The organism is Streptomyces sp. NPDC002790, assembly GCF_040295505.1.
Taxonomy (GTDB): Bacteria; Actinomycetota; Actinomycetes; order Streptomycetales; family Streptomycetaceae; genus Streptomyces.
Genome location: NZ_JBEOVM010000044.1, coordinates 1 through 49,757 on the forward strand (window position 1 = coordinate 1; position 49,757 = coordinate 49,757).

Genomic DNA, 49,757 nt, shown 5'->3' on the forward strand with positions numbered 1-49,757 from the left:
GGGGGGGTGGGCGGCTCCCCCCCGTGGGGTTTGGCCGGGCTCCTTAAATATACAACACCCCCACGGGGGGTTTGCCATTAATTTTTTTTCTGGCCAACCGCCCCTTCGGCGTTTCGTACCCCCTACGTACACCAGAACGCCCACCCCGGCGGACCGCAAAAAGGCCTTGGCCCGGATCGCAGAAACGATCCGGGCCAAGGCCTGAATGAATGCCGACGCCTAGCTACTACCAGGCACTACGAGCAAACGTGCCGCTCAGTTGTCATCCTCGTCGATGAGGAACCCTCGCATCGGCGACGGAGCCTGCCCCATCGGCGACGGCCCCTGCGGCCGCACCGGAGCCATCGGCTGCGTCATCGCGGGCGACATCTGCTGCTGGCCGCCGCCGTACGACGGTCCGCCGTTCTGCTGGTTGCCACCCATCGACTGGTTGCCACCGTAGGACGGCGCACCCGCACCGGCCGGAGCCATCGAAGGCGCCGGCGACGGCGGCAGCGAGGCGGTGGCCGGAGTACGCGGCGGGGCCAGCGAGTCGTCGGCCTGGGTCTCCAGCTGGCGCAGCTGCGACTCCAGGTACGACTTCAGACGCGTGCGGTACTCGCGCTCGAAGCCGCGCAGGTCCTCGACCTTGCGCTCCAGCGTGGCGCGGGCGGACTCCAGGGAGCCCATCGCTACGCGGTGCTTCTCCTGCGCGTCCCGCTCCAGGGCATCCGCCTTGGCACGGGCGTCACGCTCAAGACCCTCGGCACGGCTGCGCGCCTCGCCGACGATCTTGTTCGCCTCGGAGCGGGCCTCGGCGATCGCCTGGTCGGCGGTCTGCTGGGCCAGCGAGAGGACACGGGCGGCGCTGTCGCCGCCGGGGCCCTGACCGGGCTGCGGCAGCTGCGGGCCACCGTGACCGCCCATGGGGCCGCCCATCGGGCCACCAAGCTGCGGCTGCTGGCCCATCGGCCCCTGGCCCATCGGGCCGGGACCCTGCGGGCCACCCTGCGGACCGTGTCCACCAGGACCGGCCGGCAGCTGCGGGGCACCGCTCGGCAGCTGGGGCGGGCCACCCATGGGGCCGCCCATCTGCTGCTGCGGCGGGCCCGATATACCCGCGGGCACCGGAGCGCCCGGACCGCGCATGCCCTGCGGGGGGCCCTGCTGCTGGTCCTGCGGACCGTCGGGTCCGCCAGGCCCACCGGGGCCACCAGGTCCACCGGGTCCCTTGCGCATGCCACCCTGCTGCTGGTTCTGCGCAGCGGCGCGGGTGGCTGCGGCAAGTTTCGCGCGCAGATCCTCGTTCTCACGTAGGAGACGGGTCAGTTCGGCTTCGACCTCATCGAGGAAGGCATCGACCTCGTCCTCGTCATAGCCTTCTCGGAGGCGGACGGTCGTGAACTGCTTGTTCCGCACGTCCTCGGGGGTCAACGGCATCTCTTCACCTCAACGTTGTCGTCGGCATTCGGCAAGACCGTAGTTGACATCGCGCTCACACCGGGACCACAGCGATCAGGATGTAGACGATGATCATCAGTACGAAGAAGGACAGGTCGAGCGCCACGCCCCCGAGACGCAGCGGCGGAATGAACCGCCGCAGAAGCTTGAGCGGTGGATCAGTGACAGTGTAGGTGGCCTCCAGAACGACCACCATCGCCTTGCCGGGTTGCCACGAGCGGGCGAACTGGAAGACGTAGTCCATGACCAGCCGGAAGATCAGCACGATGAGGAAACACATCAGCGCGATGTGGACCACATCCAAAACCACGCCCATGTCGGCGGTTCCCTCTCCCCTGTTTCTCGTGCCTGTGACTAGTTGGTAGCTAGCCGTCGTACTTTGCTGCGTCTCAGCTCTGGTTGAAGAACCCGCCCTCTGCGATACGGGCCTTGTCCTCCGCCGTGACATCGACGTTAGCAGGCGACAACAGGAACACCTTCTGTGTCACTCGCTCGATGCTCCCGTGAAGACCGAACACAAGACCGGCCGCAAAGTCGACAAGTCGCTTCGCGTCGGTGTCGTCCATCTCCGTCAGATTCATGATCACCGGAGTGCCCTCACGGAAGTGTTCCCCGATGGTACGGGCCTCGTTGTAGGTCCGGGGGTGCAATGTGGTGATGCGGTAGGGCTCCCGCTCGGACACGACCTTGGGCATGATCACCGGTGCGTTCTTCTCCAGGCTCTGACGTTCAGGTGTGATGGATGCCACGGGGGCGATTCGTGCGGGACGTCCGGATTCAGCGGCGAGCGAAGCGGGTTGGCGCACCGGTTCACGCTGAGCGGGCGGCTGCACTACTCTGACCGATTCCTCCACATCCGTCGCCGAATGGGAGTTGTGTGACTGGTGCGACGGCTCGTGCCGTCGACGGTCACGCTCGGGCTCCGGGTCGAGTTCGGGCTCGAAGTCGTCATCGGGGTCGAACCCCCGGCCGTCGTACCCATCGTCCTCCACGAGGCCGAGGTAGACCGCCATCTTGCGCATCGCGCCGGCCATTCTCTGAGTCCTCCGCTCTGTGGTGGATCGGCTGACGTCAACCAAAGTGCCCGCGATCCACGTGGCCTCCCCGCCCATCAGCGAGAATGACCATATTTTCTGCTGTGGTCCGACTTCTTCGCGACGTTACCCGAGCCGGGGTCGGACACCGAGGACCGCGGTACCGACGCGCACATGTGTCGCTCCGGCCGCCACAGCCTGCTCGAGGTCCGAACTCATCCCTGCCGAGACCATGTTCGCAGCCGGATGGGCCGCGCGCAGGGCAGTCGACAAATCCATGAGCCGCTCGAACGCCGCCTGTTGCCGCCCCGCGTAGTCCCCGGTGAGCGGCGCGACGGTCATCAGTCCGTCGAGCCGCAGCCCCGGAGCCTCGGCCACGCGCGCGGCCAACTCCTCTACTCCGCCGGGGTTGATCCCCCCGCGCTCCCCCCGGCCGTCGCCCTCCCGGCTGTCCGCGTCGAGCGCGACCTGGATCAGACAACCCAGTTCGCGCTCGGCCCGCACCGCCTCCTTGGAGAGCGCCGTGACGAGCTTGCCCCGGTCGATGGACTGCACCAGATCGGCATAACTCGCCACGGACCGGACCTTGTTGGTCTGGAGCTGACCGACAAAGTGCCAAGTAAGCGGCAGATCCGAGCATTCCGCCGCCTTGGGCGCCGCGTCCTGGTCCCGGTTCTCCGCGACGTGCCGCACCCCGAGGCCGGACAGGATCCGCACATCGCTCGCGGGGTAGGTCTTGGTGACCACGATGAGCGTCACATCGTCCCGCTTGCGCCCGGCCGCCGCGCAGGCCGCGGAGATACGTTCCTCCACCGTGGCCAGGTTCGCGGCGAGCTCTGCCGTACGTTCCTGAAGGTTCGTCATGTCGTCTCAGTCCAGCCAGACATAGCCTGCGAGCCGGCCGGTGGCCTTGTCGCGGCGGTACGAGAAGTGATCGTGCGACTCAAGTGTGCACACCGGCGACCGCTCCCGGTCACGCACCCCGAGCCGCTCCAGCTGGGCGTGCACCCCGGCGGTCACATCGACGGCCGGAGTGCCCCAGCTCGTCTCGGCGTACGCCGCCGGTTCCACCGCCGCGACCTCGGCCCGCATCCCGGCCGGCACCTCGTAGCAGCGCCCGCAGACCGCGGGCCCCGTACGGGCGATGATCCGGCCCGGTTCGGCGCCCCGCTCCACCATCGCCCCGACCGCGGCCGACACCACCCCGGCGACCATGCCGGGGCGCCCCGCGTGCGCGGCAGCGACGACCCCGGTGACCGGGTCGGCGAGCAGAACGGGGGTGCAGTCCGCCGTGAGCACGGCGAGCGCGAGTCCGCGCCGCGTGGTGACGAGGGCGTCGACACGCGGGATGTCGGCTTCGGTGGGCCAGGGCCCGTCCACCACCGCGACGTCGGGGCCGTGCACCTGGTTCATCCACACGACACGGGAGGCGTCGAGACCGAGCGCCTGCGCGGCCAGCTCCCGGTTGCGCAGCACGGCTTCGGAGTCGTCGCCGACCGCGCCGCCGAGATTCAGCTCCTCGTACGGAGCGGCGCTCACCCCGCCCCACCGGTCGGTGAAGGCGAAGTGCGCGCCACTCTTGGAAGACACTGTGTGGTGTTGTCCTGTCACTGCGGTGGTCCGACCTGCTCCACGATCACGATCCCGATCACATTCCGGGGCACGTGATCACTTGAGGAAGTCGGGCACGTCGAGCTCCTCGGCCTGGCTGTCCGGGTAGGACGGCCGGGGAACCTGCGGCGGGGCCACCGGCGCCTCGTTCACCGGGGCGGGTGCCTCGGTGGGCGGCGCCGGGGTCTGCGGCTGGGACTCCTCGCGCTGGGTGACGCTGCCGAGGTTGCCGAAGGACGGACGCGCGGGCTCGGGGGCCGGCGTCGAAGGCCGCGCCGGCGTCGCCGGCTCCTCACGCTTGGCGGTCGACGAACCCACCACGTTGTCCCGCTTGGCCGGGGGCTGCCCGCCGTCGAAGCCCGCGGCGATGACGGTGACCCGCACCTCGTCGCCGAGCGCGTCGTCGATGACGGCACCGAAGATGATGTTCGCCTCGGGGTGGGCCGCCTCGCTGACCAGCTGCGCCGCCTCGTTGATCTCGAAGAGACCGAGATCCGAGCCACCGGAGATGGACAGCAGCACGCCGCGGGCGCCGTCGATGGACGCCTCGAGGAGTGGCGAGGAGATCGCCATCTCGGCGGCGGCCACCGCGCGGTCGTCGCCACGGGCGGAGCCGATGCCCATCAGGGCCGAACCCGCCTCGGACATCACGGACTTCACGTCCGCGAAGTCGAGGTTGATGAGCCCCGGGGTGGTGATGAGGTCGGTGATGCCCTGGACACCGGAGAGCAGGACCTGGTCCGCCGACTTGAAGGCGTCGAGGACGGATACCTGCCGGTCCGAGATGGACAGGAGCCGGTCGTTCGGAATGACGATGAGGGTGTCGACCTCTTCGCGGAGCTCGGCGATGCCGTCCTCCGCCTGGTTCGCCCGGCGCCGGCCCTCGAAGGTGAACGGCCGTGTGACCACACCGATCGTGAGGGCGCCCAGCGAGCGCGCGATGTTGGCCACGACGGGTGCGCCGCCGGTGCCGGTGCCGCCACCTTCACCGGCGGTGACGAAGACCATGTCGGCCCCCTTGAGGACCTCCTCGATCTCCTCGCGGTGGTCCTCGGCCGCCTTGCGGCCGACGCCCGGATTGGCTCCGGCGCCGAGTCCGCGGGTGAGTTCACGGCCGACGTCGAGCTTGACGTCCGCGTCGCTCATCAACAGGGCTTGCGCATCGGTGTTGATGGCGATGAACTCGACGCCCTTGAGACCGACCTCGATCATCCGGTTGATGGCATTGACACCACCGCCGCCGACACCGATGACTTTGATGACTGCGAGGTAGTTCTGCGGTGCTGCCACGTCGAAGGCCTCTCGCCTCGAGTTACGTGTCGCCGCCTCGCGTCCTGCGGTGCGACGACTGATGCCGAATTGGGGCGGTCCGGACTACTAGTTGACTACTAGTCGGCTGCCGACCCGAACCCTAACGCTGAAGTTTAGGGTTACCAGTGTGTCTGTTTCCTGGACTCTTCCGAACCTGACACTAAGTCGACAAGTGGCGCCCGTTCAACGAACACGCCGAACCTCCCGTTTTTCTTTTCACCCTATGTGATCAGCCGTGTCGATGCCCACCCAGGGTGCTGGCCTGCATCAATGTGCGTCAACTCCCGGACGCGGAAGGGGCCGTGGGAACACTCACGTCCAAGTGCCTGGCCTTCGGAGCGGCTTTCATGAGAGCGGTGAGAGTGCGCGCTTTCGTGTCACCCTGCTCGGCGCTCCCCCAGTCGACGGTCCGCCCTCCGGTCAGCTCAAGCGAGATGTCGTCGTACGAACGGACCTTGACGGTCCGCGTGTCACGCGCGACCGGCTTCGGAAGCCGCCCGGCGACCCGCACGGCTTCGCGCACGAGTCGGTCGGGACCGAATCGCCGCAGACTCGCTTCCGCGCCCCCCTGATCCGGCGTCAATTCGAGGAGAGGAACGTGCTTCAGGGGGCCGTCGACCGTCGCGAAACGAACGCCTTCACGGTCGACTTCGACGAACTTGTCTGAATTTCGGCCGTCTTCGACAATCAGAACCGGCTTGCGCTCCGTCACTTTCAACCCGATTCCGTGCGGCCATGAACGGACCACATCAACCGAGTCAATTCGGGGCAATTTCCGGCGCAGCCGGTCCTCAATGGCGTCCGTATCGACAGAGACAAGCGGGGCGCCGACCGGCACAGCGGCCGCGTCGCGAACCTGAGACGGCGTCAGAACCCGGGTGCCGGAGGGCTTGACGCGCTCCACGCGCAGCCACGGCGAGCCGTACAGCAGCCAGGTGCCGCCCGCGCCGAGCAGCACGAGCAGCACTCCGGTCACGACAAGGGTGCGCACGCTCGGCATGCGCACCCATCGCGCGGCGGGGGGCGGCTCGGACGCCTCGGACGACTCTTGTTCGCGATCCGTAGTAGTGGGTCCGGCCACTGTCCCCTGCCTTACGTTCGTCCACTCGCTAACGACGCGAGTTGATCGCCTCGTACACCATCCCGACGAGCAGGTCGTCGGCGTCCCTGCGGCCGAACTCGGCAGCCGCGCGGGACATCTCGTACAGCCGGTGCGGATCGGCGAGCACGGGCAGGACATTGGCCTGGACCCACTCGGGGGTCAGCTCCGCGTCGTCGACCAGCAGGCCGCCGCCGGACTTGACCACCGGCTGGGCGTTGAGCCGCTGTTCGCCGTTGCCGATGGGCAGCGGGACGTACGCGGCCGGGAGCCCGACGGCGGAGAGTTCGGCGACGGTCATCGCGCCCGCGCGGCAGAGCATCATGTCGGCCGCGGCGTACGCGAGGTCCATCCGGTCCACGTACGGTACCGGGATGTACGGGGGCATCCCCGGCATCTGCTGGACCTGCGGCAGTTCGTTCTTGGGGCCGACCACGTGCAGCACCTGGATGCCGGACCGCTGGAGGAGCGGTGCGACGCGCGTGACGACCTCGTTGAGGTGGCGGGCACCCTGGGAGCCGCCGGAGACGAGCAGCGTCGGCAGGTTCGGGTCGAGGCCGAACGCGGCGCGGGCCTCCGGGCGTACCCGCGCCCGGTCGAGCGTCGCGATGGTGCGGCGCAGCGGGATGCCGATGTAGCGCGAGTTGCGCAGCTTGCTGTCGGGCGAGGAGACCGCGACCTGCGCCGCGTACCGCGAACCGATCTTGTTGGCCAGGCCCGGCCGCGCGTTGGCCTCGTGCACCACGATCGGCACGCCGAGCCGCTTGGCGGCGAGATAGCCGGGCAGCGCCACGTATCCGCCGAAGCCGACGACCGCGTCCGCCTTGGTGCGCTCCATGACCTGCTCGGCCGCCTTGATGGTGCCGCGCAGCCGGCCGGGAACCGTGATCAGTTCGGGCGTGGGCTTGCGCGGCAGCGGTACGGCGGGGATCAGCGCCAGGTCGTAGCCGCGCTCCGGCACGAGGCGGGTCTCAAGGCCGCGTTCCGTGCCCAGGGCCGTGATGCCCACGGTCGGGTCCTGCCTGCGCAGGGCGTCCGCGAGGGCGAGCGCCGGCTCGATGTGGCCGGCGGTCCCCCCACCGGCGAGTACGACATGCACCGAAATTCACCGCTCTCTGGACGGGCGCGCCGAGGCGCGCCGTCGCATCGTGTTCCATCTCATCCCCCGGCCTCCCGGGCTCCGCCGCATGGCGAGCGCAGCCCGCGCCGCCGGCTCGTCCCGCGCGAACGCGATCAGCAGCCCTACGGCGAACATGGTCGGAAGCAGCGCGGACCCCCCGTACGAGAACAGCGGGAGCGGGACCCCGGCGATCGGCAGCAGGCCGAGCACCGCGCCGATGTTGACCACGGCCTGTGCCGTGATCCACGTCGTCACGCCTCCCGCGGCATAGCGAACGAAGGGGTCCTCCGTGCGTCCGGCCACGCGGATACCCGCATAGCCTAGAGCCGCGAACAGGGCGAGCACCGACAGCGTCCCCGCCAGACCCAGTTCCTCACCGGTGATGGCGAAGATGAAGTCGGTGTGCGCTTCGGGAAGTTGTCCCCACTTTTCCACACTTGCCCCGAGGCCGGAACCGAAGAGTCCGCCGGAGGCCAGGGCGTAGATCCCGTGCAGTCCCTGCCAGCACATGTCTCCGGGGCCCGCGTCGGCGCTGCCCAGACAGGCCAGGCGCGCCATACGGTTCGGGCTGGTCTTGATCAGGAGCAGGCCGATCACGGCGGCCACCGACAGTACGCCCACGAAGAGCCGCGTGGGCGCCCCTGCCGTCCACAGCAGGCCGAAAAGGATGGCCGTGAGAAGAATCGCGGTTCCCATGTCGCCACCGAGCATGATCAGCCCGAGCAGCATGAAGGCCACCGGAACGAGCGGCACCAGCATGTGCTTCCACTGGGTCAGCAGCCGCTTGTCGTGCTTGCGCGCCAGCAGATCGGCGCCCCACAGGATCAGCGCCAGCTTCCCGAACTCGCTGGGCTGCAGCATGAAGGGGCCGCCGAGCGTGATCCAGTTCTGGTTGCCGTTGATCGACACCCCTATCCCCGGCACCTGCACGAGGACCATGAGGAAGACGCTCGCGGCGAGGATCGGGTAGGCGAGCGCCCGGTGCAGTTTCACCGGCATCCGCATCGCGATCAGCAGCAGGACGCCACCGATGACGGCCGCGACGAACTGTTTCTTAAAGAAGTACGAGCTGGACAGCCCCATCTGGAGGGCCGTGATCATCGAGGCGGAGTAGACCATCACCAGGCCGAGGACCGTGAGCAGCAGCGCGGCCCCGATGATGAGGTAGTACGCCGTGAGCGGCCGGTCCCAGGCCCGCTTGGCCTGGGCGTACAGGCGGCGCACCGGATTGACCCGCGCCCGGTAGACCTTGCTGGTCTTCCGGGGCGGTGCCGCGGCGGGGCGCCCGGTCGTGCGGGGAGGGCTGCTACCGGCCATGACCGTCCCCCGCCGATGAGCCGTACGTCTGCGCTGCCACGTTCCCCTCCCGAAGGGTGCCCGGCGTCACCGGGCACCGAGGTCCCGTCAGACGCCGGTGGCGCCGAGTTCGCGGACCGCTTCCGCGAACGCCTCGCCACGCTTGTTGTAGTTGGTGAACATGTCCATCGACGCGCAGGCCGGGGCCATCAGCACGGTGTCCCCCGGGCGGGCGAGCCGCGCGGCCTCCTGGACCGCCGCCGACATCGCCCCAGTGTCGGTCCGGTCGAGGTCGACGACCGGTACTTCCGGGGCGTGTCGCTGCAGCGCTTCCCGGATCAGGGCGCGGTCCGCGCCGATCAGGACGACGCCGCGCAGCCGCTTCGCCGCGCCCGTCACCAGCTCGTCGAAGGTCGCGCCCTTGGCGAGCCCGCCCGCGATCCACACGATGGACTCGTAACTGGCCAACGACGCCTGGGTGGCATGGGTGTTGGTCGCCTTGGAGTCGTCCACGTACGCGACGCCGTCCACGTCGGCGACGTGCTCGATGCGGTGCGCGTCCGGGCGGAAGCTCCGCAGCCCGTCCCGTACGGCCTGGGGCTCGACGCCGTAGGCGCGGGCGAGGGCGGCGGCGGCGAGGGCGTTGGCGATGTTGTGCGGGGCCGGCGGGTGGACGTCGGTGACCTCGGCGAGCTCCTGCGCGTTCTTCTGCCGGTTGTCGACGAAGGCGCGGTCCACGAGGATGCCCTCCACGACGCCGAGTTCGGAGGGGCCCGGGGTGCCGAGGGTGAAGCCGATGGCGCGGCAGCCCTCCTCGACGTCGGCCTCGACGACCAGGTCCTCGGTCGCCTTGTCGGCCACGTTGTAGACGCAGGCGACCTGGTTGCCCTCGTAGATGCGGCCCTTGTCGGCCGCGTACGCCTCCATGGAGCCGTGCCAGTCGAGGTGGTCGGGCGCGAGGTTCAGGACGGCACCGGAGTGGGCGCGCAGCGAGGGCGCCCAGTGCAGCTGGTACGAGGACAGCTCGACGGCGAACACGTCGTACGCCTCGTCGCCTTCGAGTACGACGTCGATGATCGGCGTGCCGATGTTGCCGACGGCGGCCGTGCGCAGGCCCGCCGCGGCCAGGATCGACGCGAGCATCTGCGTCGTCGTGGTCTTGCCGTTGGTGCCGGTGATCGCGAGCCAGGGCGCGGCGTTCGGGCCGCGGAGGCGCCAGGCGATCTCCACGTCTCCGACGACGTCGACGCCGGCCGCGGCGGCCTCCGCGAACAGCGGCGAGGAGGGCTTCCAGCCGGGCGAGGTGACGACGAGTTCGGTGCCTTCGGGCAGCGTGGAGGAGTCACCGAGCTGTACGGAAATCCCCGCTTCTTTAAGAAGAGCCGCCTTTTCGCGGTGGGCCTCGCTGTCGCCGCCGTCCACGACGGTCACCGACGCGCCGACGCCGGCCAGGGCGCGGGCGGCACTGATGCCGCTCACGCCGAGACCGGCGACGGTGATGTTCATGCCCTGCCAGGAGCCCTGAACAGAAGTCACTTCTTGGCTGCCCATCCTGCGTAGAAGAGGCCGAGTCCGACGATCACGCACATGCCCTGGATGATCCAGAACCGGACCACGACAAGGACTTCGGACCACCCCTTGAGTTCGAAGTGGTGCTGGAGTGGCGCCATCCGGAAGACCCGCTTGCCGGTCATCCGGAACGAGCCGACCTGGATGACGACGGACATCGTGATGAGGACGAACAGGCCGCCCAGGAGCGCGAGAAGGAGTTCCGTGCGCGAGCAGATCGCGAGACCCGCGAGGGCGCCGCCGAGAGCCAGCGAGCCCGTGTCACCCATGAAGATCTTGGCGGGCGAGGTGTTCCACCACAGGAAGCCGAAACAGGCGCCCATCAAGGCCGATGCGACCACCGCCAGGTCGAGTGGGTCTCTGACCTCGAAGCACGCCCCTGGGTTGGTCAGGGTCTGCGCGTTGGCGCAGGACTCCTGGAACTGCCAGACACCGATGAAGGTGTACGCACCGAAGACCATCACGGAGGCGCCGGTGGCGAGTCCGTCGAGGCCGTCCGTCAGGTTCACGCCGTTCGACATCGCGAGGATCATGAACAGCGCCCAGACCACGAACAGGACCGGGCCGATCGACCAGCCGAAGTCCTCCACGAAGGAGAGCTTGGTGGATGCGGGCGTATTGCCGCGCACATCCGCGAACTGCAGTGAGACCACCGCGAAGGTGATGCCGACGATCAGCTGGCCGGCCATCTTCGCCTTGGCTCTGAGGCCGAGCGAACGCCGCTTGACGATCTTGATGTAGTCGTCGAGGAAGCCGACCAGGCCCATGCCCGCCATCAGGCCGAGGACGAGCAGACCCGACAGGGTCGGCGCCGCGCCGGTGATCAGCTTGCTGAGGAAGTACGCGATGAGGGTCGCCAGGATGAAGGCGATACCACCCATGGTCGGCGTGCCGCGCTTGGCGTGGTGCTCGCGCGGGCCGTCGTCACGGATGAACTGGCCGTACCCCTTGCGCGCAAGGAGCTTGATCAGCAGCGGTGTTCCGGCGAGCGTCAAGAAGAGACCGATGACGCCCGCGAACAGGATCTGCTTCATCATCAGGCATCAACCCCACCCTGAACGTCCGCGAGCAGCGCCTGTGCCACGCTCTCCAGTCCAACCGACCTGGATGCCTTCACGAGCACGACGTCTCCCGGGCGCAGCTCGCTGCGCAGCAGGTCGATCGCCGCCTGTGCGTCGGACACGTGCACCGACTCCTCACCCCACGAACCCTCGTTATAGGCGCCCAGTTGCATCCAGGACGCTTCCCTGCCCCCGACTGCAACGAGCTTGCTGACGTTGAGCCGGACGGCGAGCCGTCCGACGGCGTCGTGCTCGGTCAGCGACTCGTCGCCGAGCTCGGCCATCTGCCCGAGCACCGCCCACGTACGGCGCCCCCTGCCCATGGCCACCAGCGCGCGCAGCGCGGCTCGCATGGACTCGGGGTTCGCGTTGTAGGCGTCGTTGACGATCGTGACGCCGTCCGAGCGCTCGGTGACCTCCATCCGCCAGCGGGACAGGTTGCCCGCCTCGGAGAGCGCGAGGGCGATCTCCTCCACGGACATGCCAAGGTCATGGGCGACGGCGGCCGCGGCGAGCGCGTTCGACACGTGGTGCTCACCGTACAGGCGCAAGGTCACTTCGCTGCACCCGGAGGGTGTGTGCAGGCTAAATGCGGGCTGTCCGGCCTCCGTGAGCCGGACATTCTCGGCACGTACGTCGGCGCTCGCGGCCTCTCCGAAGAAGAGCACCTTCGCCTTCGTACGCGAGGCCATGGCGCGCACCAGCGGGTCGTCCGCGTTGAGGATCGCGGTGCCCTCGGCGGGAAGGGCCTCCACCAGCTCGCCCTTCGCGACGGCGATCTGCTCGCGGCCGCCGAACTCGCCGATGTGCGCGGTCCCGACGTTCAGGACGACTCCGACCTTCGGGGGCGTGAGGCCCGTCAGGTACGTGATGTGGCCGATGCCGCGGGCGCCCATCTCCAGGACGAGGAACTGGGTCTCGTCGGTGGCGGTGAGCGCGGTCAGCGGCAGGCCGATCTCGTTGTTGAACGAGCCGGGCGTGAAGACCGTGTCGGCCTTGCTGCGCAGCACCTGCGCGATCAGATCCTTGGTGCTGGTCTTGCCGGCCGATCCGGTCAACGCGACGAGGGTGGCGCCGAGTCGTGCGACCACGTGCCGGGCGAGTGCGCCGAGCGCCGCCTGGACATCGTCGACGACGATGGCGGGCACGCCGACCGGGTGCGACGCCAGTACGGCGACGGCTCCCTTGTCGACGACCTCGCGCGCGTAGTCGTGGCCGTCGACCCGCTCGCCCACGAAGGCGGCGAACAGGCTCCCCGGCTCGACCTTGCGCGAGTCGATGACGACCGGCCCGGTCACCAGGACCTGCTGGTCCGGTATGTCGTACGTCTGCCCGCCGACGGCTGAGGCGATCTCGGCGAGGGAGAGGGCGATCACAACTTCATCCCTGGGTTTTCTGTTGGTCGGCGGTGGCCGCGGCCGCCTCGATGGACGCGCGGAGCACCTGGCGGTCGTCGAACGGGCGGACCACACCGGCGATGTCCTGGCCCTGCTCGTGCCCCTTGCCCGCGACGAGCACAGTGTCGCCGGGCTCGGCGCGCGCCACGGCGGCGGCGATGGCCGCGGCCCGGTCCTCGAACACGGCGACGTCGCCCCGCTCGTGGGCCGGCACGTCGGCGGCGCCCGCGAGCATCGTGGCGAGGATCGCGAGGGGGTCCTCGCCCCGCGGGTTGTCGGCGGTGAGGATGGCCGTGTCGGCGAACCGGGCGGCGGCCGCGCCCATCGGCATCCGCTTGGTCTTGTCCCGGTCGCCGCCGCAGCCGAGCACGATGTGCAGCTTGTTCTCGGTGACCTTGCGCAGCGCCCGCAGGACGGACTCGACGGCGTCGGTCTTGTGCGCGTAGTCGACGACGGCGAGGTACTTCTGGCCGGCGTCCACCCGCTCCAGGCGGCCGGGCACGCCGGGTACGGCGGCGACACCATCGGCCGCGGTCTGCGGGTCGATCCCGGCGACGGCGAGGGTGACGATCGCGGCGAGGGTGTTCGCGACGTTGAAGGCGCCCGGCAGCGGCGCCTTGGCGCTGATCCGCTCGCCCTTGGGGCCGACGACGGTCAACGTCGAGTCGAAAGGCCCCACTTCGACGTCCTCGGCGCGCCAGTCGGCGTCCGGGTGGCCCTCGGCGGAGAAGGAGACGACCGGGACTTCGGACTCGTCGATGAGCCGGCGCCCGTACTCGTCGTCGAAGTTCACGACGCCCTGTTTGCTGCGGGCCCGCGTGAACAGCCGCGCCTTCGCCTGGAAGTAGTCCTCCATGTCGGAGTGGAACTCCATGTGCTCCGGGCTCAAGTTGTTGAAGACCCCTACGTCGAAGACGCAGCCGTCGACCCGGCCCAGCACGAGGGCGTGGCTGGAGACCTCCATGGCGACGGCGTCGGTGCCGCGCTCGCGCATGACCGCGAACAGCGCCTGGAGATCCGTGGCTTCCGGAGTGGTGCGCTCGGACTTGATCCGCTCGTCGCCGATCCGCATCTCGACCGTGCCGATGAGGCCGGTGCTGCGGACCGTCTTGAGCCCGCCCTCGATGAGGTACGCGGTGGTGGTCTTGCCCGAGGTGCCGGTGATGCCGAGCTGGAGCAGGTCGTCGCCGGGGTGGCCGTAGATCGTGGCGGCCAGCTCGCCCATCCGGCCGCGCGGGTTCTGCACGACGAGCGGCACGAGCCCGGCGTCGGAGACGCGCTCCCAGCCCGCCGGGTCGGTGAGCGCCGCGACGGCGCCGAGCGAGGCGGCCTGCGCGGCGAAGTCGGCGCCGTGCGCGCGGGCTCCGGGCAGGGCCGCGTACAGGTCGCCGGGGCGCACCGCACGGGAGTCGTGGGTGATGCCAGTGACCTGCGCCGCGGCCTGGGGTGCGGGGACACCCAGTTGATCGGCGAGTTCCGCGAGGGGTGTGGCGGAGACCTCGACCGGTCGCGGCGGCCCGGGGTATGTCACGGGTGCGCCCTTCTGGGTGATTTGGGACTGATCAGCGTGTGGCACGGCGTGAGCGTACCGGGCGCACCCCCCGCCGGGCGAAGCGAGGGGCGTGGCGCGGGGCGGTTCGCCGGATCGGAGGTGACGGCCGTCACGGCTCGAACGTCACGGGCAGCCGGGCCGGCTTGTCGCCCGTGGGCGGGGTCTGCAGCGTCTTCAGTGCGAACTCCATGACCTTCTTGTAGATCGGGCCACAGATCTGGCCGCCGAAGTAGCCGCCTTTGGTGGCGTTCTGGATCGCGCAGTAGACCGTGACGCGCGGCTTGTCGGCGGGCGCGAAGCCGGCGAACGACGACGTGTAGCCCTTGTAGCGGCCGGTGGCCGGATCCACACGGTTGGCCGTGCCCGTCTTGCCCGCGACGCGGTAGCCCGGGATGCGGGCCTTCGCTCCCGTGCCCTCCTCGTCGTCGACCACGGACTCCAGCATCTGCGCGACGGTCTTGGCGGTCTTCTTACTGACGACGCGGTTCTCCTTGGGCTTCGGCGCGGGCCTGAACCGCCCGTCGGGCCCCTTGGTGCCGCGTACGAGGGTGGGCTGTACGCGTACGCCGTCGTTGGCGATGGTCGAGTACACGGATGCGGCCTGCATCGCGTTGATGGAGAAGCCCTGGCCGAACGGGATCGTGTACTGCTGCGACGTGGACCACTTGGCGGCGGGCGCGAGGATGCCGGAGGTCTCGCCGGGGAAGCCCAGGCCGCTCTCCTGGCCGATGCCGAACTTGTGCAGGTAGGAGTAGAGCGAGGTGTTGGCCGCCGGCTGCGTCTTGCCGAGCTGGCCCGTCGCCAGGATGGTGCCGATGTTGCTGGACTTGGCGAGCACACCGTTGAGCGTGAGGTGCCAGGTCGGGTGGTCGATGTCGTCCTGGAAGAGCCGGTCGCCGCGGTGCAGCCGGTTGGGCACGGTGACGTGGGTCCCCGGCGTCGCCGCCTCCTCCTCGAGGATGGCCGCCATCGACATGACCTTGGCGGTGGAGCCCGGCTCGTACGCGTCCTGGAGCGCGGCGTTGCCGAGGGCGGAGGCCTTGGCGTCGGCCAGGTCGTTCGGGTCGAAGCCGGGCGCGTTCGCCATGGCGAGGACCTCGCCGGTCTTGGTGTCCTGCACTATCACGTAGCCGCGGTCGGCCTGTGACTTCTTGACCTGCTCGTCGATCGCGTTCTGCGCGGCCCACTGGATGTCGCGGTCGATGGTCAGCTCGACGTCCGAGCCGGGGACCGCGGGCTGTTCGGTGGTGCCCGCGGTCGGCACCTGCTGGCCGCCGGACTGGGCATAGCGGATCTTTCCGGCCTTGCCCGCGAGCTCCTTGTCGAGCTGCTGCTCGACGCCGCCGCCGCCCTTGCCGTCGGCGTTGACCCAGCCGAGGACGCCCGCGGCGAGATCGCCGTTCGGGTAGACGCGCTTGCTGCTGGGGTCGGCGACCACGCCGGAGAGCACGCTCGCCGTGCGGCCCGCGGCGTTCGCCTTCTCGTTCAGTGTGGTCCTGAGGTCCTTGATCTGCTTCCAGACCTGCGGCGTCTGCCGCGGGGCGAGCCGCACGTACCGCGTCTTCTTCGTCTTCAGCTTCTTGGTCAGCTCGGCGGCGTCCACCCCGATGATCGGCGAGAGGAGCGCCGCCGCCTGCTCCGGCGCGTCGTCGACCTTGGTGGCCTTCTTCGTGAACAGCGTCGGGTCGGCGGTGATGTCGTACGCGTCCACGCTCGCGGCGAGCTCGACGCCACTGCGGTCCGTGATACCGCCGCGCTCGGCGGCGATGGAGTGGCTGACGTATCGGTTCAGCGAGGCCTTCGCCGCGTACGCGCTGGCGTCGACGCCCTGCACCTGGAAGAGGCGGACGACGAAGACCATCAGGACCAGCGTGAGGCCCAGGCTCACCATGCGCAGGCGCGGTCGCGGGCTGCCCAGGCGCAGTCGGGAGGGCGCCTTCGGCTTCGGCGGGGCGGGGCGGGGGCGGCGGGTGGCCTGGCGCGGGGCGGGGCGGCCCTGCTGCGCGGCCTTGGGCCCGGCCTTCGGCGCGGGCCTGGCGGTGCGCCTGGCCGCCCCCTTCGGCGCGGGCCGTCCGGTACGCGGCGGGCGCGCGGGGCCTGGCACGCGGCGGCGCGGGGGCTCCCTGTCGGTCATGGCGTCACCTGCCGGTGCTCGAAGGGGAAGGCTCGACCGAGGAGTTCGGACTCGCCGGCGCGGACGGTTCGGTGGTGGGGGATGTACTGGCCGACGGGGACGGGCTCGTGGAGGGCGACGCGCTCCCGCTCGGGGTGGCGTGCGCGGCCTCCGGCGTCTTCGTCGGCTCGGGCCGGGGCGGGGCGGGCGGGCCGGCCGCAGGGCTCGGCCTGCCCTTGACGGTGCCGTTCGGCTCCAGGAACGCCGGGTCGCCGCCGGGCACCATGCCGAGCCCGCGGGCGCGCCGCAGGAGCGCGTCGGGTGCCGAGTAGGAGTCGACGTCGCGCTGGAGTTCCTGCTCGTCGTCGGTGAGCTCGGTGGTCTGCTTCTTGAGCTTGGTGAGCTGGAACGAACCTTCGTTGAGCGAGGAGTTCAGCATCAGGAGCGTGATCAGCCCGCCGCCGAGGAGCAGCACGACGAGGAGGACGAACGGGGTGCGTGCGGCCTGCGGACCGCCGGACGGGCCGAGCGGGAGCAGGCGCGCGAGGCGGGCGGCCCTGTTCCGTAGCGCACCTTTCGAGCCACTGCCGGCACTCATGACCACCCCTCCACGCGCGCGTACGTCACTCGGTCGTCACCTCTCGACATCCTCGCGGATGCGCTGCGCACCCCGCAGCCGTGCCGGGGCGGCCCGGCGGTTCTCCGCGACCTCTTCCTCCGTGGGGAGTTCGGCGCCGCGCGTGAGCAGCTTCAGCCGGGGCTGGTACTGCTCGGGGACGACGGGCAGTCCGGGCGGCGCCGTATTGGTCGCTCCGGCCGCGAACACCTGCTTGACCAGGCGGTCCTCGAGCGAGTGGTAGGACAGGACGGCGATCCGGCCGCCGACGGCGAGCGACTTCACGGCTCCCGGGATCGCCCGCTCGAGGACGCTCAGTTCGCCGTTGACCTCGATGCGCAGGGCCTGGAAGGTGCGTTTGGCCGGGTTGCCGCCGGTGCGCTTGGCGGCCTGCGGCAGGGAGTCACGGATCAGCTCGACGAGCCGGGCGCTGTTGCTGAACGGCTCCTTCTCGCGCTCGCGCACGATGGCCGAAACGATGCGCTTGGCCTGCTTCTCCTCGCCGTACTGGCGCAGGATCCGGACCAGTTCACCCGGCGGGTACGTGTTGAGGACCTCTGCGGCGCTCATCCCCGCCGACTGGTCCATGCGCATGTCGAGCGGTGCGTCCTGCGCGTACGCGAAGCCGCGGTCGGCCTCGTCGAGCTGCATGGAGGAGACGCCGAGGTCGAACAGGACGCCCTGCACCTTCGGGATGTCCAACCGGTCGAGGACCTCGGGCAGTTCGTCGTAGACGGCGTGCACGAGGGTGGCGCGGTCGCCGAAGGGCGCGAGCCGCTCGCCGGAGAGGCGCAGCGCTTCCTTGTCGCGGTCGAGCGCGACCAGGCGGCACGAGGGGAACGTGGAGAGCAGCGCCTCACTGTGCCCACCGAGGCCGAGCGTGCAGTCGACGACGACCGCTCCCGGCTGGGCGAGCGCCGGAGCCAACACGTCCAAGCAGCGTTGGAGCATGACCGGAACGTGTCGCTGTCCCTCCCGTCGCCCGCCACCGCCCTTCTGAGGAAGCGCTTCGCGCCCTGTCATTCCTGGTCCCTCTCAGGTCGGCGTGAGGGACGCACGTACTGCCGGGTCCCCGCCCGCTCGTGAAGGGGAAGGTGGTCCGTCGGCGCCGGGGAAGTGACGCCGACCGACCGGAGCGGGAGGAGGCCGAGCCGTACGTACGCGCCGCGCACGCGGGGAGCGTTCCGACGCGTGCCGGGGCGGCAGTGCCGGGATCTCCGTGTTGCATCGTTGCGTGGTTGTCTGGGGTCGGCGTCACTTTAGTCCACGGCGCCCCCCGGTCAATCAACCGGCCGACCAAGCCGACTGCGCGTCGCGGCCGGCACGACCCGGAGCCGCGAATCGGGTGAATTCACCCGAGCGGCCGAGCCCGTGTCCCCCTGTGGGTTCGCTCACAACAAGGCTCAATGATGTTCTTTGTCCGCTCTCACAGCGGGCTCGGACCAGGGGTGACGGCTACCGTCATAGCCATGACGACTTCTGCTCACCGCCCCTCTGGAGCCCCCTCCGAAGGCGCCATAGCCGCCGACGCCAGCGTGACCGACCGCCTCGTCGACGCGAACGGGCGCTACGCCGCGGCGTTCACCGACCCCGGCATGGACGCGCGCCCCGTACTCCAGGTCGCGGTCGTCGCGTGCATGGACGCCCGCCTCGACCTGCACGCCGCCCTCGGCCTCGAACTCGGCGACTGCCACACGATCCGCAACGCTGGCGGCGTCGTCACCGACGACGTGATCCGCTCGCTGACCGTCAGCCAGCGCGCGCTCGGCACCCGCAGCGTGGTCCTCATCCACCACAGCAACTGCGGCCTCGAAGGCCTGACCGAGGACTTCAGGACGGACTTGGAGATGGAGGTCGGCCAGCGCCCCACCTGGGCGGTCGAGGGCTTCCGCGACGTCGACCAGGACGTGCGCCAGTCCATTCAGAAGGTGCGGACCTCCCCGTTCCTGTTGCACACCGACGACGTGCGCGGCTTTGTCTTCGACGTGAAGACGGGTCTGCTGCGGGAGATCGAGTCGGCCTGACACCCGTCCGATCGCGCTCGACCTTTCTCTCAAAAGGCCCCAAGCCCTGACATATCGCGGCCAGTTGTCCACAGGCGAGTGACACGAACCGGTAACGCCAACAAGAATGCGTGTGTGACATCCGCACGAGCGGCGAACATCTCGTGCGCGCTGTCCGTGTATCGGGGTGGGCCGGTTCGCGTCGTAGCGCGTCGGCCCGGAAAGTACGGGCCGAGGAGGGCTGGGTGACGACCTATGACGATCGAGCGAGCCTCACTGACCTGACCACCACCGCGGAGCGTGTGCGCGGGTCGGTGGAGGGTGTGATCGAGGGCAAGCCGGAGGTCGTACGGCTCTCGCTGACCGTGCTGCTCGCCGAGGGGCACCTGCTCATCGAGGATGTGCCGGGTGTCGGCAAGACGATGCTGGCCAAGGCGCTCGCACGGTCCATCGACTGCTCGGTGCGCCGCATCCAGTTCACGCCCGACCTGCTGCCATCGGACATCACCGGGGTGTCGATCTGGGACCAGCAGCGGCGGGACTTCGAGTTCAAGCCGGGTGCGATCTTCGCGCAGATCGTAATCGGGGACGAGATCAACCGCGCGTCCCCGAAGACGCAGTCCGCGCTCCTGGAGTCCCTGGAGGAGCGCCAGGTCACCATCGACGGCCAGACGTACGAACTGCCCAGCCCCTTCATGGTGGTGGCCACGCAGAACCCGGTCGAGATGGAGGGCACCTACCCGCTGCCCGAGGCCCAGCGCGACCGCTTCATGGCCCGCGTCTCCATCGGTTATCCGAGCGCGGAGGCCGAGCTGCAGATGCTGGACGTGCACGGCGGCGTGAACCCGCTGGACGACCTGCAGCCGGTGGCGCACGCGCACGAGATCGTGAAGCTCATCGACGCCGTGCGCACGGTCCATGTCGCGGACGCCGTACGGCGCTACGCGGTGGACCTGGTCGCCGCCACGCGCACGCACCCCGACCTCAGACTCGGTGCGTCCCCGCGCGCGACGCTGCACCTGCTGCGCGCGGCCAAGGCGGCCGCGGCCCTCAGCGGCCGTGAGTACGCGCTGCCCGACGACGTGCAGACGCTGGCGGTGGCGGTCCTGGCGCACCGTCTGCTGCCCACCGCCCAGGCCCAGTTGAACAGGCGCACCGCCGAGCAGGTCGTCCTCGACATCCTGCAGCGCACACCGGTCCCGGCCGCCGAACCCCGGGCCGCGCAGGCCTATGACTCGACAACGCCCCCGCTGTACGGCCAGCAGCCGCCCGGTCCGCGGAGGCTCTGATGACGTCGGGGGGACACGTCGGGCCCTACGCGCCGGATCCGGGGGGCGGAATCACGGACGGTGGCGCGGGCAAGAACGTCGGCGACAAGAGCGGCCTGCGTACCGCCCTCGCCGGACTCACCACGCGCGGCCGCTCGTTCCTGGCCGCCGGCATCGCGGCGGGGATCTGCGCGTACGTGCTGGGGCAGAGCGATCTGCTCCGGGTCGGCCTGCTGCTCTCGGCGCTGCCACTGGTGTGCGCGGGCGTCCTGTACCGCACCCGCTACCGGGTCGCGGGCAGCCGCAAGCTCTCCCCCGCGCGCGTACCCGCGGGTTCCGAGGCGCGCGTGCACCTGCGCATGGACAACATCTCCCGGCTGCCGACCGGCCTGCTGATGCTCCAGGACCAGGTGCCGTACGTGCTCGGGCCGCGGCCCCGGTTCGTCCTCGACCGGGTCGAGGCCGGCGGCCGCCGCGAGGTCTCCTACCGGGTCCGCTCCGACCTGCGCGGCCGCTATCCGCTCGGCCCGCTGCAACTGCGCCTCACGGACCCCTTCGGCATGTGCGAACTGACCCGGTCCTTCTCCACGTACGACAGCCTGACGGTGATCCCGCGCGTGACGGCGCTGCCTCCGGTGCGGCTCACCGGTGAGGCCAAGGGGTACGGGGACGGGCGGCACCGCTCGCTCGCCCTGGCCGGCGAGGACGACGTGATCCCGCGCGGCTACCGGTACGGGGACGATCTGCGCCGCGTCCACTGGCGCTCCACCGCGCGCTACGGCGAGCTGATGGTGCGCCGCGAGGAGCAGCCGCAGCGCGCCCGCTGCACCGTGCTGCTCGACACCCGCGCGCCCGCCTTCCAGGGCGCGGGGCCCGACTCGGCCTTCGAGTGGGCGGTGTCCGCCACGGCCTCCGCTCTGGTGCACATGCTCGAACGCGGCTTCTCCGTCCGGCTGTTGACCGACACGGGCAGCGCGGTGCCGGGCGAGGGCACCGACGGCTTCGCGGGCGCCAGCCAGGAGTCGGCCGACGCGGCGGGCCTGATGATGGACACTCTCGCCGTCGTCGACCACTCCGACAGCGGCACGCTCTCCGCCGCGTACGACGTGCTGCGCGGCGGCAACGAAGGACTTCTGGTGGCCTTCTTCGGCGATCTGGACGAGGAGCAGGCCTCCGTCGTCGCCAAGATGCGCCGCCGCAGCGGTGGCGCGCTCGCCTTCCTCCTGGACAGCGGCTCCTGGACCCAGGGCCCCGGGACGCCGGTCTCGAAGCGCTGCACCGAGCGGCTGCGGATGCTCCAGGAAGCGGGGTGGACCGCCGTGGCCGTGCCGCACGGCGCGTCCCTGGAGGAGCTCTGGCGGCAGGCGGACCGGGAGCGTACGGGGCTGTCCGCGCCGACCGGCGCCCCGCGTTCCCCGGACACCTCAGGGGGTTGGTCATGAGCGGCGGCGCCCGCCTGTCGATCTGCGCCACGCTGGCCACGTTCCTGGCCTCGTGCGCGCTGCTCCCGCTGGTAGACCGGTCCACCTGGCTGATACAGACCGCGATCCTGCTCGTCATCCAGGCCGCGGTGGGCGTGCTCGCCCGGCGGGTGCCGCTCGCCCGCGCGCTGACGGTGGCGGCGCAGGCCCTGGTGTCGCTGCTGCTGCTCACGGTTCTCTTCGCCCGCGACCAGGCGATCGCCGCGTTCCTGCCGGGCCCCGATGCCTTCCGGCACTTCGGCCGGCTGCTCCAGGTGGGCGGCGAGGACGTGGGCCGGTACGCGATACCGGCGCCGCTGACCGACGGCATCCGGCTGATGCTGGTGGGCGGCGCGCTGGTGATCGGTCTCTTCGTGGACGCCCTCGCGGTGACGTTCCGCAGCGCGGCCCCGGCGGGGCTGCCGCTGCTCGCCCTGTACTCGGTCGCCGCCGGGCTCTCCGAGGGCGGCACCGACTGGCTGTGGTTCGTGCTCGCGGCCGGCGGCTACCTCCTGCTGCTGCTCGCGGAGGGGCGCGACCGGCTCTCCCAGTGGGGCCGGGTGTTCGGCGGCGCCGGGCGGCCACCCGGCGCGTCCACGCCCGTGCAGGAGGGCGGGCAGGGCGCCCTCGCCCCGGTCCGCACCGGCCGCCGGATCGGCGCTGTCGCCCTGGGGCTCGCCCTGGTGGTGCCGCTCGTCCTGCCTGCCCTGGACGGCGGGCTCCTCGGCCCGTCCGGCAGCGGTGTGCGCGGCGGGGCCGGGGGCGGCGGCACGATCTCCGCGGTCAACCCGCTGGTCTCGCTGCAGAACAGCCTGAACCAGCCGGAGGACCGGCAGGTGCTGTCGTACCGGACGAATACGGAACAGACGTCCGACATGTATCTGCGGATCGTGGCGCTCGACGAGTTCGACGGCACGACCTGGCGCCCCTCGGTGCGCAGCATCGACGACGTGCCGTCCACCCTGCCGGACCCGCCCGGCCTGGGCGCCGACGTGCGCAGGACCCAGGTGCGGACGAAGATCTCGGCGGCCGACTGGTACGCGCAGGACTGGCTGCCGATGCCCTACCCGGCGACGCAGGTCGGGATCGACGGGCGCTGGCGGTTCGAGCGGGTCGGCCGGACGCTGGTGGGCGACCACGGGCAGACCACGCGCGGGAAGACGTACACCGTCGACAGCCTGGTCGTCCGGCCGACGCCCCAGCAGCTCGCCGACGCGGGAGCGCCGTCGGACGGCCTGATCCGCGAGTTCACCAAGGTGCCCGCCTCGCTGCCGGACGTCGTACGCACGACAGCGCTCAAGGTCACCGAGGGCGCGTCGAACAACTACGAGCGTGCGGTGAAGCTGCAGGACTACTTCGCGGTCAGCGGCGGCTTCACGTACAACACGGAGGTGCGGGCCGGCAGCGGTTCCGCGGCGATCGCCCGGTTCCTGGACCAGAAGGAGGGCTTCTGCGTCCACTTCTCCTTCTCGATGGCCGCCATGGCCCGCACGCTGGGCATCCCGGCCCGCGTCGCGGTCGGCTTCACGCCGGGTGTGCCATCGGGCGAAGGGACGTACTCGGTGGGCCTGCGCGACGCGCACGCGTGGCCCGAGCTGTACTTCGAGGGCGTCGGCTGGACCCGCTTCGAGCCCACGCCCAACCGCGGCACGGCCCCGGACTACACGGTCGAGAACGACCCCGCGGGCAGCCCCAGCAATCCGGCGGCGCCCAGCGAGTCCGCCTCCGTCGCGCCCTCGGCCCCGGAGCCCTCGACGTCGCAGAGCTGCTCGCTGGCAGAGCGCAAGGAGGGCGGCTGCGCCGGCGCCGCGCCCGCGGTCGTCGGCGGATCACCGGACGACGGGCCGCCGGTCGGCACGATCGCCGTGGTGTCGCTGATCGCGCTGCTGGTCGTCGCGGTGCCGCTGCTGCCGATGCTGTGGCGCAGGCGGGCCCGGGCGGTGCGGCTCGGCTCGGCGGGGCGCACGGACGCCGATGCCACCGGGCGCACCCTGGCCGCCTGGCGCGAGGTCACGGACACGGCGTGGGACCACGGCATCGGGCCGGACGACTCGCAGACTCCGCGGACGGCGGCGGCCCGCATCGTCCGGATCGGCGAACTCGATCCGGACGCGGCCGACAGCGTGCACCGGGTGGCCGCGGCGGTGGAGCAGGTGCTGTACGCGCCCAGGCCCCGGCCGGTGTCGGGTCTCGGCGAGGACGTACGTCGCCTGCACGACGATCTGCACGCGAAATCGAGCCGGTCGACACGGCTCCGGGCGACGTTCGCGCCCCGCTCGGCCGTCCGGGTGGTGTGGGCGGCGGCGCGGCGCTGGGAGGCGTTCACGCTGAGCGTGCGCGCCCGGCTCACCCGGCCGACGCGGCCGAATCGCCAGGAAGGCTGAGCGGGCCGGCCGACGGAACGGGCCGACTACGCGTAAAGGGTGACCGCGCGACGCGGTCACCCTTTACGCATGTCTGTCGGCGGCTGCCTGCTCGCCGCTCAGCGGCCCTGGCCGCCCTGCTCGTCCCGGCGGCGCTGCCAGCGCTGCTCGATGCGGTTCATCATGGAGCGCTTCTGCTTGCCCTGCCGTCGGGTCGCCGGTGCACCCGGCACGGCTCCTGCGGCTCCGGCCTCCGGCTGCTCCCCTGGTTTGGGGGCCTTGCGCCAGCCGGTGACGGCGAGCACCGCACATCCCAGCATGACGAGGAACCCCACCACGCTGATCCAGATCTGCTGCGCGACCATTCCTGCCATGAGGAGCGCGATACCCACCAGGAAGCCCACGACTGCCTGGTAGACCCGACGTCGGGTGTATGTACGCAGCCCGCTTCCCTCAAGCGCTGTCGCGAACTTGGGATCTTCGGCGTACAGCGCTCGCTCCATCTGCTCGAGCATGCGCTGCTCGTGCTCCGAGAGCGGCACGGAGTCCTCCTCATCGTGCAGTCGCCGGGGCGACCGGGGGTCCCCTTCAGGATAGGCAGGGAATCGCCCCCGTGAAACCCGCCCCTCTACGCCAACTTCGCCATTGTCCACCGCGACACGGCGTCCCGGCTCACAGAGCGACATGCCCCAGCGGCCGACCCGTCATGCCGGGCGGTCACCTCAGATCATACGGCGCCGAGCGTCCGATCGGGTGGCCTGTGGCGTACTCCATCAATCGCTGCGCCGCTGATCAGCGGCGGCCGACGGCCATCGGACGGCCCGATCAGGCCTCATCGGCCACTCGCTTCTCACCGAGCACGTGCAGTTGCGTGGCCACGGCATGGAAGGCGGGCAGCTCGGCGGCGGCCGCCTCGAGCTTCAGCAGCTCCCGCTGCGCGCTCGGCTCCGTGTCCACGAGGACGCCCGGGACGAGGTCCGCGAAGACCCGCACACCGTGCACCGCGCCGACGTCCACTCCGGCCCCGCCGAGGAGCTCCGTGAGCTGCTCGGCCGTGAAGCGGCGCGGCACCGGGTCGCCCTCGCCCCAGCGACCCGCCGGGTCGTCGAGTGCCTGCCGGGCCTCCTTGAAGTGCCCCGCGAGGGCCCGCGCGATGACGGCGCCGCCGAGGCCCGCGGCGAGCAGGCTGAGCACGCCGCCGGAGCGCAGCGCGCCCACGGCGTTGCGCACGCCCTCCGCCGGCTCCTCCACGTACTCGAGGACGCCGTGGCACAGGACCGCGTCGTATCCGTCGCGCTCGACGACGTCGAAGAGGCCCGAGACATCACCCTGGACGCCGCGCACCCGGTCGGCGACGCCGGCCTCCGCCGCCCTGCGCTCCAGGGCGAACAGCGCGTTCGGGCTCGGGTCGACGACGGTGACGCGGTGGCCCAGCTGGGCGACCGGCACCGCGAAGTTGCCGCTGCCACCCCCGGTGTCGAGGACGTCAAGGACCTCGCTCCCCGCCGACTTGGCGCGCCGGTCGAGGGCGTCCTTGAGGACGTCCCAGACCACGGCGGTACGGAGGGAGGCGCGGGGCCGCGAGGAGTCGGAGCGCGGTGACGTGGTTCGAGGGCGGTGATCCGACACGGCAGGTGACTCCTCGGGGCGGCTCCGACCGGCGGCGGAGCAAGTACAGGTTCGGGCGCCTCCACCCTAATGGGCGCGGCCCGGCGACCACGCCATGCGTGCGCGCGCTCCCGTGCGCTACCCGGCGTCCTGCACCTTCCGCCGGCGCGTGCGCTCGTCCCCCTCCTGCCGGGGCTGGGGCAGCACCGGCTGCAGCACGAGCGTGCGCTCGACCAGGCGCAGGAACATCGCCACGTCGCGCAGCAGGTCGTCGGCGTCGCGGGCCGTGGCCGCGTCGCGGATGCCCGCCTCCGCGCGGGCCCGCTTGGTGGCGCCCGCGGCGAACAGGGCGCCCCACTCCGCCAGTTCGGGAGCTATCTCGGGGAGCACTTCCCACGCGCTGCGTATCTTCGCGCGGCGCCTGGGCGTGGACTCGGGCCTGCCGCGGGCCGCGAGCACGGCGGCGGCGGTGCGCAGCGCGGCGAGGTGGGCCGTGGCGTACCGCTCGTTCGCCGTCTCGAGCACGGACGCCTCGTCGAGTCCGGCGCGGGCCTGGGCGAGCAGGTCGAGGGCGGCGGGCGGGGCGCCGGCCCGGCGGAGGACCGGGTGGACGTCGCTCGCCGGTCCGGTGGGTGAGGGGGCAGGGCCGGTGGCGCCGCGGCGGGTGGCAGCTGTGGTGAGTGCCTTGTGTCCAGCCATGACGAACCTCCTGTCGTCTGTGTGACGGCACTGTGGCCGTATGTGCCCATCGTGGGGTACGCCACTGACAATCGGCCCTGACCAGGCATTTTGCTTCGATCGGAAGTTCGGGCTAACTTTTGCACTGACCAGTCAGTTCAAAGAAGTTCCCAGGGGGGACCCATGGACGGCCCGGCAAGCGGGGCGACGAGCGCGGACGAGCACGGGGCGGCGGCCGGAGCCTCGGTGGCCGCCACGGAGTTCGGCCTGAAGGGGCCGCGCGGCTGGGCCTTCCGGGGCATCGGCGTCGACGCGGCGGCGGGCTCGCTCGTCGCGATCGAGGGCCCCTCCGGCAGCGGGCGCACCTGCCTGCTGCTCGCGCTGACCGGGCGGATGAAGCCGAGCGAGGGGACGGCGCGGGTCGGCGGGATGCGGTTGCCGAAGCAGCTGACCGCCGTACGCAGGATGAGCGCGCTCGCGCACGTGCCCGGCGTGACGGAGCTCGACCCCGCCCTGACCGTGGCCGAGCACCTGCGGGAACAGGCGCTGCTGCAGCGGAGGTTCGACGGAACGCTCCGCGGGCTGCTGCGCACACCTGCCGAGCGGAGGGCGGAGGCGAGCCTGCGCATCGACGCCGCGCTCGCCGCCGCCGGGCTCGACACCGAGACGCTGCCGAAGGGCTCCCGCACCTCCGTGCGCGACCTGGAGCGCCTCGAAGCGCTGCGCCTGTCCCTGGCGCTCGCGCTCGTCGCCCGGCCGCGCCTGATCGGCGTCGACGACACCGACCTCAAGCTCGCGGACGCCGAGCGGGCCGAGATCTGGGCCCAGCTGCGGGCCGTGGCCGACGCGGGCACGACGGTCGTCGCCGTGTGCAGCGAGGCCCCCGAAGGGGCGGTCGTCGTGTCGACCGCCCCGGTGAACACCACGAACGACACCGCGAACGACACCGCGAACGACACCGCGAAGGAGACGGCCGATGCACTCGCCGAAGCTCGCCGCGCTTGAACTCAGGCGCTTCGGCAGGGGGAAGCTGCCGCGCGCCGCACTCGTCGCGCTCCTGCTACTGCCGCTGCTCTACGGAGCGCTGTACCTGTGGTCCTTCTGGGACCCGTACGGAAAGCTCGACAAGATTCCCGTGGCGCTCGTCAACGACGACAAGGGTGCGTCGGCCGCCGGGCAGAAGATCAGCGCGGGCGACGACATCACCAAAGGCCTGTACGACAGCGACACCTTCCAGTGGCACGAAGTCGGCTCCGCGCAGGCGAAGAAGGGCCTGGAGGACGGCACGTACTACCTGTCGCTCACCATGCCGAAGGACTTCAGCAAGCGCATCGCGTCGAGTTCGGGCGACTCGCCGGAGACCGGCGCCCTCCAGGTGCGCACGAACGACGCGAACAACTACATCGTCGGGCAGATCTCCCGGACGGTCTTCTCCGAGGTGCGCTCCGCGGCGTCCACCAACGCGTCACGCTCGTTCCTCGACAAGATCTTCGTGTCCTTCTCGGACATCCATGACGCGACGAAGAAGGCGGCCAAGGGCGCCGACCAGCTCGAAGGCGGCATCGGTAAGGCCAAGAAGGGCTCGAAGGACCTGGCCGACGGCCTCCAGGACGCCAAGAAGGGCAGCGGCGACCTGGAGAGCGGCCTGACGAAGCTCACCACCGGAGCCGGTGACCTGGAGTCGGGCTCCCGACAGGTGTCCGACGGCACGCAGTTGCTCGCCGACAAGGTCAACGGCGCCGCCGACCAGGTACGTCCCTTCCTGAAGGGCAACAAGAAGGCGATCGCCGACACGGCACGCCTGGTCGCCGACTCCGCACAGGGCGTCCGGCACAACCTGGACGACCTGGTGAGGATCGCCCCCACCGCGCGTACGGGCGCGCACGCGGGGTCCGACGCCCTGGACGCCGTCTACGAAAGGCGCTGCGAGAAGGCGGTGCTCGACGACCCGGCCTGCCCGGACCTGAAGAAAGCGAAGACGGCGGCGAACGACGTCGCCACGATCTCCGACGACCTCAACACGCTCATCCAGGACGAGCACGGGAACCTCGGCCAGATGGACAGCCACCTGGCGATGCTCCAGAAGCAGTCCGAGAACCTGGCCGCGCACGCCCCGACCCTCGACCAGGACGTCGAGAGCGCGGTCGCCCAGATCAACAAGCTCAACGACGGGGCCGGCCAGGTCGCCGCGGGCGCCGAGAAGCTGCACACCGGGCTCGGGACGGCACACACCGGGTCGACGGAACTCGACGCCGGGGTCGGCAAGTTGGAGACCGGCGCGAACGACCTGGACGGCGGCATGTTCAAGCTGGCCGACGGCTCGGGCGAGCTCGCGGGCGGTCTGCACGACGGCGTACAGAAGATCCCCGACTACGACAAGAAGGACCGCGATCAGCGCACCGGGGTGATGTCCGACCCCGTCAAGCTGGCCTCGCAGTCGCTGCACAAGGCGCCCAACTACGGGACAGGCTTCGCCCCGTACTTCATTCCGCTCTCCCTGTGGGTGGGCGCGATGGTCGCCTACATGTTGATCCAGCCGATGAACCGGCGCGCCCTCGCGGCAGGCGCCTCGTCCTGGCGGGTGGCGTTCGCGGGCTGGCTGCCCGTGGCGGCGCTCGGGTGTCTACAGGTGGCTGCCCTGATGTCCGTACTGCACTGGGCCCTCGGCCTCGAAATGCTGCACGCGGCGGGCACGGTCGGCTTCCTGGGGCTCGTCACGGCGTGCTTCGCGGCGATCGTGCAGTGGCTGAACGCGCGCTTCGGTGCGGCGGGCCGCATCCTCGTGCTCGCCTTCCTGATGCTTCAGCTGACGTCGGCGGGCGGCACGTACCCCGTGCAGACGAGCCCCGGCTTCTTCAACGCGCTCCACCCGTTCCTGCCGATGAGTTACGTCGTGGAGGCCCTGCGGCGACTGATCTCCGGCGGCGGGCTCGGGCCGGTGTGGCAGGCCTGCGTGGTGCTCACGGCGTTCACGGTGGGCGCACTCGCCCTCACCGCGTGGACGGCCCGGCGCAAGCAGGTGTGGACACTGGACCGGCTGCACCCGGAGCTGAGCCTGTGAGCGCGCCCACATCGGCTCCTGTGAGAATCAGGGGCATGGAAAGCAGCACACGGCGTCAGGCCACCCGGCAGAAGCTCTACGAGGCCGCGGTCACACTCATCGCGGAACAGGGCTTCTCCGCGACCACGGTCGACGAGATCGCCGAGCGGGCCGGGGTCGCGAAGGGCACGGTCTACTACAACTTCGCCAGCAAGTCGGTCCTCTTCGAGGAGTTGCTGCGGCACGGCGTCGGGCTCCTCTCCGCCTCCCTCCGGGAGGCGGCACAGAAGACGGACGAGAACGGCGGCAGCAAGGTCGACGCCCTGGACGCGATGACCCGTGCGGGTCTCGAGTTCATCGACCAGTACCCGGCCTTCACCCAGCTCTACGTCGCCGAACTGTGGCGCACCAACCGTGCCTGGCAGTCCACGCTCGCCGTGGTCCGCAACGAGACGGTGGCCGTGGTGGAGGACGTTCTGCGGACCGCGGTGGAGAGCGGTGAGCTGAGCGAGGAGATCGATGTGTCGCTCACTGCGGCGGCCCTCGTGGGCATGGTCCTCGTGGCCGCCCTGGACTGGCAGGCGTTCCAGCCCGAGCGCTCGCTGGACGATGTGCACGGCGCGCTCTCGCTGCTGCTCCAGGGACGGGTGGGCGGCGGGCAGCCGCTGACGGGGAAGGCCTGAGGCACGGCGGCCGGGCATTCGCCTTGCGGCGCCCGGCGGCGGTCGGCGGTCGGCGGTCGGCGGTCGGCGGTCGGCGGTCGGCACAAATGAAGCGCCGGTCCGGCAGGGCCTGTGGTCGTTCTCAGGCCTCACCGGACCGGCGCATCCCCCGTTTCCCCCCGTGGGTCCCCCATTGGTCCCCCGTTGGACCCCCGTTCGGTCTCCCCCAGGGTCCCCCGTCCTCGCTCCCGCCCTTGCGGGCGAGAGGAGCGGCAAGAGGCACTCGATCCGTTCCGCCGCCCCGTGTCGGCGGTGTCGCATCCGTGCCCCTCTCCGTGTTCCCCACTCTCCCGTCTGCGCAGGTCGCGCCCCATCCGCGTACCTACTCATCTCCTCGGCTAGGTACGGATACTCAGGCGTGCGCGCTCAAGCCCAGGAGAACTCCGTGCCCGCACTCAGCGGACCACCGGCACGACCTGGCAGCCGCGTTGTCAGTGGTGGCGGATAAGGTCCCTGACATGGCACGAATTGCGGTGATCGGCGCGGGGATGGGCGCCATGGCGGCCGCCGCTCGGCTGGCCGTCGCGGGCCACCGACCGGTGGTCTTCGAGCGCGCGTCGACGTACGGCGGATCGCTGGGCCGCATCGAGCGCGACGGCTTCGCGTTCGACACGGGCCCGGGGCTGCTCCAACTGCCCGCGGCCCACCGGGACTTGTTCATCAAGACCGGCAAGGAGTCGCTGGAGGACCTCGTCGGCCTCACCCAGATCGAGCCCGCCGTGCGGCACGTCTTCGCGGACGGCACGACGACGGACCTGCCGAACGCGCGGCGGGCGGGCGTCGCCGAGGCGTTGGACGCGGCGGTCGGTTCGGGCGCGGGCGAGCGCTGGTCGGCGTATCTGAACCGCGCGCGGGAGGCCTGGGACCGCTCGCGGCGCCCGCTGCTCGAAGAGCCGCTGTGGCCGAACTGGCGGGTGCTCGCCGACCGCGAGCCGTACCCCGCGGTCGTGCACAAGAGGGTCCTGCGCAAGGACCGCGCGGCGGCGACGCTCACCGAGATCGGAGCGCTCGAACTGGGCGGGGAGCCGCGGCTCGTGGCGCTTCTTGAGCAGTACGCGCTGGCGTACGGTCTCGATCCCCGTACGGCCCCCGCAAGCGCGGCCGTGCTGCCCTACATGGAGCAGACGTTCGGGACATGGGCGGTGACCGGCGGAATGCGGGCCCTCGCGGACGCGGTGCACGCGCGCTGCCTGAAGCGGAAGGTCGAGTTCAGATTCGGCTCGGCGGTCACCCGGATCGTGGAGAAGGACGGGCGCGCGGCCGGCGTGGAGTTGGCCGACGGCACAGTGGAGGAAGCCGAGTTCGTGGTGGCGGGTGTCGCTCCGGGCGTCCTGAGCGGGCTGCTTCCGGGGCGGCCCGTGCGCGCCGAGGGTCCTGCCCAGCGCGAGTCGGCGTGGCCGAGCCGGCTGACCGTGCACCTCGCGCTGCGCGGTGCCCGGCCGCAGGACACCCCGCACCGCACGGTGGTGCACGCGGCGGACAGAGACGCCGAGTTGGCATGGCTCTTCGAGGGCGGCGCGGCGCCGCAGAGACCGACGGTGGCGGTGCTGCGCACCGGTGACGCTTCGGCGGTGCCGGACGCCGAGCACGAGGCGGTGACCCTCACGGTGACCGTCCCGGCGCACGCGCGCGTGGAAGAAGCCGACGTGGAGCGGGTCCTCGCGGCGGCCGAGCGGGCGGTGCCCGCGCTGCGCGAGCGGCTGCTGTGGCACGAGGTGCGCACCCCGCGGGACATCGCCGAGGCCACCGGGGCCGAGGGCGGCGCCGTGCCCGCCCCCGCGCTCGCGGCGGCGGGCGGCGAGCTGCTGCACGCGTCGAACACCACGGCCCTGCCCGGCCTGACGACCGTCGGCGGCTGGTCCCACCCGGGCGGCGGTCTGCCGCACGCGACCATGTCCGGCGCGCTGGTGGCGGGCCTGATCGTGGAGGGCCCGGACTTCCAGGGCTCGCAGTGAGCCCCGGACTCCGCGTTCGGTACCTGGTTCGGTGCCGGCCTCAGTACCTGTACTGCTGCTCGTTGTACCCGTTGTCGTACCCGGTGTTGTCGTACCCGGCGTTCGGGTCGTGCTGCGGGTACGTCGGGTACTGCTGCTCGGGCGGCAGTTCACCGCCGTAGTTCTGCTGCTGCCCGTCGCCCTCCCGCTGCTGCGGCACCCAGACACCGCCGGGAGGCGTCTCCCCGCCGTAGCCCGCGGCCGTCGCGTACGGGTCGGCATAGCCCTGCCCGGTCGGGTACGGGTCGCCGTACTGGGGCTGCGCCGGGTACGTCTGCGTCCCGATGTACGGGTCCGAGTACGGGGCGGCGTACGGCTGCTGAGCCGGGTCGTAGCCGTAGCTCTGCTGGTCGTAGCCGTAGGACCCGGCGTCATAGCCGTAGTCCTGCATCCCGTGCGCCGCCTGGGCGGTCTGGGCGTACGCCGCGTCCTGCGTCCCGTGCGCCGCCTGGGCGTACGCCGAGTCCTGGTAGACGCCGTACTGGCTGGTGTCGTCGGGCATCGGCTCGGTGGCGTACACCGCCGTGCTCTCGGCGGCCGGCTCCGGGACCGGCGCGTACTCCTGCGGAGCCGGCTCGTACTCCAGGTCCGAGACCTGGAGCGTCGGGTCCTGGTGCAGCTCCTTCTCGGAGCGCCGCCCCCGGTCGGTGCCGGGAACACCCGGAACGCCCTTGAGCGACCAGCCCGCGGCGAACCCGCGGCGGAACGACAGCGTGACGTACGTCTGCCCGATCGCGAACGCGATCGCCCCTGCCCCGATGACGTACACGGAAGGAATCAGGACGCCGATCACGACTCCGAGGAAGCCGCCGAAGGCGAGGAGCCGCCAGCGCAGCCGTGCCTTGTACTGCAGCAGGACCTCACCGAGGAGCCACAGTGCCACCAGTCCGAACGCGACATAGAGGACCGCCCAGCCCATGTACGCCCCTCTCGTACGGCCGTAGCCCTTGTGGGTACGGCGGAATCAGCCCCGCTCGTGGTGCAGGCCCAGGTTCTCGTAGATCTCCAACGTTGCCGTGGAGTTGTTGAGCGTAATGAAGTGCAGACCCGGCACTCCCTCGTCAAGCAGCTTGGCGCAAAACTCCGTAGCGAACTCGATGCCAATGGAGCGTACAGCGGCCGGATCGTCTTTTGCTGTGAGGATTCGCTCTTTCAACTCGGGAGGGAAGTCCGCGTTGCTCAACTTGGGCAGGCGTTCGAGCATGCGCACGCTCGTCACCGGCATGCATTCCGGGATGATCGGCGTCTCGCAGCCGGCCGCGGCGACCTTGTCGCGCAGCCGCAGATACTCCTCCGGGTAGAAGAACATCTGCGTGATCGCGTAATCGGCGCCCGCGCGGCACTTGTCGACGAAGTGCCGCACGTCGGAGTCCCAGTCGGCCGAGCGCGGGTGCATCGCGGGGAATGCGGCGACGCCGACGCAGAAGTCCCCGGACTCCTTGATCAATTCAACGAGTTCGGCCGCGTACGTGAGGCCTTCGGGGTGCGAGATCCAGTCGCCCATGGGGTCGCCGGGCGGGTCGCCGCGGACCGCGAGCATGTTCCGGATCCCGGCGTCGGCGTACTGACCGATGATGTTGCGCAGTTCGGCGACCGAGTGTTCGACGGCGGTGATGTGGGCCACCGGCGTCAGCGTCGTGTCGGCGACGATCTGCTGCGTCTCCTTGACGGTTCCCGCGCGCGTGGAGCCGCCCGCGCCGTACGTCACGGAGACGAAGTCGGGTGAGACCGCCTCGACCCTGCGCAGGGCGTTCCACAGGTTGCGCTCGCCCTTCGGGGTCTTCGGTGCGGAGAACTCGAACGAGAAAACAGTTTTGCCGGGCGCGAGCATGTCGCTCACCCGGCGGGCGCGATCAGTCCTGGTGGAAGCGGTACCTAGGGCCATACGGGCAGGTTACTGACCGATATCCAAAGCCCCTAATCCCCGTCCACCTTGCGGACAGGCCGGCGGGACGGCCTTCACCGGCGGGATTTTCCAGGACCGCGCAGGTCACACGGCGCGCAGGCGCTTCGCGAACTCGGCCGCCGCGTTGGCCGGATCGTCGGCCTCCGTGATGGCCCGGACGACGACGGCTCTGCGGGCTCCGGCCTCCAGGACCTCGTCCAGGTTCGCCAGGTCGATGCCGCCGATCGCGAACCAGGGGCGGTCCGTGTCCAGACCCGCTGTGTAGCGCACGAGGTCCAGGCCGGGGGCGTACCGTCCGGGCTTGGTCGGAGTCGGCCAGCAGGGGCCCGTGCAGAAGTAGTCCACGCCCTCCTGGACGGCCGCCGCGGCGGCCTCGTCCCGCGCGTGCGTGGAGCGGCCGATGAGCACGTCATCGCCGAGGACGGCGCGGGCCGCGGGCACCGGCAGGTCACCCTGGCCGAGGTGCAGCACGTCCGAGCGGGTCGCGTGGGCGACGTCCGCGCGGTCGTTCACCGCGAACAGCTTGCCGTGGCGGCGGGCCGCATCGGCAAACACCTGGAGGTGTTCCAGCTCCTCGCCGGCCTCCATGCCCTTGTCGCGCAGCTGCACGATGTCGACGCCGCCGGCCAGCACGGCGTCGAGGAACTCCGGCAGATCACCCTGGCGCCTGCGCGCGTCGGTGCACAGGTAGAGCCGCGCATCGGCGAGCAGTGCGCGCTTGGAGTCCGCCATGAAGTCCCCCCGTGGGTCGTGCGATATCGGTGGCGTGCGCACCACGAGCCGCGGTGCGCACGCCGGACGGTTGTCGGGTCAGACGGCGAGCGCCTGGGCGCGACGCTTCACCTCCGTGCCGCGATTCTCACTCAAGGCCTGCGCGGGCGTGCCCGGCAGGCTCGGGTCGGGGGTGAAGAGCCATTCCAGCATCTCTTCGTCACTGAAGCCGTCGTCCCGCAGGACTGTCAGGAGGCCGACGAGCCCCTTGACGATCTTGTCGCCGTCGATGAAGGCGGCGGGCACGTGCAGTGCCCTGTTCTCTCCGCGGCGCACGGCGATCAGCTGGCCTTCCTTGACCAGCTGCCGCACACGCGTCACCTCGACATCGAGCATTTCCGCGATGTCGGGGAGGTTGAGCCAGGCGGGGACGAGAGCATCGATGTTTGCGTCAATCTCGGTCACAGGACAAGCGTGCCATCCCGGACTGACACTCGGAAGCCGGGCCGGTGCGGATGGACCACGGATCCTCCCGTTTCACCCCTTCTGGCACGCTTTGCGGGGCCCTCAAGGAGACGGACTCACGCCACCGCGGACTTCAGCGGGCGGGCCGGATCCGCGAGGAGCTCCGGGTCGAGCGCGGTCCGGGACTGGATGAGCTTGCGCCCCTGGGCCAGGTCACGCGGCTTGCCGACGGCGAGGACCGCCACGAGGGCGCCGTCACGCAGCCAGCACACCGACCAGGCGGCGCCGGCGGGGTCGCCGCGCCACACCGTCGCATCGGCGCCCTTGTGGTGCCCGGCGTACTGCACGAACCGGCCGAACTGCTCGGACCAGAAATAGGGCACCGGGTCGTACACCGCCGGGGTCTGCCCGACGATGTTCGCCGCCACCGTGCGCGGCCCCTGCAGCGCGTTGTCCCAGTGGTGGACCATGAGGCGCTCTCCGTAGCGCCCCGAGGGGAACGAGGAGCAGTCCCCCACCGCGTACACGTCGGGCACGGATGTACGCAGCCCGTCGTCCGCGAGGACCTCGCGGTGGGCGCCCAGCTCGATGCCGGAGCCGGCCAGCCAGCGGGTGGCGGGGCGGGCGCCGATGCCGACGACGACGGCTCCCGCGGGCAGCCGCGTGCCGTCGTCGAGGACGACGGCGTCCGGCTCGATGCGCTCCACGCGCGCGTTGGTACGCAGGCGGGCTCCCGCATCGGCGTACCAGGTCGCCATGGGCGCGGCGATCTCGGCGGGCAGCGCCCCGGCCAGCGGCCGCTCGGCGGCCTCCACCACCGTGACCCGGCAGCCCGCCTCGCGGGCCGCGGTGGCGAACTCGGCACCGATCCAGCCGGCGCCCACGACCACCACGTCGTGCTGCTCAGCGAGGACGGGCCGGAGCCGCTCGGCGTCGTCGAGCGTGCGCAGCAGGTGCACTCCGGGGGCGGATCGCGCGCCCGGCAGCTGGACGGGTTCGGCGCCGGTCGCGACGACCAGCACGTCGTACGGGACCGGGCCTTCGGCGGTGTCGAGCTCGTGGTCGCCGGGGCGCAGCCCGGTCACCTCGCGGCCCAGCTCGAGGGAGACGCCGAGCGCCTCGAAGTCCACGTCGAAGGCCGAGCCCTCGGCCTTGCCGAGCAGCACCGCCTTGGACAGCGGAGGCCGGTCGTACGGCTGGTGGGGTTCGGCACCGAGCAGCGTGATCGCGCCGGTGAAGCCGTGTTCGCGCAGCGCGACCGCGGTCTGCACACCGGCCATGCCCGCGCCCACGATGACGACGTTCCGCTGCCCCGAAGGCGCTCCGCTCCCGCTCCGCTGCTCGCTCACGGAAGCAACCTTAGGCACCTGATCATTCGGCAGTCAGCGATGCGGACCACTCCGACACCGTGACGTCCTCCACACATGCCGCCGGTTTAGCGCGCGAGCTCCTCGACCACGCTGGTGCCGCGACCCTCCTGCGACTCCCACTCCCAGGTCTCGTCGAGGCGCACCCGGCCGTCCGGGAGCTCGGACACGGTCGAGACGCAGTGTCCCGAGGAGGTGGTCCCGTCGGTCTTCAGCTGGACGTAGCGGAAGTCGATCTCGTCCCCGGAGCGCGTGCCCACAAGGTTCCCCTGGACGACATCGCCGCCTACGTAGTCGGCCGAAATGCGGCCGTCACTCTCCCGGTACGTGAAGCGGGTGCGCGTGCCCACCTGACCGGGAGCCTGGTCGGCAACGGGGGACATCACGAGACCGTCGAGAGATCGGGGCACTGGTTCGAGGCTCCCTTACTGGGGGTCGCGGTGAACGGCTAGGGTGGCCAACGTAGAGCACTCGCGGGAGCCCGTACGCAGCGGGCTGAGAGGGAGGCTGGAGCGGCCTTCGACCGTACGAACCTGATCCGGGTCATACCGGCGAAGGGAGGGGCTTGACGCCCATGTCACCCATGTCGTCCATGCCTTCAACGCATCCCGTCCCCCCGCACACCCACGACGTCCTCGTCGTCGGTGGCGGCATCATCGGTCTGGTCACCGCATGGCGGGCCGCGCAGCGCGGCCTGACCGTGGCGGTCGCGGACCCCGAACCCGGCGGCGGGGCCGCCCAGGTGGCGGCCGGAATGCTGGCCGCGGTCACCGAACTCCACCACGGCGAGCAGACGTTGCTCGGCCTGAACCTCGCCTCGGCGCGCCGCTACCCGGACTTCGCGGCCGAGCTGTCCGAGGCCACCGGGCAGGACCTCGGCTACCGCGCGTGCGGCACGCTCGCGGTCGCGCTCGACGCCGACGACCGCGCCCACCTTCGCGAACTGCACGCGCTGCAAACGAAGTCGGGGCTCGAGTCCGAGTGGCTCTCGGGCCGCGACTGCCGCCGCCTCGAACCAATGCTCGCGCCGGGCGTACGCGGCGGACTGCGCGTCGACGGCGACCACCAGATCGACCCGAGAAGGCTCGCGAGCGCCCTCGTGACGGCCTGCGAGCGCTCCGGCGTGACCTTCCACAGATCGTGGGCCGAAAGGCTCTGTGTCGTCCGCGACCGGGCGCGCGGCGCGGTCCTCGCCGACGGCACCGAACTCGCCGCCGGCCAGGTGGTGCTGGCGGCGGGCAGCCGCGGCGGACAGCTCGCGGGGGTGCCCGACGCGGTACTGCCGCCGGTGCGCCCCGTCAAGGGCCAGGTGCTGCGCCTGACGGTGCCGAAGCGGTACGTGCCCTTCCTCAGCCGCACGGTCCGGGCGGTCGTCCGCGGCGGCAACCTCTACCTGGTGCCGCGCGTCAACGGCGAACTCGTGGTGGGCGCGACCAGCGAGGAACTCGGCTGGGACACCACGGTCACCGCGGGAGGCGTCTACGAACTCCTGCGGGACGCCCACGAACTCGTCCCCGGCATCACCGAACTCCCGCTCACCGAGACCCGCGCGGGCCTGCGCCCCGGCTCCCCCGACAACGCCCCGCTCCTCGGCCCGACCACCCTGCCCGGCCTCCTCCTGGCGACCGGCCACTACCGCAACGGCGTGCTCCTGACGCCGATCACCGGCGACGCCATGGCGCACGCCCTGACCACCGGTGAACTTCCGGAAGAGGCCCGCCCGTTCACGCCGAAACGCTTCGGCACAGCCCTCGTGGAGCAGCCCGTATGAACGTCCACGTCAACGGCGAGCCGCGCACGGTGACCGCGGGCACCACGCTCGCCCTCCTGGTCACCACGCTCACCACCGCACCCAAGGGCGTCGCCGCCGCCCTCAACGAAACCGTCGTCCCCCGCACCCAATGGCCCGCCACGGCGCTCTCCGAAGGAGACCGCGTCGAGGTCCTCACGGCCGTACAAGGAGGCTGAACCGTCCATGGCCGACGACACTTTCGACCTCGGGGGCGACACGTACTCCTCGCGCCTGATCATGGGCACGGGCGGGGCACCCAGCCTCGACGTCCTGGAGCGCGCCCTGGTGGCCTCCGGAACCGAACTCACCACCGTGGCGATGCGCCGCGTGGACGCGAGCGTGCACGGCTCGGTGCTCTCCGTCCTGGAGAAGCTGAACATCCGGGTGCTGCCGAACACGGCCGGCTGCTACACCGCGGGAGAGGCGATCCTGACGGCCCGCCTCGCGCGCGAGGCGCTCGACACGGACCTGGTGAAGCTCGAGGTCATCGCCGACGAGCGCACCCTGCTGCCAGACCCGATCGAGCTGCTCGACGCGGCGGAGGCCCTGGTGGACGACGGCTTCACGGTCCTTCCCTACACGAACGACGACCCGGTCCTGGCCCGCAAGCTGGAGGACGTCGGCTGCGCGGCGATCATGCCGCTCGGCTCCCCCATCGGTTCGGGGCTCGGTATCCGCAACCCGCACAACTTCCAGCTGATCACCGAGCACGCGCGCGTGCCGGTGATCCTGGACGCGGGGGCGGGCACGGCGTCCGATGTGACGCTCGCCATGGAGCTGGGCTGCGCGGGTGTGATGCTCGCCTCCGCGGTGACCCGCGCGCAGGAGCCGGTCCTCATGGCCGACGGGATGCGGCACGCGGTGGAGGCGGGACGCTTCGCATACCGGGCCGGGCGCATCCCTAAGCGTCACTTCGCGGAGGCGTCCTCGTCTGCGGAGGGGCGGGCGCGGCTTGATCCGGAGCGGCCGGCGTTCCGGTAAGCCGCACCGGGGTGGCGGTCGCGGGGCTCTGCCCCGGACCCCGCGCCTCAATCGCCGGCGGGGCTTAAAAGGACCCCGCGGGCTTGAGGGTGGTCACAGCTGTGCTGCAGTACTGGCCCGGTCCTGCGGCACGGAAGCTGGGTGTCGGTCGCTCCTCGTAGACTCGCCTGCGTGGACACGACCCTTCAGGACCCGTTGCTCGGGCACGTGCTCGACGGCCGGTACCGCGTCGACGCACGCATCGCGGTCGGCGGGATGGCCACGGTCTACCGGGCCGTGGACACCCGCCTCGACCGCGTGCTCGCGCTCAAGGTGATGCACCCCTCGCTGGCCGCCGACGCCTCGTTCGTGGACCGCTTCATCCGCGAGGCCAAGTCGGTGGCCCGCCTCTCGCACCCGAACGTCGTGGGGGTCTTCGACCAGGGCACCGACGGCGCGTACGTGTATCTGGCGATGGAGTACGTGGCCGGCTGCACCCTGCGCGACGTGCTGCGCGACCGGGGCGCGCTGCGGCCCCGCGCCGCCCTCGACATCCTGGAGCCGGTCCTCGCCGCGCTGGGAGCGGCCCACCGGGCGGGCTTCGTGCACCGCGACATGAAGCCGGAGAACGTCCTGATTGGGGACGACGGCCGGGTGAAGGTGGCGGACTTCGGTCTCGTACGGGCCGTGGACACGGTCACGAACACCACCGGCGCGGTCCTCGGCACGGTCTCGTACCTGGCGCCCGAGCAGATCGAGAACGGCACGGCGACGGCGAGCGTGGACGTCTACGCGTGCGGTGTCGTGTTCTACGAGATGCTCACGGGAGGCAAGCCGCACGCGGGCGAGTCCCCCGCCCAGATCCTCTACAAGCACCTCCACGAGGACGTGCCCCCGCCCTCGGCCGCGGTCCCCGGCCTCCCCTACGAGCTCGACGAACTGGTCGCGTCGGCGACGGCCCGCACCCCCGAGGTGCGCCCGCACGACGCGGTGGCCCTCCTCGCGCAGGCCAGGGGCGCCCGGTCGGCGCTCACGGACGCCCAGTTGGACGCGGTGCCGCCGCAGGCGCGCGATACGGAGTACGTGGGGGCCGACGACCGTACGAGCGTGATCCCGCGCGCGGTGGGCACACCCGTACAGCTGCCGCTGCCCACGGACTCCGAGGACCAGGCGCGGCTCAACCGGACGAGCCGCCTGGAGATGCCGCCGGCTCCGCCGCCCACGGTCCCCGGGCCGGCTCACGGCGGCGGTCGCGGTCGTGGTCGCGGCCCGCAGCGCCGCACCATCGCGATCCTCGCGGCGATCCTGCTGGTCCTCGGTGTCGGCACCGGCGTCTGGTACATCAACTCCGGCCAGTTCACGCAGGTCCCGTCCGTCCTCAACCAGACGCAGGGGCAGGCCGAGAAGCGGCTTGCCGACGCGGGCCTGGAGCGGGGCACGGTCACGCGCGCGTACAGCGACACGTACAAGCGCGGCACCGTCATGGACAGCGACCCGGGATCCGGCGACCGAATCCGCGGCGGCGGCACGGTGGACCTGACGGTGTCCAGGGGGTCGAAGACCGTGAAGGTCCCCGACCTCAGCGACACCCCTCTGGACACGGCGAAGAGCGACCTCAAGAAGCGGGACCTCGAACCGGGCATGACCACCAGGGAGTTCAGCGACCAGATCGCCAAGGGCTCGGTGATCCGCACGGATCCCGGAGCGGGCGAGACCCGCAGGGCCGGTTCCGCCGTCGCCCTGGTCGTCTCCAAGGGCTCCCCCGTCGACGTCCCCGATGTCACGGGCGAGTCCGAGCAGGATGCCATCGCCGATCTCGAGGACGAGGGCCTGAAGGCCGAGATCTCCACGAAGCGGGTCCACTCCGAGGAGGACAAGGGCGACATCGCCAAGCAGTCCCCCGCCGAGGGCAAGCAGCTCGCCAAGGGCGACACGGTGACCCTGACGATCTCCAAGGGGCCCGTCATGGTCGAGGTCCCCGATGTCACGGGGCAGAAGGTCGACGACGCGAAGTCGCGGCTCAGTGCGGCGGGTTTCGAGGTGGAGGAGGACCGGGGGCTGCTCGGGCTGTTCGGCGACACCGTGAGGAGCCAGTCGGTGGAGGGCGGCGACGAAGCGCCCAAGGGGTCGACCGTGACGATCACCATCCGGTAGTCGGCCGGGCGTGTGCACCGGCACCGGGGCTGGGCTCTCGGGGCTCTGTCCCGGCCCCCGCTACTCAATCGCCGCAGGGGCTTGATAGATCAAGCCCCGCCGGCGTTTGAGGCGCGGGGGCCGGGGCGGAGCCCCGAGGCGTCGGGCACGGTGGGCCGTCTGCTCAATCGCCGCAGGGGATTGGTTGCCCATGGCACCCTTGGCCGAGTGAACAGCAGCATCCGTAATCCCATTGGCGGTCACGTTCCCGTGGCCGGTGGCCTCGCGAAGACAGGGCTCTCCTACGCTCGTGACCTCAAGGCCGAAACCGTCCAGGTCTTCGTGGCCAACCCCCGCGGCTGGGCCACCCCGCCCGGAAACCCTCAGCAGGACGAGGACTTCCGCACCCAGTGCGCCGCCGAGAACATCCCGGCGTACGTCCACGCGCCCTACCTGATCAACTTCGGCTCGCACACCGAGGCGACCGTCGACAGGTCCGTGGACTCCCTGCGGCACTCGCTGCGCCGAGCCCGCGCGATCGGCGCCCTCGGCGTCGTCGTGCACACCGGCTCCGCGACCGGTGGCCGGGAGCGCGAGGTCGCCCTCGCGCAGGTTCGCGAGCGGATGCTGCCGCTGCTCGACGAGCTGACCCACGACGACGACCCGTTCCTGCTCCTGGAGTCGACCGCGGGCCAGGGCGCCTCGCTGTGCTCGCGCACCTGGGACTTCGGCCCGTACTTCGACGTCCTCGACCGCCACCCCAAGCTGGGCGTCTGCCTCGACACCTGCCACATCTTCGCGGCGGGCCACGACCTCACGGGCCCGGCCGGCATGAAGCAGACCCTCGACCTCCTCGTGGACACGGTCGGCGAGGGCCGCCTCAAGCTGATCCACGCCAACGACTCCAAGGACGTCGTGGGCGCCCACAAGGACCGGCACGAGAACATCGGCTCCGGTCACATCGGCGAGGAGCCGTTCCGCGAGCTGCTCACCCACCCCGCGACCGAGAACGTTCCCCTGGTCATCGAGACGCCCGGCGGCAAGGAGGGCCACGCGGCCGACGTCGCGCGCCTCAAGGAACTTCGGAGCTGAGAACCCTCGGACGGAATACCCCATGGGGGTATACGGTTCCCTCAGTGGCAGCACCCACCACGATCACTGGGGGAACCATGCGGCACGAGACGCACACCGGACACGAACACGAACACGAACACCATGGCGCACCCGGCACCAGCGGCAGGGTCAACTGGTCCATGGCCGCGCAGGCCACCCTGCACTGCCTCACCGGCTGCGCCATCGGCGAGGTCCTCGGCATGGTGATCGGCACCGCGCTCGGCTGGGGCAACGTACCGACGATGATCCTGGCGATCGCGCTCGCCTTCGTCTTCGGCTACTCGCTCACCTTGCGCGGCGTCCTGCGCGCGGGCGTCGACTTCAAGACGGCGTTCCGGGTCGCGCTCGCCGCGGACACCCTCTCCATCGCGGTCATGGAACTGATCGACAACGGCGTCATCGCGCTGTGGCCGAACGCGATGGACGCCCACCTCGACGACGCCCTCTTCTGGGGCGCGCTCGCGGTGTCACTGGCGATCGCCTTCGTCGTCACGACCCCGGTCAACCGCTGGATGATCGGCCGCGGCAAGGGCCACGCGGTGGTCCACAAGTACCACCACTGAGGAGTACAGAAGGCTCCGGAACCCCTAGAACTCGGGCCCTTCGCCGGGCCCCTCCTGGTACGAGTACCGCTGCTCGCGCCACGGGTCGCCCACGTTGTGGTACCCGCGCTCCTCCCAGAAACCGCGCCGGTCCGCCGTCATGTACTCGACGCCGCGCACCCACTTCGGGCCCTTCCAGGCGTACAGATGGGGCACCACGAGACGCAGCGGGAAACCGTGCTCCGCGGTGAGCAGTTCGCCGTCCTTGTGCGTGGCGAAGATGGCCCGCTCGGAGGCGAAGTCGGACAGCCGCAGATTGGACGAGAATCCGTACTCGGCCCACACCATCACATGGGTGACATCGGGCCCGGGAGGGGCGAGTTCCAGGATCGTGGAGGCGCGGACGCCGCCCCATTCGGCGGCGAGCATGCTGAACTTCGTGACGCAGTGCAGGTCACCGACCACGGTCCCGTACGGCAGCGCCGCGAACTCCTCGTGGTTCCAGCAGTGCTTGTCGCCGTCGGCGGTCGCCCCGAAGACCCTGAACTCCCAGCGCTCGGGGCGGAACTTGGGCACCGGGCCGTAGTGCGTGACGGGCCAGCCGCGCTGCAGACGCTGCCCCGGTGGAAGCTCCGGCTGCACTGCTCCCCCAGACTCGCGACCCACCGGATGACCCATGCCCTCCATCCTGACAGACCTTGAGCAGTGGACGTGACCACGCCCACCCCGCCCGGACCTGCCACGAACGTCGATTCGGGCAACTCCTACTAAGCATGCACTTACTGGACGCACTCCTGTGCCGGTGCAAGGATGCGCGAAACCTGCCCAGTAACCGCTTGGAAGGAGCCTCTGCGATGCAGGGCGACCCCGAGGTCATCGAGTTTCTCAACGAACAGCTGACGGCCGAGCTCACGGCCATCAATCAGTACTTTCTGCACGCGAAGATGCAGGACAACTTCGGCTGGACGAAGCTCGCGAAGTACACACGCTCCGAGTCGTTCGACGAGATGAAGCACGCGGAGCTGCTGACCGACCGGATCCTGTTCCTGGACGGCCTGCCGAACTATCAGCGGCTCTTCCACGTCCGGGTCGGCCAGACGGTCACCGAGATGTTCCATGCGGACCGGCAGATCGAGGTCGAGGCGATCGACCGCCTCAAGCGGGGCATCGAGGTGATGCGCGGCAAGGGCGACATCACGTCCGCGAACCTTTTTGAGTCGATCCTCGAGGACGAGGAGCACCACATCGACTACCTGGACACGCAGCTTGAACTGGTGGAGAAGCTGGGTGAGGCGCTCTACATCGCGCAGCTCATCGAGCAGCCGGAGAGCTAGTAGCCCGAGAGCTAGGCCGCCTTCGGCAACTCCGTCGACGGTTCGAGCGCCGCGGCCGTCTCGCCCTGTTCCACGAGGTCCCGGCGGGGGCACGCGCTGCGGCCGAGCAGTGCCTGGATCCGGCGGACGCAGGAGCCGCAGTCGGTGCCGGCCTTGCAGGCCGACGCTATCTGGCGGGGAGTGCAGGCACCGTCCTCCGCGTGCTTCTTGACCTGCGCCTCGGTGACACCGAAGCAGTTGCAGACGAACACGCGGTTCACCTCCCGGTCGGACTGTCGTCGGGACTCATAGCAAACGCCGTCCCGATTGGTCGGTGAGGCTAACCTAACCTTACCCGGCCGACCAGAAGCACAAAAGTGCCGTGGGGCGCGGATCCTTGTGATCCGCGCCCCACGGCGTTACCTACAGTGAACCGGGCTCACTGGTCGCGGTACATCTCCGCCACCAGGAACGCCAGGTCGAGCGACTGGCTGCGGTTCAGGCGCGGGTCGCAGGCCGTCTCGTAGCGCTGGTGCAGATCGTCGACGAAGATCTCGTCGCCGCCGCCCACGCACTCGGTGACATCGTCACCGGTGAGCTCGACGTGGATGCCGCCCGGGTGCGTGCCGAGCGCCTTGTGGACCTCGAAGAAGCCCTTGACCTCGTCGAGCACGTCGTCGAAGCGCCGGGTCTTGTGACCGGAGGCCGCCTCGTACGTGTTGCCGTGCATCGGGTCGGTGATCCAGGCGACCTGCGCACCGGACGCCGTGACCTTCTCCACCAGCTCGGGCAGCTTGTCGCGGACCTTGTCGGCGCCCATGCGGACGATGAAGGTCAGCCGGCCGGGCTCGCGGTCGGGGTCGAGGCGCTCGATGTACTGCAGCGCGTCCTCGGCCGTCGTCGTCGGGCCGAGCTTGATCCCGATCGGGTTGCGGATCTTCGAGGCGAACTCGACGTGCGCGTGGTCGAGCTGACGCGTGCGCTCGCCGATCCAGACCATGTGGGCCGAGACGTCGTACAGGTTGCCCGTACGCGAGTCCACGCGGGTCAGCGCCGACTCGTAGTCGAGGAGCAGCGCCTCGTGGGAGGCGTAGAACTCGACGGCCTTGAACTCGGCCGGGTCGGTGCCGCAGGCCTTCATGAAGTTCAGCGCGTTGTCGATCTCGCGGGCCAGCTGCTCGTAGCGCTGCCCGGAGGCGGACGCCTTCACGAAGTCCTGGTTCCAGGCGTGCACCTGGCGCAGGTCGGCGTAGCCACCGGTGGTGAAGGCACGCACCAGGTTGAGCGTGGAGGCAGAGGCGTTGTACATCTGCTTCAGGCGCTCGGGGTCCGGGACGCGCGCGGCCTCGGTGAACTCGAAGCCGTTGACGGAGTCGCCGCGGTAGGTCGGCAGGGTCACGCCGTCGCGGGTCTCGGTGTTCTTGGAGCGCGGCTTGGAGTACTGGCCCGCGATGCGGCCGATCTTCACGACCGGCACGGAGGCCGCGTACGTGAGGACGGCGCTCATCTGGAGCAGCGTCTTCAGCTTCGCGCGGATATGGTCCGCGGAAACGGCGTCGAAGGCCTCGGCGCAGTCGCCGCCCTGGAGCAGGAACGCCTCTCCCTTGGCGACGGCGGCCATACGGTCGCGCAGCTGGTCGCACTCGCCGGCGAAGACGAGCGGCGGATACGACTCGAGGTCCGCGATCACATCGCGCAGAGCCTCGGCATCGGGGTACTCGGGCTGCTGCGCCGCGGGCAGGTCTCGCCAGGTGTTGCCAGCGCTGGCGCTGGTCTTAGCGTTCACGGTCACCTCGTAAACACTACGGGGTCGGGTCGCCGGTCCATTCCCCCGCTCATCTTTTGAGACGGACGCGACACGTCTGAGCCGTACCGCCCGGGCATCGGGTACGGTGACGCTCATGTTCGCGCAGCAACTGCACCGCACCTGGTGGTGGACCGCACATCCGGCGGCCCACTGACTGCGCGTACCTGAAACCGCGAAGGCCGCCCGAGGGGCGGCCTTCAGTGTTTTCAGAGGCTGTTCCTCCCTGACGACTCCCCAAGTCGACGACTCACGAAGTCACTGGAAGGAACACTCCTCATGCTGGACGCACTGCTCGCCGACGACCGCCCCTTCGCCCTGCTGCGCCGCCGCACCCCCGGCCGCGAGCACGACACGGTCGAGGTGCTTGTCGGCCAGGTCGGCGCGTACGAACGCCTGGCCGACATCCCCGAAGGGCTCGCGCTCGTCCCCTTCCGGCAGATCCGCGAACGCGGCTTCGACGTCCGCGACGACGGCACCCCGCTCACGGTCCTCACCCCCGAGGAGTCGTACGAGATCCCGCTCGCCGAGGCCCTGGAACAGCTTCCGCGCCACGACGTCCGGGTCCGTGACGGCGGCTTCGACGTCGACGACGACCGTTACGCGGACATCGTCGGCCGGGTGCTGCGCGAGGAGATCGGCCGGGGCGAGGGCGCCAACTTCGTGATCCGCCGTACGTACGAGGGTGAGATCGCGGGATTCTCGCGGGCCGACGCCCTGGCGTTGTTCCGGCGGCTGCTCGACGGGGAGCGGGGCGCGTACTGGACGTTCGTCGTGCACACCGGGGAGCGCACGCTGGTGGGCGCGAGCCCCGAGGTGCATGTGCGGATGTCCGGCGGCACCGTCGTCATGAACCCGATCAGCGGCACGTACCGCTACCCGGCCGAGGGCCCGACGCCCGAGCACCTGCTGGACTTCCTCGCCGACGGCAAGGAGATCGAGGAGCTGTCGATGGTCGTCGACGAGGAGCTCAAGATGATGTGCACCGTCGGCGACATGGGCGGTGTCGTCGTCGGTCCGCGGCTCAAGGAGATGGCGCACCTCGCGCACACCGAGTACGAGCTGCGCGGCAAGTCGACGCTCGACGTGCGGGACGTCCTCAAGGAGACGATGTTCGCGGCGACCGTCACCGGCTCGCCCGTGCAGAACGCGTGCCGGGTCATCGAGCGGTATGAGGTCGGCGGCCGCGGCTACTACGCGGGCGCGCTCGCGCTCGTCGGCCGCGACGCGGGCGGGGCGCAGACGCTCGACTCCCCCATCCTGATCCGCACCGCCGACATCGACGCCTCCGGGCGGCTCCGCGTCCCGGTCGGCGCGACGCTCGTGCGCGGCTCCGACCCGGCGAGCGAGGTCGCGGAGACGCACGCCAAGGCCGCCGGTGTGCTCGCCGCGCTCGGCGTGCGTCCGGCGCGCCCGCGCGGGGAGGGCGCGCGGGCGCCGCTCGCCGACGACCCGCGGGTGCGGGCCGCGCTCGACGGGCGGCGGGCGTCCCTGGCGCCGTTCTGGCTGCGGATGCAGAAGCGCGAGAGCGACCTCTCCGGTCACGCGCTCGTCGTCGACGGCGAGGACACGTTCACCGCGATGCTCGCGCACGTGCTGCGCTCGACGGGGCTCGACGTGACGGTGCGGCGCTACGACGAGGAGGGGCTGCGGGAGGCGGTGCTCGCGCACGAGGGCCCGGTCGTCCTCGGCCCGGGCCCCGGTGACCCCTCGGACGTCACCGACCCGAAGATGCGCTTCCTGCGCGCTCTGACCGCCGACGTGATCCGCGGCCACGAGCACGGCGTGCTCGGCGTCTGCCTGGGCCACGAGCTGATCGCGGCGGAGCTGGGCCTGGAGATCGTCCGCAAGGAGGTGCCGTACCAGGGCGCGCAGACCGACGTCGAGGTGTTCGGGCGGACCGAGAAGGTCGGGTTCTACAACAGCTTCGTGGCGTCCTGCGACGACGGCGCGGCGACCGAACTGGCGGCGCACGGCGTGGAGATCAGCAGGGACCGGGTGACGGGCGAGGTGCACGCGCTGCGGGGGCCTTCGTTCGCCGCGGTCCAGTTCCACCCGGAGTCGGTGCTGTCGCTGCGCGGCGCCGGGATCGTGGGCGAACTGATGGCTCAGCTGGCAGCCGGCACCAGCACGTTCTCGGAGCGGCGGCCCGCCTGATAGTCCAGGACGTTCTGCACCGTGGTCTCGATGATCTGTCCGACCGCGTCCACGGTGTAGTACGCCTGGTGGGACGTGACGAGGACGTTCGGGAACGTGACCAGGCGGGCCAGGGTGTCGTCCTCGACGACGTCGAGGGACTTGTCGAGGAAGAACAGGCCCGCCTCCGCCTCGTACACGTCGAGGCCGACGCCGGCGAAGCGGCCCTCGCGCAGCTCGGTGACGAGCGCCTTGGTGTCGATGAGGCCGCCGCGGCTGGAGTTGATCAGGATCGCGTCGTCCTTCATGGCGCGCAGCGCGGCGGCGTCGACGATGTGCTCGGTGGCGGGCAGCAGCGGCACGTGCAGGCTGATGACGTCCGCCTCCGCGAACAGCTGGTCCTTGTCGACGTACTTCATGCCGAGGGCCGTGCAGTTCGGGTTCTCGGCGACGTCCCAGCCCAGCAGGTTCATGCCGAAGCCGTGCGCGATCCGGGTGAAAGCCTCACCGATCTTGCCGGTGCCGAGCACGCCGACGGTGCGGCCCCGCAGATCGCGGCCCATCAGCCCGTCGAGGCGGAAGTCGAAGTCGCGGGTGCGGGTGCTGGCGCGGACGATGCGGCGGTTGACGGCCATCGCGAGGGTCCAGGCGAACTCGGCGACCGAGTACGGCGAGTAGTACGAGACGCGGGCCACGGTCAGGCCGAGCCGCTCGGCGACCTGGAGGTCGATGTTGTTGAACCCGGTGGAGCGCTGGGCGATCAGTTGCGTGCCGCCGGCCGCGAGGGTCTGGAGCACGTGGTGGTTGAGGGTGGCGTTGACGCTGGTGGAGACGGCCTCGTAGCCGGCCGCGATGGGAGCGGTGTCCTCGTTGAGGAAGACGTCGAGGCAGCGGACGTCGTGGTGTCCTTCGAAGGCCTTCTCGATGAGCGGCCTTTCGTCCGATTGAACCCCGAATGCGAGAATCTCCATGGGGGCGAGTCTAGGTGGACCGAGCCCGTGCGGCGATCAATCCCCCACCCCACCCCTTCCCGAAAGTCCTGCCGGACGGGCCTGCTCAATCGCCGCAGGGGCTTGATAAATCAAGCCCCTGCGGCAAAATCAAGCCCCGCCGGCGATTGTGGCGCGGGGTCCGGGGCGGAGCCACGAGGCGTCAGCCGA

At 70.7% G+C, this 49,757-nt stretch carries 46 protein-coding genes and 1 riboswitch; of the genes, 17 read left to right on the forward strand and 29 right to left on the reverse strand.

Annotated elements, in window-relative coordinates; genetic code table 11:
* Positions 1-255: 255 nt before the first annotated feature.
* The 16 genes from ABT004_RS20420 to rsmH form a co-directional block, all read right to left on the reverse strand.
* The gene (locus tag ABT004_RS20420; RefSeq protein WP_351338695.1) at positions 256-1,419 is read right to left on the reverse strand and encodes a DivIVA domain-containing protein; all 1,164 of its coding nucleotides are present in this window, start codon (positions 1,417-1,419) and stop codon (positions 256-258) included.
* A 55-nt stretch (positions 1,420-1,474) separates the two neighbouring features.
* Positions 1,475-1,756, reverse strand: coding sequence for a YggT family protein (locus ABT004_RS20425; protein ID WP_351338698.1), 282 nt, complete (start codon positions 1,754-1,756; stop codon positions 1,475-1,477).
* Positions 1,757-1,829: 73 nt separating this feature from the next.
* Positions 1,830-2,474: a cell division protein SepF gene (locus ABT004_RS20430; protein WP_351338701.1), complete on the reverse strand. Its 645-nt coding sequence runs from the start codon at positions 2,472-2,474 to the stop codon at positions 1,830-1,832.
* A gap of 126 nt (positions 2,475-2,600) precedes the next feature.
* The gene (locus ABT004_RS20435; protein ID WP_351338704.1) at positions 2,601-3,338 is read right to left on the reverse strand and encodes a YggS family pyridoxal phosphate-dependent enzyme; all 738 of its coding nucleotides are present in this window, start codon (positions 3,336-3,338) and stop codon (positions 2,601-2,603) included.
* Positions 3,339-3,344: 6 nt separating this feature from the next.
* Positions 3,345-4,085: a peptidoglycan editing factor PgeF gene (gene pgeF, locus ABT004_RS20440; RefSeq protein WP_451189572.1), complete on the reverse strand. Its 741-nt coding sequence runs from the start codon at positions 4,083-4,085 to the stop codon at positions 3,345-3,347.
* A gap of 57 nt (positions 4,086-4,142) precedes the next feature.
* Complete coding sequence (ftsZ, locus tag ABT004_RS20445; protein ID WP_351338710.1) at positions 4,143-5,375, reverse strand: cell division protein FtsZ; 1,233 nt, start codon at positions 5,373-5,375, stop codon at positions 4,143-4,145.
* A 298-nt stretch (positions 5,376-5,673) separates the two neighbouring features.
* Positions 5,674-6,477, reverse strand: a complete 804-nt coding sequence (locus ABT004_RS20450; protein ID WP_351338712.1) for a cell division protein FtsQ/DivIB — start codon at positions 6,475-6,477, stop codon at positions 5,674-5,676.
* Positions 6,478-6,505: 28 nt separating this feature from the next.
* On the reverse strand, positions 6,506-7,594 hold the full coding sequence (murG, locus tag ABT004_RS20455; RefSeq protein WP_351338715.1) for an undecaprenyldiphospho-muramoylpentapeptide beta-N-acetylglucosaminyltransferase: 1,089 nt from the start codon (positions 7,592-7,594) through the stop codon (positions 6,506-6,508).
* Positions 7,595-7,600: 6 nt separating this feature from the next.
* Positions 7,601-8,932 (reverse strand): putative lipid II flippase FtsW, encoded by a 1,332-nt coding sequence (gene ftsW, locus ABT004_RS20460; RefSeq protein WP_351338718.1) that lies wholly within the window; start codon positions 8,930-8,932, stop codon positions 7,601-7,603.
* An 87-nt stretch (positions 8,933-9,019) separates the two neighbouring features.
* Positions 9,020-10,462, reverse strand: coding sequence for a UDP-N-acetylmuramoyl-L-alanine--D-glutamate ligase (murD, locus tag ABT004_RS20465; RefSeq protein WP_351338721.1), 1,443 nt, complete (start codon positions 10,460-10,462; stop codon positions 9,020-9,022).
* On the reverse strand, positions 10,444-11,517 hold the full coding sequence (gene mraY / locus ABT004_RS20470) for a phospho-N-acetylmuramoyl-pentapeptide-transferase (RefSeq protein ID WP_351338723.1): 1,074 nt from the start codon (positions 11,515-11,517) through the stop codon (positions 10,444-10,446). The genes murD and mraY overlap by 19 nt, the downstream gene beginning before the upstream one ends.
* Positions 11,517-12,917: a UDP-N-acetylmuramoyl-tripeptide--D-alanyl-D-alanine ligase gene (locus ABT004_RS20475; RefSeq protein WP_351338726.1), complete on the reverse strand. Its 1,401-nt coding sequence runs from the start codon at positions 12,915-12,917 to the stop codon at positions 11,517-11,519. The genes mraY and ABT004_RS20475 overlap by 1 nt, the downstream gene beginning before the upstream one ends.
* A 4-nt stretch (positions 12,918-12,921) precedes the next feature.
* Positions 12,922-14,469, reverse strand: a complete 1,548-nt coding sequence (locus ABT004_RS20480; protein ID WP_351338728.1) for a UDP-N-acetylmuramoyl-L-alanyl-D-glutamate--2,6-diaminopimelate ligase — start codon at positions 14,467-14,469, stop codon at positions 12,922-12,924.
* A 130-nt stretch (positions 14,470-14,599) separates the two neighbouring features.
* Positions 14,600-16,624 carry a peptidoglycan D,D-transpeptidase FtsI family protein gene (locus ABT004_RS20485; protein ID WP_351338731.1) on the reverse strand — a complete coding sequence of 675 codons (2,025 nt, stop codon included), beginning with the start codon at positions 16,622-16,624 and terminating at the stop codon, positions 14,600-14,602.
* 4 nt (positions 16,625-16,628) lie between these two features.
* Positions 16,629-17,201: a cell division protein FtsL gene (ftsL, locus tag ABT004_RS20490; protein ID WP_351338734.1), complete on the reverse strand. Its 573-nt coding sequence runs from the start codon at positions 17,199-17,201 to the stop codon at positions 16,629-16,631.
* A 36-nt stretch (positions 17,202-17,237) separates the two neighbouring features.
* The gene (rsmH, locus tag ABT004_RS20495; protein WP_351338737.1) at positions 17,238-18,242 is read right to left on the reverse strand and encodes a 16S rRNA (cytosine(1402)-N(4))-methyltransferase RsmH; all 1,005 of its coding nucleotides are present in this window, start codon (positions 18,240-18,242) and stop codon (positions 17,238-17,240) included.
* 383 nt (positions 18,243-18,625) lie between these two features.
* Between rsmH and ABT004_RS20500 the strand changes: the two genes are divergently transcribed.
* The 4 genes from ABT004_RS20500 (at position 18,626) to ABT004_RS20515 (ending at position 24,334) form a co-directional block, all read left to right on the forward strand.
* Positions 18,626-19,243 (forward strand): beta-class carbonic anhydrase, encoded by a 618-nt coding sequence (locus tag ABT004_RS20500; RefSeq protein WP_351338740.1) that lies wholly within the window; start codon positions 18,626-18,628, stop codon positions 19,241-19,243.
* A gap of 224 nt (positions 19,244-19,467) precedes the next feature.
* Complete coding sequence (locus ABT004_RS20505) at positions 19,468-20,511, forward strand: AAA family ATPase (RefSeq protein ID WP_351338743.1); 1,044 nt, start codon at positions 19,468-19,470, stop codon at positions 20,509-20,511.
* Positions 20,511-21,932, forward strand: coding sequence for a DUF58 domain-containing protein (locus ABT004_RS20510; RefSeq protein WP_351338745.1), 1,422 nt, complete (start codon positions 20,511-20,513; stop codon positions 21,930-21,932). The genes ABT004_RS20505 and ABT004_RS20510 overlap by 1 nt, the downstream gene beginning before the upstream one ends.
* Positions 21,929-24,334, forward strand: a complete 2,406-nt coding sequence (locus ABT004_RS20515; RefSeq protein ID WP_351338748.1) for a transglutaminase TgpA family protein — start codon at positions 21,929-21,931, stop codon at positions 24,332-24,334. The genes ABT004_RS20510 and ABT004_RS20515 overlap by 4 nt, the downstream gene beginning before the upstream one ends.
* Before the next feature lie 98 nt (positions 24,335-24,432).
* Here the strand turns inward: ABT004_RS20515 and ABT004_RS20520 are convergent, their stop codons facing one another.
* The 3 genes from ABT004_RS20520 to ABT004_RS20530 all read right to left on the reverse strand — a co-directional run bounded on the left by ABT004_RS20520 (position 24,433) and on the right by ABT004_RS20530 (position 26,620).
* Entirely contained in the window at positions 24,433-24,855 is a 423-nt protein-coding gene (locus ABT004_RS20520) for an SCO2097 family morphological protein (RefSeq protein WP_351338750.1), read from the reverse strand.
* Between the two features lie 283 nt (positions 24,856-25,138).
* Positions 25,139-25,942: a class I SAM-dependent methyltransferase gene (locus ABT004_RS20525; protein ID WP_351338753.1), complete on the reverse strand. Its 804-nt coding sequence runs from the start codon at positions 25,940-25,942 to the stop codon at positions 25,139-25,141.
* A gap of 117 nt (positions 25,943-26,059) precedes the next feature.
* Positions 26,060-26,620 carry an SAV_6107 family HEPN domain-containing protein gene (locus ABT004_RS20530; RefSeq protein WP_351338755.1) on the reverse strand — a complete coding sequence of 187 codons (561 nt, stop codon included), beginning with the start codon at positions 26,618-26,620 and terminating at the stop codon, positions 26,060-26,062.
* 162 nt (positions 26,621-26,782) lie between these two features.
* Here ABT004_RS20530 and ABT004_RS20535 point away from each other — a divergent pair, with 162 nt between their 5' ends.
* The 4 genes from ABT004_RS20535 to ABT004_RS20550 all read left to right on the forward strand — a co-directional run bounded on the left by ABT004_RS20535 (position 26,783) and on the right by ABT004_RS20550 (position 32,316).
* A complete protein-coding gene (locus ABT004_RS20535; RefSeq protein ID WP_351338758.1) occupies positions 26,783-27,604 on the forward strand; it encodes an ATP-binding cassette domain-containing protein in 822 nt (273 codons plus the stop codon).
* On the forward strand, positions 27,576-29,660 hold the full coding sequence (locus tag ABT004_RS20540) for a YhgE/Pip family protein (RefSeq protein ID WP_351338760.1): 2,085 nt from the start codon (positions 27,576-27,578) through the stop codon (positions 29,658-29,660). The genes ABT004_RS20535 and ABT004_RS20540 overlap by 29 nt, the downstream gene beginning before the upstream one ends.
* Positions 29,661-29,695: 35 nt before the next feature.
* Complete coding sequence (locus tag ABT004_RS20545) at positions 29,696-30,322, forward strand: TetR/AcrR family transcriptional regulator (protein ID WP_351338763.1); 627 nt, start codon at positions 29,696-29,698, stop codon at positions 30,320-30,322.
* A gap of 497 nt (positions 30,323-30,819) precedes the next feature.
* Positions 30,820-32,316 (forward strand): phytoene desaturase family protein, encoded by a 1,497-nt coding sequence (locus tag ABT004_RS20550; RefSeq protein WP_351338766.1) that lies wholly within the window; start codon positions 30,820-30,822, stop codon positions 32,314-32,316.
* 40 nt (positions 32,317-32,356) lie between these two features.
* Here the strand turns inward: ABT004_RS20550 and ABT004_RS20555 are convergent, their stop codons facing one another.
* From ABT004_RS20555 to ABT004_RS20580, 6 genes are all read right to left on the reverse strand, one after another.
* Positions 32,357-33,274, reverse strand: a complete 918-nt coding sequence (locus tag ABT004_RS20555) for a hypothetical protein (protein WP_351338769.1) — start codon at positions 33,272-33,274, stop codon at positions 32,357-32,359.
* 45 nt (positions 33,275-33,319) lie between these two features.
* Positions 33,320-34,240, reverse strand: a complete 921-nt coding sequence (gene metF / locus ABT004_RS20560) for a methylenetetrahydrofolate reductase [NAD(P)H] (RefSeq protein ID WP_351338772.1) — start codon at positions 34,238-34,240, stop codon at positions 33,320-33,322.
* Positions 34,241-34,345: 105 nt separating this feature from the next.
* Complete coding sequence (thiE, locus tag ABT004_RS20565) at positions 34,346-34,993, reverse strand: thiamine phosphate synthase (protein ID WP_351338774.1); 648 nt, start codon at positions 34,991-34,993, stop codon at positions 34,346-34,348.
* A gap of 78 nt (positions 34,994-35,071) precedes the next feature.
* Positions 35,072-35,437 (reverse strand): Rv2175c family DNA-binding protein, encoded by a 366-nt coding sequence (locus ABT004_RS20570; protein ID WP_351338777.1) that lies wholly within the window; start codon positions 35,435-35,437, stop codon positions 35,072-35,074.
* A 116-nt stretch (positions 35,438-35,553) separates the two neighbouring features.
* A complete protein-coding gene (locus ABT004_RS20575; RefSeq protein WP_451189588.1) occupies positions 35,554-36,786 on the reverse strand; it encodes an NAD(P)/FAD-dependent oxidoreductase in 1,233 nt (410 codons plus the stop codon).
* Positions 36,787-36,872: 86 nt separating this feature from the next.
* On the reverse strand, positions 36,873-37,214 hold the full coding sequence (locus ABT004_RS20580; protein ID WP_351338780.1) for an avidin-fold protein: 342 nt from the start codon (positions 37,212-37,214) through the stop codon (positions 36,873-36,875).
* Positions 37,215-37,267: 53 nt separating this feature from the next.
* A riboswitch (TPP riboswitch) is annotated at positions 37,268-37,381 on the forward strand.
* Between the two features lie 15 nt (positions 37,382-37,396).
* Between ABT004_RS20580 and thiO the strand changes: the two genes are divergently transcribed.
* From thiO to ABT004_RS20610, 6 genes are all read left to right on the forward strand, one after another.
* Positions 37,397-38,575 (forward strand): glycine oxidase ThiO, encoded by a 1,179-nt coding sequence (gene thiO, locus ABT004_RS20585; protein ID WP_351338783.1) that lies wholly within the window; start codon positions 37,397-37,399, stop codon positions 38,573-38,575.
* A complete protein-coding gene (gene thiS / locus ABT004_RS20590; RefSeq protein WP_351338786.1) occupies positions 38,572-38,772 on the forward strand; it encodes a sulfur carrier protein ThiS in 201 nt (66 codons plus the stop codon). The genes thiO and thiS overlap by 4 nt, the downstream gene beginning before the upstream one ends.
* 7 nt (positions 38,773-38,779) lie before the next feature.
* A complete protein-coding gene (locus ABT004_RS20595) occupies positions 38,780-39,577 on the forward strand; it encodes a thiazole synthase (RefSeq protein WP_351338789.1) in 798 nt (265 codons plus the stop codon).
* Positions 39,578-39,748: 171 nt separating this feature from the next.
* Positions 39,749-41,710, forward strand: a complete 1,962-nt coding sequence (gene pknB, locus ABT004_RS20600) for a Stk1 family PASTA domain-containing Ser/Thr kinase (protein ID WP_351338792.1) — start codon at positions 39,749-39,751, stop codon at positions 41,708-41,710.
* A 219-nt stretch (positions 41,711-41,929) separates the two neighbouring features.
* Positions 41,930-42,781 carry a deoxyribonuclease IV gene (locus ABT004_RS20605; protein ID WP_351338812.1) on the forward strand — a complete coding sequence of 284 codons (852 nt, stop codon included), beginning with the start codon at positions 41,930-41,932 and terminating at the stop codon, positions 42,779-42,781.
* A 77-nt stretch (positions 42,782-42,858) separates the two neighbouring features.
* Entirely contained in the window at positions 42,859-43,365 is a 507-nt protein-coding gene (locus ABT004_RS20610) for a DUF4396 domain-containing protein (RefSeq protein WP_351338814.1), read from the forward strand.
* A 24-nt stretch (positions 43,366-43,389) separates the two neighbouring features.
* Here the strand turns inward: ABT004_RS20610 and ABT004_RS20615 are convergent, their stop codons facing one another.
* Positions 43,390-44,022: a sulfite oxidase-like oxidoreductase gene (locus ABT004_RS20615; RefSeq protein ID WP_266720524.1), complete on the reverse strand. Its 633-nt coding sequence runs from the start codon at positions 44,020-44,022 to the stop codon at positions 43,390-43,392.
* Positions 44,023-44,198: 176 nt separating this feature from the next.
* Between ABT004_RS20615 and bfr the strand changes: the two genes are divergently transcribed.
* A complete protein-coding gene (gene bfr / locus ABT004_RS20620) occupies positions 44,199-44,678 on the forward strand; it encodes a bacterioferritin (protein WP_351338795.1) in 480 nt (159 codons plus the stop codon).
* A gap of 11 nt (positions 44,679-44,689) precedes the next feature.
* On the opposite strand, the gene ABT004_RS20625 is transcribed toward bfr, so the two are convergent.
* A complete protein-coding gene (locus ABT004_RS20625) occupies positions 44,690-44,938 on the reverse strand; it encodes a (2Fe-2S)-binding protein (RefSeq protein WP_351338798.1) in 249 nt (82 codons plus the stop codon).
* Positions 44,939-45,096: 158 nt separating this feature from the next.
* Entirely contained in the window at positions 45,097-46,449 is a 1,353-nt protein-coding gene (locus tag ABT004_RS20630) for a class II 3-deoxy-7-phosphoheptulonate synthase (RefSeq protein ID WP_351338801.1), read from the reverse strand.
* A 109-nt stretch (positions 46,450-46,558) separates the two neighbouring features.
* Between ABT004_RS20630 and ABT004_RS20635 the strand changes: the two genes are divergently transcribed.
* Both ABT004_RS20635 and ABT004_RS20640 read left to right on the forward strand, forming a co-directional pair.
* Positions 46,559-46,618: a trp operon leader peptide gene (locus tag ABT004_RS20635; RefSeq protein ID WP_351338815.1), complete on the forward strand. Its 60-nt coding sequence runs from the start codon at positions 46,559-46,561 to the stop codon at positions 46,616-46,618.
* Between the two features lie 122 nt (positions 46,619-46,740).
* Positions 46,741-48,618 (forward strand): anthranilate synthase family protein, encoded by a 1,878-nt coding sequence (locus ABT004_RS20640; RefSeq protein WP_351338803.1) that lies wholly within the window; start codon positions 46,741-46,743, stop codon positions 48,616-48,618.
* Here the strand turns inward: ABT004_RS20640 and ABT004_RS20645 are convergent.
* Positions 48,570-49,568: a 2-hydroxyacid dehydrogenase gene (locus ABT004_RS20645; protein ID WP_351338806.1), complete on the reverse strand. Its 999-nt coding sequence runs from the start codon at positions 49,566-49,568 to the stop codon at positions 48,570-48,572. The genes ABT004_RS20640 and ABT004_RS20645 overlap by 49 nt on opposite strands.
* Between the last annotated feature and the right edge of the window lie 189 nt (positions 49,569-49,757).

What these genes read in the sequence shown, in the direction of transcription:
- ABT004_RS20420 (WP_351338695.1), bottom strand. Translation starts at nt 1,419, where the DNA reads ATGCCGTTGACCCCCGAGGACGTGCGGAACAAGCAGTTCACGACCGTC.
- ABT004_RS20425 (WP_351338698.1), bottom strand. Translation starts at nt 1,756, where the DNA reads ATGGGCGTGGTTTTGGATGTGGTCCACATCGCGCTGATGTGTTTCCTC.
- ABT004_RS20430 (WP_351338701.1), bottom strand. Translation starts at nt 2,474, where the DNA reads ATGGCCGGCGCGATGCGCAAGATGGCGGTCTACCTCGGCCTCGTGGAG.
- ABT004_RS20435 (WP_351338704.1), bottom strand. Translation starts at nt 3,338, where the DNA reads ATGACGAACCTTCAGGAACGTACGGCAGAGCTCGCCGCGAACCTGGCC.
- ftsW (WP_351338718.1), bottom strand. Translation starts at nt 8,932, where the DNA reads ATGGCCGGTAGCAGCCCTCCCCGCACGACCGGGCGCCCCGCCGCGGCA.
- murD (WP_351338721.1), bottom strand. Translation starts at nt 10,462, where the DNA reads ATGGGCAGCCAAGAAGTGACTTCTGTTCAGGGCTCCTGGCAGGGCATG.
- mraY (WP_351338723.1), bottom strand. Translation starts at nt 11,517, where the DNA reads ATGATGAAGCAGATCCTGTTCGCGGGCGTCATCGGTCTCTTCTTGACG.
- ABT004_RS20485 (WP_351338731.1), bottom strand. Translation starts at nt 16,624, where the DNA reads ATGACCGACAGGGAGCCCCCGCGCCGCCGCGTGCCAGGCCCCGCGCGC.
- ftsL (WP_351338734.1), bottom strand. Translation starts at nt 17,201, where the DNA reads ATGAGTGCCGGCAGTGGCTCGAAAGGTGCGCTACGGAACAGGGCCGCC.
- rsmH (WP_351338737.1), bottom strand. Translation starts at nt 18,242, where the DNA reads ATGACAGGGCGCGAAGCGCTTCCTCAGAAGGGCGGTGGCGGGCGACGG.
- ABT004_RS20500 (WP_351338740.1), top strand. Translation starts at nt 18,626, where the DNA reads ATGATGTTCTTTGTCCGCTCTCACAGCGGGCTCGGACCAGGGGTGACG.
- ABT004_RS20510 (WP_351338745.1), top strand. Translation starts at nt 20,511, where the DNA reads ATGACGTCGGGGGGACACGTCGGGCCCTACGCGCCGGATCCGGGGGGC.
- ABT004_RS20515 (WP_351338748.1), top strand. Translation starts at nt 21,929, where the DNA reads ATGAGCGGCGGCGCCCGCCTGTCGATCTGCGCCACGCTGGCCACGTTC.
- ABT004_RS20530 (WP_351338755.1), bottom strand. Translation starts at nt 26,620, where the DNA reads ATGGCTGGACACAAGGCACTCACCACAGCTGCCACCCGCCGCGGCGCC.
- ABT004_RS20535 (WP_351338758.1), top strand. Translation starts at nt 26,783, where the DNA reads ATGGACGGCCCGGCAAGCGGGGCGACGAGCGCGGACGAGCACGGGGCG.
- ABT004_RS20540 (WP_351338760.1), top strand. Translation starts at nt 27,576, where the DNA reads ATGCACTCGCCGAAGCTCGCCGCGCTTGAACTCAGGCGCTTCGGCAGG.
- ABT004_RS20545 (WP_351338763.1), top strand. Translation starts at nt 29,696, where the DNA reads ATGGAAAGCAGCACACGGCGTCAGGCCACCCGGCAGAAGCTCTACGAG.
- ABT004_RS20550 (WP_351338766.1), top strand. Translation starts at nt 30,820, where the DNA reads ATGGCACGAATTGCGGTGATCGGCGCGGGGATGGGCGCCATGGCGGCC.
- ABT004_RS20555 (WP_351338769.1), bottom strand. Translation starts at nt 33,274, where the DNA reads ATGGGCTGGGCGGTCCTCTATGTCGCGTTCGGACTGGTGGCACTGTGG.
- metF (WP_351338772.1), bottom strand. Translation starts at nt 34,240, where the DNA reads ATGGCCCTAGGTACCGCTTCCACCAGGACTGATCGCGCCCGCCGGGTG.
- thiE (WP_351338774.1), bottom strand. Translation starts at nt 34,993, where the DNA reads ATGGCGGACTCCAAGCGCGCACTGCTCGCCGATGCGCGGCTCTACCTG.
- thiO (WP_351338783.1), top strand. Translation starts at nt 37,397, where the DNA reads ATGCCTTCAACGCATCCCGTCCCCCCGCACACCCACGACGTCCTCGTC.
- thiS (WP_351338786.1), top strand. Translation starts at nt 38,572, where the DNA reads ATGAACGTCCACGTCAACGGCGAGCCGCGCACGGTGACCGCGGGCACC.
- ABT004_RS20595 (WP_351338789.1), top strand. Translation starts at nt 38,780, where the DNA reads ATGGCCGACGACACTTTCGACCTCGGGGGCGACACGTACTCCTCGCGC.
- ABT004_RS20610 (WP_351338814.1), top strand. Translation starts at nt 42,859, where the DNA reads ATGCGGCACGAGACGCACACCGGACACGAACACGAACACGAACACCAT.
- ABT004_RS20615 (WP_266720524.1), bottom strand. Translation starts at nt 44,022, where the DNA reads ATGGGTCATCCGGTGGGTCGCGAGTCTGGGGGAGCAGTGCAGCCGGAG.
- bfr (WP_351338795.1), top strand. Translation starts at nt 44,199, where the DNA reads ATGCAGGGCGACCCCGAGGTCATCGAGTTTCTCAACGAACAGCTGACG.
- ABT004_RS20640 (WP_351338803.1), top strand. Translation starts at nt 46,741, where the DNA reads ATGCTGGACGCACTGCTCGCCGACGACCGCCCCTTCGCCCTGCTGCGC.
- ABT004_RS20645 (WP_351338806.1), bottom strand. Translation starts at nt 49,568, where the DNA reads ATGGAGATTCTCGCATTCGGGGTTCAATCGGACGAAAGGCCGCTCATC.